The organism is Sphingomonas panni (assembly GCF_022664435.1).
Taxonomy (GTDB): Bacteria; Pseudomonadota; Alphaproteobacteria; order Sphingomonadales; family Sphingomonadaceae; genus Sphingomonas; species Sphingomonas panni.
The window spans coordinates 1-57671 of sequence record NZ_JAKREU010000007.1; the positions used below are offsets into that span (position 1 = coordinate 1).

A 57671-nucleotide genomic window follows, 5' to 3' on the forward strand; every position below is an offset into this window, starting at 1 on the left:
ATGCTTCGCCCATTCGTTCGCCAGCAGCTTGGTCAGCCCGCCGATCCCCGACTTGGACGCGGTATAGCTCGGCACGCGCACCCCGCCCTGAAAGGTCAGCATCGAGGCGATGTTGATGATCCGGCCCTGCCCTTGCGCGATCATGTGGCGGCCGGCGGCCTGCGACAGGAAGAACACCGATTTGAGGTTGGTGTCGACCACCGCGTCCCAGTCCTCCTCGGTAAAGTCGACCGCATCGGCGCGGCGGATGATGCCGGCATTGTTGACCAGAATGTCGAGCCGGCCGAGCGCCTCCAGCGTCTCGGCCACCACCCGTTCCACCGGCTCGATGGTCGACAGGTCGGCGGACACGATCGCCGCCCGCCGGCCGAGCGCGCGGACCTGCTGCGCCGTGTCGGTCGCCGGCGTCCGCCCGACCAGCGCGACATCCGCCCCGGCCGCCGCCAGCGCGACCGCGATTGCCTGCCCGATGCCGGTATTGGCCCCGGTAACGGCCGCCACCCGGCCGGATAGATCGAAGGGGCTGGCCATCGCGCTTACGCCAGCTGGCAGATGTCGAGGACCTGCATGTCGGTATAGTCCTGGTTCTCGCCCGCCATCGCCCAGATAAAGGCATAGGCGCGCGTGCCCGATCCCATATGCACCGACCAGGGCGGCGAGATCACCGCTTCCTCGTTGCCGATGACGATGTGGCGCATCGCTTCGCCCTCGCCCATGTAGTGGAACACCTTGTCGTTGTCGGTCGGCAGTTCGAAGTAGAAATAGATTTCGCTGCGGCGTTCGTGGATGTGCGGCGGCATGGTGTTCCACACGCTGCCGGGCTTTAGCACCGTCAGCCCCATCACCAGCTGCGCGCTGTCGCACACGCCGGGGATGACCAGCTGGTAGATGGTCCGCTCGTTCGATTCCTCCAGGCTGCCACGCTCCAGCGCGTTGGCGTCGGCGATGCCGAGCTTGCGGGTCTGGAAGCCCTTATGCGCCGGGCAGGACGCGATGTAGAAGCGTGCGCCCTTGCCGGCGAACGCCACGTCCGCCGCACCCATGGTGACGTAGACACAGTCCTTGTTGCCAAGCGTGAACGTCTCGCCATCGACGGTCACCGTGCCCTCGGCCGAGCCGACATTGACCACCGCCATCTCGCGACGTTCGAGGAACGGATGGCCCTCCGCCGACTTCGGTTCGGTCTGCGCGGGCAGCTTCACCGGCGCCTCACCCACCGCCACCCCGCCGATCACGAACCGGTCGGCATGGGTGTAGTTCAGCACGCACTCGCCCTCGCGGAACAGCCCCTCGATCAGATACCGGTCGCGCAGCTCCTCGTTCGACACGCATTCCATCATGTCCGGATGCGTCGCGTAATAGGTCCGGTCGTACATGGTCATGGTTCCTCGATGGACGGCAGGACAAGGCCCAGCCGGTAGATGCGATTGGCGTTGGCGGCGAAGAGCGCCAGGCGATCCTTTTCGCCAAGATCGGCGACGGCGGCGTGACAGGCCGTCATCTGCGCGTCGATATGGCCGAACAGGCGGTCGGTCGGCAGGTCGCTGGCGAACATCGCGCGCCTTGTGCCGAACAGGTCGATGACGGTGCGCACCGTGTCGCGCACGAAATCCGGCGTCCAGTCGCGCCGGGCGAAGCCGAAGCCCGAGAGCTTGACCGACACCTGCGGGAGCGCGGCAAGCGCCGCCAGCCCGCGCCGCCATTCGGCCATGCCGTCGGGATCGCCCGGCACCGCCATGCCGGCATGGTTGATGATCACCGGAATGTCGGGGTGCCGCGCGAACAATTCGGCCAGCGCCGGCATCTGCGCCGGATAGCATTGCAGGTCGAACGACAGGTCGTGCTTGGCCAGCAGGCCGCACCCCCGCCGCCACGCTTCGTCCTGCGTCACGTCGCGCGGGGTATAGCTGCGCTGCGGATCGGGGTGCCAGTTGACGATATGGCGGATGCCCCGGACGCGCGGGTGCCGGGCATGGGCGGCCAGCGTCGTATCAAGATCGGGATCGTCGAGCGCGGCGAAGGCCACGATAGCACTAGGCAGCCCATCCGCCTCGGCCAGCCCCTCCAGCCATTCGGTTTCCGCCAGCGCATCGCCGGGATGGGCACCGGCATCGATATGTACCGCACCGACGACATTCCAGCGCGCCATCTCCGCCCGATAGTCGGCGGGAAGATAGGTGTGCGCAATCGCCTCGACCGAACCGTTCGGTCCGTCATCGGTGTGCGGCGGGGTCAGCCACGGATAGCGCAGCCGCCCCAGGTCCCACAGATGGATATGCGCGTCGACGAACGGAACCATCAGAACGTCGTCCGTCCCCCGGACGTATCGAAGGTGGAGGCGGTGGTGAAGCTGCACTCCTCCGACGCCATGAAGCACACCATCGCCGCCGTCTCATGGACTTCGCCGAGCCGTCCCATCGGAATCTTGCTGCGCATGTAATCGACCTGGCTCTGCGGCAGTTGCGCGAGGATCGGGCTTTCGAAGGTCGCCGGCGTGATCGCATTGGCGATGACGCCCTTGCCCGCCAGTTCCTTGCCGAGGCTTTTGGTGAAGCCGATCACCCCCGCCTTGGTCGCCGAATAGGCCGAGGCGTTGGGATTGCCCTCCTTACCCGCGACCGAGGCGACGTTGACGATCCTGCCATAGCCGTTCGCCAACAAATGCGGGACAACCGAGCGGCAGCAGTAGAAGACGCCGTTCAGGTTGATCTCGACGACCCGCTGCCAGCTGTCGAGCGGATAGTCCTGCACGCTCGCCGTCGCGCCGGTGATGCCCGCCGAACAGATCAGGATATCGACCTTGCCCAGCGCCGCGAGGCTGGCGGCGGTGGCGCGCTCGACCGCCGCCTGATCGGCGATGTCGAACGCTTCCCAATGGCTGGCGCCGACCTGGCTCGCCGTCGTCGCCAGCTTGTCGCCATCGACGTCCCACAGCGCGACGGTGCCGCCTTCGGCCACGATCCGCTGTGCGACTTCGCAGCCCAGCCCCGACGCGCCGCCGGTCACGATCGCGGCGCGCCCGGCAAACCGCCCCGCATAGATGCTCATGCGGGCGCTCCGGTGCGGGGGTGACGCCATGCTACGACCGACTGTTGCTGGGTACCGAGCTTTTCGATCGCCAGCGTCATGGTGTCGCCCGCCTTCAGATAGATCGCGTCGGGCTTCTTGCCCTCCCCGACGCCCGGCGGCGTGCCGGTGATGAGCAGGTCGCCCGGCTCCAGCGTGATATATTCGCTGACATAGGCGATCAGTTCGTCGACCGGGAAGATCATCGTCCGCGTATTGCCGGTCTGCATCCGCTGCCCGTTGACGTCGAGCGACATGGCGAGGTCCTGCGGATCGCCCACTTCGTCGGGTGTCACGAGCCATGGGCCGGTCGGACAGAAGGTGTCGTGCCCCTTGCCCTTCGACCACTGCGTACCGCGCTGCTTCTGGTTGAAGCGTTCGGACACGTCGTTGACCAGCACATAGCCCGCGACATGGTCCAGCGCATCGGCCCGGTCGACATAGCGGCAGGTCTTGCCGATCACCACGCCCAGTTCGACCTCCCAGTCGCCATGCGTCGCCCCCTTGGGCAGCATGACGTCGTCGTTCGGCCCGGACAGGCTCGACAGCGCCTTCATGAACATCATCGGTTCTGTCGGAATGGGCAGGTTCGATTCAATCGCATGATCGCGATAGTTGAGCCCGATGGCGACGATCTTGCCGATCCCGGCGATCGGCACGCCATAGCGCGGCGTGCCTTCGACCAGCGGCAAGGCCGCGGCGTCGACCGCCAGAGCCTGGGGCAGATTGTCGATCGTCAGGTCAGCGACGACGCCGGACAGGTCGCGGATCGCGCCATCGGCATCGATGATACCGGGCTTCTCGGCGCCGCGCGCGCCGTAACGACAGAGCTTCATCGGGAATAATCCTTAGTGCGTATAGGGGCGATGCAGCGGCACGTCGGCGTTCAGCTCGACACCGAAGCCGGGCTTGTCGAGCGCGCTGGCGCGGATGCGGCCGTTCTGCGGCACCGGCTCGCCCAGCAATTGCGGCGCGAACATCGGCACCACCTCGGTCGGTCCGGGGTGCATCATCAGGAATTCGGCGAAGGGCGAATTGTGCCGGGTGATGACGAAGTGATAGCTGTAGACCGACGATCCGTGCGGGATCATCATCACGCCGCGACTGTCGGCGTAATTGGCGATCTTGATGAGTTCGGTCACGCCGCCGCACCAGCCGACATCGGGCTGGATGATGTCGCAGCAGCCCATGTCGATCAGCATCCGGAAGCCCCAGCGGGTCGCCTCATGCTCGCCCGTGGTGACGAGCAGGCCCGGCGGTGCCTTCCTGCGCAGTTCGGCATAGGCCCAATAGTCGTCGGGCGACAGCGCCTCCTCGATCCACTTCAGCCCGCATTCGTCCCATGCGCGATGCGCAAGGCGGGTGGCATAGTCGAGGTCGAGCGACATCCAGCAGTCGTACATCAGCCAGAAATCGTCGCCGCACTTGGACCGCATGTCGGCGAGCAGCGCGATATTCCTCTCCATCCCCTCCAGCCCTTCGGCCGGACCGTGATGGAGCGGCAGCTTGCCGCCGATGAACCCCAGTTCCTTGGCCACATCAGGCCGTGCGCCGGTCGCATAGAATTGCAGTTCGTCGCGAACCGCGCCGCCCAGCATGTGATAGACCGGTTCGCCGCGCAGCTTGCCGAGCAGGTCCCACAGCGCCAGGTCGACGCCGGAAATGGCGTTCACCACCAGCCCCTTGCGGCCATAATATTGGGTCGAGAAATACATCTGGTCCCAGATCTTCTCGACCTCGTGCGGGCTGCGGCCTTCGAGGAAGCGGGCGAGATGCTTCTCGACGATATAGGCGGCGGGTTCGCCTCCGGTCGTCACCGCGAAGCCGATCGTGCCGTCTTCCGCCTCGATCTCGACGACCAATGTGCCCAGCACGTTGATGCCGAAGCTCTGCCGTGACTGGCGATATTCGGGATAGCGCGCCATCGGCGTGGCGATGTGATCGTCGATCCAGTGGCCCGCGCCCTGATCGTGATAATCGGCTCCTGCCCCCCGCGCGACGAAGGCGCGGACATGCTTGATCTTCGACAATGCCACGGCAAGCCCCTCTGCCCGGTTTACTTTCTCACTTTATGGAATAGTATGTTATTTGTTGAGACTCCGAAGGTCAATCGGTTGTTTTGCGAGAACCGATGACCGAAGGAGCGGACACGGACAGGATGAGGAGCAAGGCCGTGAAGCTGCTGGAAGGAAAAACCGTCGTCGTCACCGGCGCTTCGACGGGCATCGGTCGCGCGATCGCCATCGGGGCGGCGGAGCATGGCGCGGATGTCGCGATCAACTATGCCCGCGATTCGGATGGCGCCGCCCAGTGCGTGGCGGGGATCGAGGCGCATGGTCGCCGCGCGGTCGCCATCCAGGGCGATGTCGCCGACCCGGCCACCGCCACCGACTTCATCGCCCGCGCGGTCGAGTCCTTCGGCAAGGTCGATGTGATGGTATCGAATGCGGGCATCTGCCCGTTCCACAGCTTCCTCGACATGCCCGTCGAGACGTTCGAGCGGACGATGCGGGTCAATTTGCATGGCGGCTATTATATGTGCCAGGCGGCGGCACGGCAGATGGTCGAGCAGGGCCATGGCGGGTCGATCATCGCCGTCTCCTCCATCTCCGCGCTGGTCGGCGGCGAGTATCAGACGCATTATACCCCGACTAAGGCGGGGCTGCATTCGCTGATGCAGTCGGCTGCCATCGCGCTGGGGCGTCACAATATACGCTGCAACTCGCTGCTGCCCGGCACCATCCTGACCGAGATCAACAAGGACGACCTCGCCGACGAGGGCAAGCGCAAATATATGGAGGGCCGTGTGCCGCTGGGGCGGCTGGGCGTGCCGGAGGATATGGCGGGGCCCGCCGTGTTCCTCGCCTCCGACATGGCACGCTATGTCACCGGCGCGGCGCTGCTGGTCGATGGCGGCGCGTTCGTGAACCTGCAATGATGTGGCGCGCTGTCCTGCTGCTGGCGCTGGCCGTTCCGTCGCTTGCCAGTGCGGCGGCCCCGGTGCCGCCGCGCGAGTGGATCGATCCGGATACCGGCCACCGCATCGTCCGCCTGTCGGACGAGCCGGGCAGCGCCAGCCTCTATTTCAACTATAACGGCTATACGCCGCAGGGCGACAAGCTGCTCATCTCCACGCCGAAGGGCATCGCCACGGTCGACCTCAAGACCCGTGCGCTGAAGACAATCGTGCCGATCGCGGGGCCGTTCCGCCTGCTCTTCGCCGGCCACAAGACGCGGACCGCCTATTACCAGACGCAAGCCGCCGACGGTCAGGGAGCGAAGACCATCTGGGCGGCCGATATCGACAGCGGCAAGGTCCGCAAGGTCGCCGCCATCGACCATGGCGACATCCAGACGATCAATGCCGACGAGACGCTCTTGGGCGGTGTCGAAACCGACCCGAACGCTTCGTCCGAAACCCTCGCGCTCTTCGCCAAGAAGGACGCCCGCTACGACCAAGCCGATTACCGGGCGACCGGGCCGGACGGCAAGCCGCTAAGCTATGCCGAGGCGAAGGAAGTGCGGATGAACGAGCGGCTGGAGGCACGGGTGCCGATGGCGATGTTCGTCATCGATACGCGCACCGGGCAGAAGCGCATCGTCCACCGCGCGACCGACTGGCTGAACCATCTGCAATTTTCGCCGACCGATCCGGGCCTGTTGATGTTCTGTCACGAGGGGCCATGGCACAAGGTCGACCGGCTCTGGCTGATGCGGGTCGACCGGCCGAACGATACCCCGCGCAAGATCCACACCCGCACCATGAACATGGAGATTGCCGGGCATGAATGGTTTTCCCATGACGGGCGGACCATCTGGTACGATCTGCAGACCCCGCGCGGCGAGGATTTCTGGGTCGCGGGCTATGACGTCGCGACCGGCAAGCGCACGCAATACCACCTCAACCGCAATGAATGGTCGGTGCATTTCCACAGCTCGCCCGACGGCAAGCTGTTCTCGGGCGATGGCGGCGACCGCGAGATGGTCGCCCATGCGCCCGACGGCAAATGGCTCTATCTGTTCCGCCCGCGCGCCATTCCCGATGTCGCGGGCATTCGTGCGCCCGATGCCGATACGCTCATCCAGCCCGGTGTGTTCGAGGCGGAAAAGCTCGTCAATATGCAGCGCCAGGATTACCGGCTGGAACCCAACGCGAACTTCACGCCGGACGGCAAATGGCTGGTCTTTCGTGCCAACATGCAGGGCGGGCAACAGGTCTATGCCGTCGAGATCGCGAAGGCCCGGCCCTGACCATGCGTTTTGCCGCGCCGGTCCATGCCCGGCAATCGGTGGACGTGGTGCAAGCCGGGGCGCGCGGCGACGGACAAACGCTCGACCACCATGCGATCAACCGCGCCATTGCCCATGTTGCGAGCACCGGCGGCGGGACGGTGGCGCTGCCCGCCGGGCGTTATCTCTGCTTCTCGATCCGACTAGCGAGTGGCGTGGCGTTGTGGTTGGCCGAGGGTGCGGTGATCGAGGCCGCCGATCCGGCCCGCCATGGCGGTCGCTATGACGACCCCGAACCGCGCGGGGAGCAGCTCTATCAGGATTTCGGGCACAGCCATTGGCATAACAGCCTGATCTGGGGTGACGGCCTTCGCGACATCGCCATCGGCGGCCCCGGCCGGATCGAGGGAACAGGGCTGACCCGCAACGGCCCCGGATCGCGCTGGCGAGCCCAGCTCGGCGAACGGCCGTTGTCGATGCAGGGCATGAGCGCCGCCGCGATCGCCGCGCTGGAACCCGAATTCGAGGCGATGCGCGGCCACGGCAACAAGGCGGTCGGCCTGCGCGACTGCCACGGCGTCACGATTGAGGGGCTGACGATTGATCGCGGCGGCCATATCGCGATGCTGCTAACCGGCTGTACCCGCGTCGCGCTGGACCGGCTGACCATCGACAGCGAACGCGATGGCATCGACCTGGACGGCGTGCGTCATGCGACCGTGACGCGCTGCCGGGTCAACACGCCCAATGATGACGCCATCGTCATCAAGAGCAGCCTGGCCATGGGCCATCCGATCGATGTCGAGGATATCGTCATCCGCGACTGCACCGTGTCGGGCTATGACTTGGGCACGATGCTGGACGGTAGCTTCGGCACGACCCAGCGCCTTGCCCCCGACCGGGACGGCCCGACCGGCCGGATCAAGATCGGCACGGAGAGCAATGGCGGCTTTCGCGATATCCTGATCGAGGATTGCCGGTTCGAACGCAGCCGAGGGCTGGCGCTGGAGACGGTCGATGGTGGCAGGGTGGAGAATGTGACGGCGCGACGGCTGACGATGCAGGACGTGACGAGCGCCCCGATCTTTCTGCGGCTGGGCCAACGTGGGCGGGGACCGGCTGGCACCGTGGCCGGGACGATGCGCGGCATTACCCTTGCCGATATCACCGCCACCGGCATCGACCATCGCTATCCGATGATCCTCGCGGGACTGGCCGACCGACCGATCGAAGACGTGGCGGTTACGCGGATCGCCCTCCATTATCGTGGCGGCGGCACGGCGCAGGACGCCGCGCGCGTTCCGCCCGAACTGCCGCAGGCCTATCCCGAACCCAGCATGTTCGGCACCCTGCCCGCATGGGGCCTGTCGGCACGGCACGTCCGGGGCCTGCAGGTCGATGGGCTGACGCTGTCGCATGACGGCGCGGACGCGCGGGTGCCTGTGCACATGGACCGGGTAACCGACGTCACCGTCCGCCGCGCACCGTCATGGTTGCCATCACGTTAGGACCCGGCGCTTTCCACTCGACAGCAGGCCGGCGCGCGGGCAGATACTTCCACAATATGGTACGTACCGGCAGAGGCTGCGGTGCGACAGGAGAGACATTGCGATGCCCGCACCCGCCAAAACCGACAAAGCCGATTCCAGCGAGACCAAGGGCCCGACCGGCAGCCAGACGCTGCTGCGCGGGCTGGACCTGATCGACGAGGTTGCCGACCGCCCGATCGCACTGGCCGAACTGGCCGAGCGGCTCGGCCTGACGCGCAGCACGACGCACCGGCTGGCGAGCGCGTTGATCGACCGGCGCTTCCTGATCTTCACGCCGCGCCAGGGCTATCGCCTGGGGCCGAAGCTGCTGGAACTGGGGTTCCTCGCGCAGCAGCAGGCGGACGTGGTCCAGATCGGCCGCGACCATATCGAGGCGCTGGCCGCCGCGTCGGAGGATACCGTCCATCTGGGCGTGCGCGACGGCGACAAGGCGCTGTACCTCGACAAGATTCCCGGTCGCCGCCGGGTCGACATCTCCAGCCGGGTCGGCGACCGCCAGCCGATGACCTCGACCGGCCTCGGCAAGGCGCTGATGCTCGACGACACGGCCAAGACGTGGAGCCAGCGGTTCGAGGAGGAACGCGGCGGCGATCCGAAGGCGCCCGATTACGGCGTCTGGCTGGAGCGGATGCAAAGCTATGTCGGCCTCGGCTGTGCCTATGACCTTGAAGAGAACGAGGACCAGATCCGCTGCGTCGCCGCGCCGATCCGCGATGCCAGCGGCCGGATCGTTGCCGCGATCAGCGTGTCGAGCGCAGCGCAATATATGTCGGACGACCGGATGACGTCGCTGACCGACGATGTGCTGGGCACCGCCCACGCCATCAGCCGCGACCTTGGCTGGCGCGAGAAGGAACGCCGCTGATCTTTTCCCAGATGCCAAACTTACCTTGCACTATGTGGGATTCACGCGCATAGTCCGGGAAAGCGGGCCGGCAATAGGTCCGCAAGGCATGGTTTGGGAGCGGGTGCATGGCGAAGCGTCAACGGGCGGCGGTCGGATGGTTGGTCGCCTGCCTGCCGCTGCTGCTGGCGGGCGCGCCCCGCCCCCTGCCGCCGGCGCGCATCTTCATCGCCAGCGATTCGACTGCGCAGGATTACAAGGCGGACCGATATCCGCTGTCGGGCTGGGGTTCGATGCTGCGCTGCGCCGTCGGGCCGGAAGTGACGGTCGTCAACCGCGCGATCGGCGGGCGCAGTACCAAGAGCTTCATGGCGGAGGGGCGGCTGGACGCGATCGCCAGGGATTTGCGGCCGGGCGATACGCTGCTGATTCAGTTCGGCCATAACGACGCCAATCAGGCCAAGCCCGAACGCTACACCCCCGTCCCCGATTACGAAACGAACCTGTCGCGCTATATCGCCGTCGCCCGCGCGGCGAAGGCGAAGCCGGTATTGCTGACCCCGGTGACGCGTCGTGCGTTCAAGGACGGGCATGTCGAGCCGAGCTTCCCGACCTATTCGGATGCCGCGCGGCGGGTGGCGAAGCGCGAGCATGTGCCGCTGATCGACCTAGCCAAGCTGTCGGAACGCTGGATCGATGGCGTCGGCGCGGACGCGTCGCGTGTCTACTATCTCCACTATGCGAAGGGCGAAGGGCTGCCCGGCTATACCGAGGCGGTCGATGACGACACGCATTTCAGCGAACTGGGCGCGCGGCGCATCGCCGATCTGGTCGCCGGCGGCCTCGCAAAGACGCGGCTGCCGATCGCGCGCCATGTGCTGAAGGACCGTCCCGCCCTGCGTCGTGCGACGCCGGCGGGTGGGCCGTCATGCGTCGCCTGATCACGCTGGCGGCGTTGACCGTGGCAAGCGTCACATCGGCCCAGTCCCCTGCGCGCGATTTCGACCTGATCGCGCAAGCCGGTCACCGCTTCGACGGAGATCATGGGTTCGAGGGTGATCCGCAGCTGTTCTCGGTTGCGGTGCCGCCGGGCAATTATGCGGTCACGGTGACGCTGGGCGACGCTAGGCGTGCGACCGAGACGACGATCAAGGCGGAGAGCCGCCGCCTGATGCTGGATGCGGTACGGACCCGGCCGGGCGAAATCGTGACGCGCCGTTTCGTCGTGAACGTACGCGATGCGACCCTAGCCACGCCGCCGGCCAATGCGCCGGGCGGCACGGCGGTTCGATTGAAGCCGCGCGAAATCGGTTCGTTCACGTGGGACGACCGGCTGACGCTGGAGATATTGGGAGCCGCGCCGGGGATGCGTACCGTGTCGATCGTCCCGGTCGAGGTGCCGACACTCTTCCTGCTGGGCGATTCCACCGTAACGGACCAGCCCGCCGAACCGGCGGCCAGCTGGGGTCAGATGCTGCCGGCCTTCCTGTCCCCGACTGTCGCGGTCGCCAACCATGCGGAGTCGGGCGAGACGCTGAAATCCTTCTTGACCGAGCTGCGGCTGGACAAGGTGCTGGCGAGCGCGAAGCCCGGCGATCTCGCGATGATCCAGTTCGGCCATAACGACCAGAAGGCACAGTGGCCGCAGACCTATGCCGAGGCGGCAACGACCTATCGTAGCTATCTGCACACCTATATCGCCGAACTGCGCCGACGCGGCGTGACGCCGATCCTGGTGACCTCGCCCGAGCGACGGCAATGGACCGAAGCCGGGCATATCCGGCCCACGCTGGGCGACTATGCCGCCGCCGTCCGTGCGGTCGGGGCCGAAGAGAAGGTGCCGGTGATAGATCTGAACTCGGATTCCATCCGCTTCTACGAATCCCTCGGAAAGGATCGAGCGCCGCTCGCCTTCAACGATGGCGGGCGCGACGCGACGCATCACGATAATTACGGCGCATGGGTACTGGCCCGCGACGTTGCCGAACGGATGCGGGCGGTGGTGCCGCTCACCCGCTTCGTGCGGAGCGACCTGCCCCCCTTCGACCCGGGCCAGCCGCCTGCGCCGGAAAGCTTCCGACTGGCGGCCAGCGCCTTCCACAGCAACGAACGACCGGCGGGGAACTGACCATGACGCTCGACAGACGCACCTTGATCGCCGCCGGATTGTCGCTCGCCGCGGCTCCGCGCGTAGCGATCGCGGCGCCCACGGCGAACCGCTTTCCGATCTGGCCCGCGACCCCGCCGGGGAAGCCGACCACGCCGGTCGCCGACCAGTTCGTCCTGCGCGCGCCCGAAGGTCCCGCCGACAATATCGCATGGCCGCATGTCGCGACGCCGATGCTGACCGTCTGCCCGGCGGCGAAACCGACCGGCGCGGCGGTGCTGTTGATCCCCGGCGGCGGCTATGCACGGGTCGCGGTCGGTCGCGAGCCTTCCGCCGTGGCACGCTGGCTCGCCGGCCTGGGCGTGACCGCGTTCGACCTGCTCTATCGCCTGCCGCATGACGGCTGGGCGGCGGGGCCGGACGCGCCGTTGCAGGATGCGCAGCGGGCGCTGCGCGTGATCCGGGCGCGAGCCGGTGAATGGGGCATCGATCCGACCAACATAGCGGCGATGGGCTTTTCGGCGGGGGGGCATCTGGCCGCGCGCCTTGCTGCGAATGGCAACCGCGCAACCTATGCCCCGATCGACGCCGCCGATCGCCAGCCGACCTCGATCAGGGCGGTCGGCCTGTTCTTCCCGGTCATCACCCTGACGCAGGACTTCGGCCATGCCCAGTCTAAACGGGAGCTGCTCGGCGGCAAGGGCGATCCGGCGCTGGCAAGCCGCTATTCGGCGGAACTGAACCTGCCCGCCGACATGCCGCCGACCTTCCTCGGCCATGCCGCCGACGACAAGGTCGTACCGGTCGCCAACAGCATCGCCATGTTCCAGGCGGTCCACGCCCTGCCCCGCCCGGCCGAACTGCATATCGTCGAGGAGGGCGGCCATGGCGCGCGGCTGATCGGTGCGGACGGCAAGCCCCATTCGTGGCTCTCCCGCTTCGCGACCTTCGCGCACCGCCACGGCCTGAACATCCCCGGAGACGAAGCATGAGCCAGCCGATCGCATTCCGTATGATGCTGAAGCCCGGCATGGCGGAGGAATATCGTCGTCGCCACGACGCGATCTGGCCGGACCTGGCCGAGGCCCTACGGGCGGCGGGCATCCACGATTATTCGATCTTCCTCGACGAGGAAACCAACGCACTGTTCGCCGTCCTCCGGCTCCATCCCGACGACACGCGCGACACGCTGCCCGGCGAGCCGGTCATGCAACGCTGGTGGGATTACATGGCCGACCTGATGGAGGTCCGCGCGGACAATCGCCCGGTCGAGGCACCACTGACCCCGATGTTCTACCTGCCATGAGCGTTCTCGCCGCCCTGTTGCTCGCGGGCACGGCGCAGGTTGCGCCGCCTCCTCAGCGTGTCACGTTCGATCGCCAGTCGTTGCTGATCGACGGCAAGCCGACGCTGATCTGGTCGAGCGAATTCCACCCGTTCCGCCTGCCCTCGCCCGACCTGTGGCGCGACATATTGCAGAAGATGAAGGCGAGCGGGTTCAACACCGTCGCCATCTATATCGACTGGGGCTTCCACAGCCCGAAACAGGGCGTGTACGATTTCAGCGGCATCCGCGACATCGACCGGCTGCTGACCATGGCGCAGGAGGAGGGGCTCTATGTCATCACCCGCGCCGGCCCCTATGTGAATGCCGAGCTGTCGCGCGGCGGCTTTCCGGGCTGGCTGGTCAACCAGCCGGGCAAGGCGCGGACCGACGATCCCGAATATCTGGCGGCGGCCGACGAGTGGCTGGACCGGATCAACCCGATCATCGCCAAGCACCAGTTGGGACGCGGCGGCAGCGTCATCCTGCACCAGATCGAGAACGAACTGGCGCTGACCACGCCCGCGCAGGGCCGCTACATGCAGCATCTGTACGACAAGGCGCGCGCCGACGGCATCACCGTGCCCATCTTCCACAACGATCAGGGCCGCAACGGCTATTGGGTGCCCAAGGGTTCGGGCGTGCCGCTGACGGTCGAGGGACCGCAGGAGCTGTACGCGTTCGACGGCTATCCCGGCGGCGTGTGCGGCGTCGACAACAAGCCGACCAAAGGGTCCGCCGCCCCCGACTGGGGCCTCTACGGCCCCGGTGGTGCCAAGGGCGGGGCCAGCGCCTCGCCCAAGACGCCTGGCTTCATCGCGGAATTCGGCGGCGGCTGGTTCGATTATTGGGGGTCGAACGGCATGTATCCGTGCAACGCCATCCAGCGCGGCAGCGGATATCAGCGTGTGTTCTACGGCACGAACATCGCCAACGGCATCGCGATCCAGAGCATCTATATGGGCTATGGCGGCACCAGCTGGGGCTGGCTGCCCGCGCCGGTGGTATACACCTCCTACGATTACGGGTCGGCGATCGATGAGGCGCGCAATCTTCGGCCCAAGGCGTTGGAACTGAAGCAGATCGGCCAGTTCTTACAGGCAGTGCCCGATCTCGCCCGACTGGAAAAGGCGCCACCGGTCGCGATCACCGGCAGCGATGCGGTGCAGGTCTATCATGACCGCAATCCCGATACCGACGCGCGCCTGCTGTTCGTCGCGCCCAAGCCGTCCAACGCGACCGGCGACGCGCGCTTCACGATCACTGCGGAGCTGCCCGACGGGCGCTACAGCTTTGCCAGCGAACTGCACGGGCGTGACGCCAAGCTGCTGGTTGCGGGGGTAAACCTCGAACGCCAGCGACTGGTCTATTCGACGTCCGAACTCCAGACAACGATCCGCCATGGTGCAGAGGATGTCGCGCTCTTCTACGGCCGGGCGGGCGAACCGGGCGAGACGGTGCTGCGCTATACCTCCGCGCCCAAGGTCACGGTGGTTGAAGGCGAGGTCGCAAGCGCCTTCGACGCCGCGAAGGGCGACCTGCGCCTGACCTACACGCACAACGGCCTGGCCCGCGTGCGGATCGAGGGCGGCGGTCGCGCGCCCTTGCTGCTGCTGATCGGCGACGTGGCGGCGGGGCAGAGCTTCTTCCGGCAAGACGGCCTGCTGGAGCGTGGCCCCGCGCTGGTACGTCACGCGACGGTGCGCGGCGGCACGCTCGACCTGACCGGCGATACCGAGACGGCAGCACCGCTGGAGGTCTGGGGGCCGGTTCGCTCGGTTCGCTGGAACGGACAGTCGATACCCGTCGCCCGCACGGCGAGCGGGAGCCTGATCGCCCGACGCCCCCTGCCCGCGCCGCAGACGCTGGCCTTGCCCGACCTGATGGCGGCGACCTGGCGCTATGCCGAGGGTTCCCCCGAAGCCCGGCCAGACTTCGACGATGCCGGCTGGACCATGGCGGGAGCGGCGCGCAACGTCGCGACCATCCGTCCGCCGACCGGCCAGCCCAATCTCGGCGCGGAGTCCTACGGCTTCCACGACGGCGACGTCTGGTATCGCGGGCGCTTCACCGGCTCGACGCAGGCAAAGACCGCGACCATCCATTACGGCGCGGGCGGTGCGGGGATGCTTCAGCTGTTCCTAGACGGGAAGCTGGTCGGCCAGCACGAACTGGCGGGCGGCCTGCCACGGCCGATCACCACCGGCGTCGCGGAGTTCGCCCTGCCGCCCGAGGCGCAGGCCCCCGGCGAGCATGTGCTGGCGGCGATGGTGCGGGTGAACGGCCACAACTGGGACCTCGACGTCGACGACGCGCACAAGGAACCGCGCGGGCTGATCTCCGTCTCGCTGGCGCAGGCTGGCGGCGAGAGCTTCGCCGTGCCGATCCGCTGGAAGATTCAGGGTCGCGCGGGTGGCGAGGATCTGAAGGATGTTGCGCGCGGCCCGAGCAACAATGGCGGCCTGTATGGCGAACGCATGGGCTGGACCTTGCCGGGCTTTGCCGACGGCGCATGGCCGTCGCTAAAACTGGCGGATGCAAAGGCCTACACCGGCACCAGCTGGTATCGCACCGCCTTCGACCTGTCCGTGCCCAAGGGAGAGGACGCGACCATCGGCGTCCAGATCGGCGATGCGACGACGCCGCGCTCGCCCGGCCGTTACCGCGTGCTGATCTTCGTCAACGGCTGGAACATGGGCCAGTTCGTCGCGAATGTCGGGCCGCAGCGCGTGTTTCCAATCCCGGAAGGAATATTGCGCCATCGCGGCCGCAACACGCTGGCGCTGGCGGTGACCAGCGACGGCGCGCCCGGCAACGCCATCGATCCGGTCCGGCTCGTCACCCTGCATCACGCGCGCGGCGGCGTGGGCGTCACCGACGTGGCCGCACCCGCCTATCGCGACCTCTATCCAACCCATTGATCCTTCGGAGAGACTTTCCCGTGGCAGCCCTCAATCACGATATCCCCCGCGCCGAGGTGACGGCGCAGATCGCCAAGCTGATCGACAATCTCGTCAACATCAAGGACGAGACCGGCGAGTTCCTGCTGCGCCTGGAGGACGGCCGCGTCATCGACACCAAGGGGTGGAACGACTGGGAATGGACCCACGGCATCGGCCTGTTCGGCCTGTACCGCTATTGGGAGCAGACCGGCGACGAGGCCGCGTGGGACGTGATGCTGCAATGGTTCGAGGACCGCTTCGCCGCGGGCACGCCGACCAAGAACATCAACACCATGTCGCCCTTCCTGACGCTCGCCAACCTGTACGAGCAGACCGGTGACCAGACCTACCTGCCCTATCTCGACATCTGGGCCGAATGGCTGATGGCCGATGACGGCCTGCCGAAGACCGAGGAAGGCGGGTTCCAGCATATCGTCTTCAACGACGAGAACCCGCAGGAGATGTGGGACGACACGCTGATGATGAGCGTGCTGCCCCTCGCGCGCATCGGCCAGATTCTCGACCGCCCGCATTATATCGAAGAGGCCAAGCGCCAGTTCCTGATCCACATCAAATATCTGTTCGATCGTCAGACCGGCCTTTGGTATCACGGCTGGACCTTCGACGGGCGGCACAATTTCGCAAGCGCCTTGTGGGCGCGCGGTAATTGCTGGGTCACGATCGCGATCCCCGAGATCATCGAGATGCTCGACTTGCCGCCGGGCGATGCGTTCCGCACCTTCCTGATCGACACGCTGGCGGCGCAGGTGAAGACGCTGGCCGAGCATCAGGACGAAAGTGGGTTGTGGCATACGCTGATCGTCGATCCGACCAGCTACCTCGAAGCGTCGGCCACCGCAGGCTTCGCCTATGGCATCCTGAAGGCGGTGCGGAAGGGATACCTGCCGCGCCAGTATGAGGCGGTCGGCATCAAGGCGATCCGCGCCGTCCTCGCCAATATCGACGAGCATGGCGAGCTGAAGCAGGTCAGCTTCGGCACCGCGATGGGCGACACGATGCAGTTCTACAAGGACATCGCCCTCACCTCGATGCCCTATGGCCAGAGCCTGGCGATCTGCGCGCTCGGCGAATTCCTGCGGACCTACATCTGATGTCCACCGCCGCCATCGCCCCCGCCCGGCCGGTCCGCTGGTATAATTTCGCCGCCTATGGATCGAACGACATCCTCGGCGCCGGGTCGATGGCGGTCATCAGCACCTGGGTGCTGTTCTTCTACACCACCTTTTGCGGCCTGTCGGCGGCGCAGGCGACTCTGATCTTCGGCATCGCCCGTGTGCTCGACGCAGTGGCCAGCCCGACCATCGGCTATATCTCCGACCGGTTCGGCAACACCTGGGCGGGGCGCAAGTTCGGGCGGCGGCGGGCGTTCATTCTCGCCGCGATCCCGCTGCTGCCGTCCTTCGCGATCATGTGGGTGTCGGGGCAGAGCTTCTGGTTCTACCTCGTCACCTATGTCCTGTTCGAGCTGGTCTATGCGCTGGAGATCATCCCCTACGAAACGCTCGCCGCCGAAATGGCGAGCGACTATCGCAGCAAGGCCAAGTTCGCGGGCTGGCGGATCATGTGTGGCCAGATTTCCGCAATCCTCGCCGCGATCCTGCCCGGACGCCTGATCGAGCATCTGGGGAAGGATTCGCCCGACACCTATCTCTACATGGGCATCCTGTTCTCGATCCTGTTCATGGCGTCGGCGACGATGCTGTACCTGTTCAGTTGGGAACGCCCGCGGTCTGCCGAGACGGTGGCGCTGGCGAAGGAGCGCATGACGCCGCTGGCCGCGATCCGCGACCTGTATCGCAACCTGTTCTCGACGCTGCGCATCCGCGCGTTCCGCCTGCATCTGGGCATGTATCTGGGCGGTTATATCAGCCAGGACATCTTCAATGCGGCCTTTGCCTATTTCGTCGTCTTCGCGCTGGGCGGCACGACGCTGGCCGTGTCGAACCTCGCCGGGCTGACCTATGCGGTGCAGACGGTCGCGGTGCTGCTGGCGATCAACTTCGCACTGCGCGCCTCTCCCGCACGAGCCTATCGCATCGCGGTCGGCAGCTTCGCGCTGGGCGTGCTGCTGTTCCTGGGGCTGTGGTGGACCGGACAGGGGGCGAGCGGCTGGATCTTCGTGCTGCCGGTGGCGTTCGCCGGGCTAGGGCGCGGGGCGCTCAACTATATTCCTTGGGCGACCTACAACTATATGGCGGACGTCGACGAGATCGTCACCGGCCGCCGCCGCGAAGGGGCCTTTGCCGGGGTCATGACCTTCGTGCGGAAAATGTCGCAGGCCGCCGCGTTGATCGCGGTGGGGCAGATATTGCAGGCATCGGGCTTCGTCACCGGTGCCGCCAGCCAATCGCCGGGGACGATCCACGCCATCGTCGCGGTGATGATCGGCGGCACGCTGCTGCTGCTCGCCTTCGGCTTCTGGGTGTCGCTGCGCTTCCGGCTCGATCCCGCCAACCATGCGGTGCTGATGGACGAGATCGAACGGCTGCGCGCGGGTGAACGCGAACCTGCCAACCCGCAGGCGAAGAAGGTGGTCGAGGACCTGTCCGGCTGGCGCTACGACCAGCTTTGGGGACGCAACCCGGTCCTGTGACCGGGCTGCGCCTTCGCCGTTACTCTGCCTTGTCGGACGCCTTGGTCATGCCGAGGTAGAAGCCGGTATGCGGCGGCTGGTTATAGGCCGTGTTCTGCCACGCGATCCCCGCGCGATAGACCGGGTCCTGCAACAGCGTGGTGATCCGGTGCGTAGTCGGCCATGGCGTGGTATAGATACGCAACTCGCGATTGTCGGCGCTCCGCCACACCACCTCCTCGCGCCAGTCGCCGATCAGGTCGGCCTGAAGCGCCGGATTGGCCTTGGTGCCGTTGTTCGACGCGGTCTCTTCCGCCACCAGCAGCGGCTCGGTCTTGCCGGTCTTCCAGTTCCATTTGGAGATGGTCGTGCCGTCGAGCAGTTCGCGAAGCAGATCGCCGTCCCACCAGATGGCGAAGTTGGTCTGGCGGGGATGCGGTCCGATCGCTTGGCCGTGGACGTCGTAAAGATCGGGCTGGTTCGCCCCCCACATTTCCTCGCCGACATGGCGCGGGTCGATGTCGGCGGACAAACCCCGCCCGGTGTCCGTCGTCGCGGGCTTGGTCCACAGGACTTCGCCGGTGCGCGCATCCAGCAGCGCGGACCCGATGCCGCCGTTGCGGCGGACCTCCTCGAATACCCCGAACTTCTCCAGCCCCGGCCGGGTCGGGTCGAGGTCGCCGACATGCATCGTGTCGCCATGATAGAGCGGTTGTGTCCACAGCCCCCTGCCATCGGCGTCGACCGCCATCGAGCCGTAGATAACCTCGTCCCGCCCATCGCCGTTGACGTCGGCGATACTGAGCTGGTGGTTGCCGCGCCCGGCATAGTCCGCGTTGCCCGGTTGATCGGTGTCGAACAGCCAGCGCTTGGTGAGCTTCCCGTTCCGATAATCCCAGGCGGCGATCGCGGTGCGGCCGTAATAGCCGCGCCCGAAGATCATGCTGGGACGCCTCCCGTCGAGAAAGGCGACGCCGGCGAGGAACCGGTCGACGCGGTTGCCATAGCCGTCGCCCCAATGCTGCGCCATCCACGCAAAGCCCGGATCGTCACGAGGACCGCGCGGCGGATCATAGGGCGCGGTCGCCAGCGCGCGGCCGGTGGTCCCTTCGAACACCGTCAGATATTCCGGCCCGGTCAGGATGCGTCCGGCAAGCTTCGCAACCATCCGCCCGTCCGGCGTGACGTGCGCGCCGGTCCTGTCGGCCTGCGGCACTTCGCCGTCATGCGCGCGCCAGTCGGCCCTTGCGTCGCCAATCACCCGGCCGGTGCCATCGACCGTGCCGTCGGCGGTCTTCATCGCGACCTCCGCGCGGTCGTCACCGTCGAAATCCTGCACGAGGAACTGGGTATAATGCGCCCCGGCGCGGATGTTGCGGCCGAGGTCGATCCGCCACAGCCTTTTGCCCGCCAGCGTATAGCCGTCGAGATAGACCGGCCCGGTATAGCCGCCCTGGCTGTTGTCATGGGCGTTGGTCGGGTCCCATTTCAGCACCAGGTCGGGCCGCCCGTCCCCGTCGAGATCGCCCAGCCCCACGTCGTTGGCGGTATAGGTGTACCGCTCCCCCGCCGGCGTGACGCCGCCCGGCGGCGGATCGAGCGGTATCGACAGATAGCCCTTGGTCCAGACCGGCACCGCAGCGGTCCGTGCGCCGGCCGTGCCGGACGCGATCATGCGCACGGCATAGCGGCTGGCCGGCGTGCCGGCGGCGTCGCGGAAATTGGTGGAGTCGGTCACCGGACGCGGCGTGATCCGATGGCCGTCGCGATAGACCTCGAACGCCGCATCGCTTGCGTCGCTGGCCAGCGAGCGCCAGCTGACCAGCACCCCGCCGCCCTTTGCCGGCACCGCGACCACGCCGCGATCCAGCCGTTCGACCTGCCGAATCGGCAGCGGCGCGGCCGCCGCTGCACCGATCGCGGCAGCCATGACCCAGGTTGCGAGGCCTGCCTTCAGCCCCTGGAATTCCGCCATTCGTCCGTTCCTCCCGTCTTCGTCCGTTCGGCCGGACGCTATCGTTGTGCGATCCAAACCGCTTCGGCCAAGCATAAACCCATCGTACTAAATTCCAATCTATATGATTGCATTCCACATTGTGGTCAGTTACACCCATATTCGAGTGGAGGATCCCCGCAGTCGGCCGACAAGCATCGGTCACGCGGGGCGAGAGGGAGGATGTCATGACGGGTTTCGTCGCAATCACCGGGTCACGTCTACCGGAAGACCGGGGGGTCCTGCGCCGCATGTTGCGCACGTCGGCATGGGGCGTGCTGGCCGCCGGCCTGAGCGTCGGCACGCCGGCACTGGCGCAGAGCGCGAACGCCCCGGCACAGGGCGATCCCGCCACCTCCTCGACCGCACAGGGCGATGAAGCCGGCGTCGGCGAAATCCTGGTCGTCGGTACCCGTGCCTCGCTGCAATCGGCGATCGCCCGCAAGCGCAAGGCGGAGACGGTGGTCGATTCGATCGTCGCCGACGACATTGCCAGCTTCCCCGACAAGAATGTCGGCGACAGCCTGGCGCGCATCACCGGCGTCCAGCTGAGCCGTGATTTCGGCGAGGGCGTGAAGGTGTCGATCCGCGGCGTCGAACCCGACCTCAACCGCGTCGAGATCAACGGCGTCAGCCAGATGTCGGCCACCGGCGAACGCTCCGGCGACTTTCGCGAACTAGCGACCGAACTGGTCAAGTCGATCGACGTGTATAAGGGCTATTCGGCGAACCTGACCGAAGGCGGCCTAGGCGGTACGGTGTCGATTGAGACCCGCCGTCCGCTCGACCTGGCGAAGCCGCTGGCGACACTGGTCGCTTCCGCACAGCACCTCGACACGACGGAGGACTGGCGTCCGCGCGCGACCCTGGTGCTAGGCACGCCGCATTTCCTGCTCGACGGCCTCGGCGTGCTGGCGAACGTCACCTATGACGACAAGACGACGCGTCAGGACTATATCAGCAACACCAACTGGCAGCGTATCGCCGATTTCGACCGGTCGGACCAGAAGACGGTCGCAGACCCGAATTATGCGAACTTCAACACCTATGCCAGCTGCGCCGGTGTCGGCGGCGCGACGACGGCGGCAGCGACCGCGCGTCGCTTGGCGTGCGAAACGCAGTTCTTCGACTGGGTGCCGACCGTTCCGCGCTATCGCAACTGGGTCCGCCGCGACAAGCGAATCTCGGCCGATTTCCAGCTACAATATGAGTTCGCGCGTAACTTCCGCGCCTTTGCCAGCGCACAGATTAACAATCGCGACCAGAATCTGCAGGATGCGAACTACTCGCTCGACACCAGCCGGTTCGAACGGTTCAACTATGACGCGCCGCTGGCTGCCGGCCTGAATGGTGCCACCTCGCGTCCGCAGATCACGGCGGGGACCGCTACGGTAGGTGCCGACCATGTCGTCACCAGCTTCCGCACCGCCGACAATTCGGTCAACATCGGGACCGCCGCCAATCCGGTGTACAACGGTGCGAGCAATATCCTGAGCGTGCAACGGCGTAATTTCAGCTACGATCAGAAGTCGAAATATTATACGACCGGTTTCAACTGGGACATCGACCGGCTGAACCTGAAGTTCCTTGCGTCGCGCGCCACCGGCAAGACGATCCAAGAAACCAACCTGCTTGCCTATGCCACCGGTGTTTCGGGGGTCACCGTCGACCGTCGCAACGACCAGGGCATTCCGGTCTTCAATTTCCCGACCTCGGTCAATCCCGCTGACCCCAGCATCTATACAGACTTCACCCGTCGTGGGGCCAATGGTCAGTTGCTGATCCCATCCGGTCCAACCCTGCAATATCGCCCGGGTCAGCTTGAAAACAGCGAGAACCAGTTGAAGCTGGACGCGGACTGGGACACCGGGCTGTCGTTCCTGAAGACGCTTCAATATGGCGCGCAACTGCGCTGGCTGGAATTCCTGAACTACATGGGCGGTGGTTCGCGGCTGATCACCCCGGCCGTCGGATCGACACCGGCAAAATACCAGTCGAGTGCAAACGTGTCATTCACGACCAACATCGTGAACAACGTGACCACGCGCCGCAACGGCAACACCTTCTTCCTGACGCCAGCCGAATATGTCGCTCTGGTCAACGGCAACTCCACCCAGACCGGCGGTGCACCGCTGTTCAGCGGGTTGCAGGGTGCGCCGTCCAGCATACCGTCGCGCCTCGCCATTCCCGAATTTAATTCGCAGGCGCTGTCGCAATATTACGACTTGTCCGGCTTCGATCAGGATTTGGTCCTGTCCGCCGATGGCCTGCCCCAAATTCCGAACGCGCGGATCAAGGAAACCGTCGCCGCTGGCTACCTGCAGGCGGATATGGAAACGCAGGTTCTGGGAATGCGGTTGAGCGGCAATGCCGGCGTCCGTTACGTCTATACCCGCGATACCGGCACCGGCACCAATATCAGTCGGGTCACCCGTCGCACCGCCACGGGCGGCACGGAAACGGTAGTGCTGGCGGCACAGGAACTGTCGCTCAGCACCAACTATGTCGACATTCTGCCGACCTTCAACGCGCTATTGGAGATTACCCCCGACCTGGTCCTGCGCGGCAACTGGGCCAAAAACGTCGCCCGCCCCCGGCCACTCAGCCTGGTGCCCAACATCAACTGCCTCGACGACCAGACGGTCTCTTCGGCCGACGACGTGTGCAGCGCGGGCAACCCGGACCTAAAGCCCTATCGCGTGTCCCAATGGGAAGCGAACCTGGCCTGGTATCCCAACAAGGACACGATGGTCAGCCTGGGCTATTACAAGAAGGACATCAGCAGCTTCGTCATCGAGAATATCACACGCAGCGGCGTCGACCTGTTCCGGGACGGCATCACCTACACCGTGCGTCAGCCGGTCAATGGGCAGGGCGCGCTGCTGGACGGCATCGAGGCTACGGCGCAGACCGCCTTCACCTTCCTGCCGCAGCCGTTCGACGGCTTCGGTGCCAGCGGCAACGTGACCTTCGCCCGGGCGATCCGCACCAACCTGATCAACAACGCGACCAACGCCGCGCTGACCGAATATCCCGGCCTGTCGAAATGGACGTGGAACGCCAGCATGTTCTACGACAAGGGCTGGTTGAACGCGCGCCTGAGCTACAATTACCGCTCCGACTGGTTGGACACGGTTGCCAGCGCCACCAACGGCAACAACCCGCTCTATCGCAAGGGCGAGGGCTATCTCGACGCGAAGGTCGTGTTCCGCTTCCCACAGTGGCATTACCAGCTGTTCATGGAGATGCAGAATATCGGCAAGGAATATTCCGAACTCTACATCAACAAGTCGATGCCGGTCGATCTCTACTACCCCGGCCAGCGTTTCTTCGCTGGTTTCCAGCTGAAGTTCTGACGGTGCAGGCGTCCGGGTTTCCCCCGGACGCCGGCCACTCCCCAAACTGAACGGGGCCGGATCATCGCGATCCGGCCCCCTTTTTCTATGCGGTCAACGGGCGAGCGGCGTGATCCGCACGTTGCGGACCCGCAAATGGCTGCGCGTCGTGCGCAGGCCGAACCAGCCGCGGCGATAGGGCGCGGCGTCGTGCAACGTGAACAGCCGACGCCCGTCGCGCTCCACCGCCACCTCGGTCCCGTTCGCGATCAGGCGGATATGCATCCAGCGATTGGGCACCAGCATCGCCGCCCTGTCGCTACGATCATGCTGCGGCAGCAGCGGTCGGTCCCCGTCGCGGCCGACATAGCGCCGCATCCGCGTGGTCGTGTTCCGGTTGCCGCCGATCCCGACATAATAGGTCTGCAGCCGGTCATAGCCGGCGAAGCGCCCGTCGCGCGGCCGGGCGAGGACCGACCCGCCGGGAGCTTCCGGGTCGCGCGCCATCCAGAAGGCGTTGACGTCGCTCACAGCATCGTGCGGCCCGCCGGCCTGCACCGCCATCACGTCATAGTCGATGGCGACCGGCCCAGTCAGTTCGCGCGCATACCACAGGGTCACACCGTCGGCGGCATCGATGTCGAGGATGCCATGCCGCGCGGTGACGCGCGCGCCCGGCTCCGCCTCGACCCGCCAGCGCGACAGGTCGTCGCCCCGGAACGCATCGGCTACCCATGATGCCGGGACGACCGCCACCGCCAGCGCGATCAGTGGACGGATCATGCGCCACCGTCCAGCAGGGGCGCGAGCAGCACCAGATTGGCGGTCGCCGCCAGCCCCCATTGCGCGGCGTCGTTGGTCGACACTTCCGCCAGCTCATCGACCGGCTTCAGCACGGCGGGCGGCAGGACCTTCGTCACGCCGCGCCGCTGGTCGCGGGTCGCACGGTCGCCTGCACCGGTGAACTCGGCCCAGGCCCGCTTTGCCAGCGCCGGGTCTTGCCGTTGGACGGCGGCATAGGCGGTGTAGCGTGAATGCGCCTGGGTCAACCCGCGCCCCTTGCCCGCTTCGCCCGTCTTCGCACGGAACGCCGCTTCGGGCGCATTATAGTAGGCGCAATAATCGAGCCACGCCTCACGGTACGCGGGCACATCGACCAGTTCGAGCAGCTCGGCCATCGTCTCGAATACGCCGAAGACGCCGTTCAGATGGCTCATGCTGACATGCTCGCCGCCACCGACGAACCGGCCGGAGGCGAGGTCGAACGGCGCGCCACCCGCGAACCATTGCTTCGGCAGCGCAGCGAGCGACTCCATCCCCGCCACGATCCGGTCGCGCCAGCGGGTATCGCGCGTCCGTTCCCATTCGGTCATCCATGCCGCGACCAGCGTTCCCCAGACCGTACCGAACTGCATGAAGACCTGTCCCGGCGGCAACGGCGCGTCGGCGACGACCGCGCCGGTGCCCCCGGGCGGAGCGTTGCCGCCGACGCGCGCCTCGACCTTGCGGCCGATCTCGACGTGGCGCAGCGTCTGGTCGCTGTCGACCAGCGCGCGCATCAGGTCGCCGCAGCGCTCGTCGGCGGTCAGGTAATAGAAGACGCGGCGATAGGCGGCGTTGGAAATACGCGGCTGTTTCGAACTGTCGCCCCAATGCTGCACGCCGTGGCGGGTGCCGAACCCCTTGAACCGGCCGAGATGATAGACATCGACCTCGCCGGTATGGCGCGTCATCGCCTCTGCCATGCGAAACACGTCGGCGCGGCCAGTGCGCAGATAGGCGTACCAGAGCCACAGGTCGGTCGACAGCTCGCTATTATCCCATGCGAAGCCGCCGATATCGTAGCGCCACACATGCCGGTCACCGTCATAGCTGTGCATGACGTCGCCATAGTTCCAGAAGCCGTACCAGCGCCGCTGCTCGACCTGCCCGATATAGAAGTCCAGCTCGCGCGACGCCCGCGCCTCGACCATGCCGCGCAGCCCCGGACCGGCGGGACCGGCCCGGTCCCAGATGCCGAAGACCCCGGCGGCGTGGATCGCGGCATTGTCGGGTACCACGCGTGGGGGTGCGGCAAGCTGCGCCGCCATCTCCGCCAGCCGTTCGCGCGGCGGCGTGGCGGGTAGCGCCCACAGGCGAAACTCGGTCGTCCGCGCGATACCCGTCGCATCGCCCCAACCCGGCTCGAAATCCTCATAGGTGATGTCGAGGCCGAGATTCTGGTGGGCGTAATCCGCCATGCCCATGGTGTCGTGATAGAAGCGCAGGTCCATCGCCGGGGCGTCGGGCGCGTGATACCACAAGCTGAAGCGCGCGGTGTCGCCGGTCGCGCGGGTCACGTCCATCCCGACCGGACAGCGCTGCCAGAAATCATGCATCGCAAAGGCCACGCCACCGCCCGCCCCGCCGACATAGCCAAGCCCCGCCGCCCGCGTGCCGCCGTCGACATCGATCCAGCCATGACCCGGCCCGGGCCGCTTGGTGATCGTAAAGCCATCGGCATTGGGCTGGCGCAGGCGGAAATCGCCCCAGGCCGGGATATAATCCAGCTTGTCGCGCACGGTCGCCGCCATGGTCGCCAGCGGCGGGACGGCGCGGCCGGCGACCTGCGCCGCCCGAAACGCCGCGCCCGGATCGCGACGCAGCCCGGTCAGCGGGCGGACCGCTTCCGCCCACAGCCCCCCGTCCTGCCCGGCGAAGCGGACATGGCGATCGACCAGCGCATCGTGCATCGGCACGTCGCCGTGTAGCCCCAATCCCCGGATGAAGCGATGCGCCGGATCGCCGTCGAAGATCAGGCTATGGACGATCCGCACCGAAGCCGATCCGGCATGGAAATAAAGCCGCAGCGAAAAGGGCAGCCATTGCTCGCCCTCCCCCTCATGCCGGCCCTCGACCCGGATGACGGCGCGGATCGGGCCGTCCTGTTCGACCACCGCCCGCTCGATCCGTCCGGCGTAGCGCAGCAGCCGCGCCGGGTCCCCGCCGTCATCCTCCGACCGGTCGAGCGCGGTGGCGGTCAACGCGACATTGCCCATCACGGTCGTACCGCCGGTCATCGCCTGCCGGATGATGGCCGTCCCCTGCCGCCCGACGATCCAGACGGTTTCGCCGACGATGACGGTCAGCGCGTCCGCTGCTTCCCGGACCTGTACCGTGGCGGCAGACGCGCGGCCCCGTCCGGCCTCGACGCGCAGCGCGGCGGCGCGGGCCGCATCGGCGGGGGCGGCGTGGCCGGTCCATTTGATCGACCCGTCCGGCCACCATGCGAGCGGCCAGCTCTGCAGCGCCCCGCCCCCGGCCAGCCGATAGTCGCGCGCCAGCCGCGTCCCGCGTGGCCAAGGCTGGCCCCAGGTCACACCGTCATGGCGTTCGGGTGGCGCGCCGTCGAGCCAGTTCGCACAGCCGACCGCGCCCGTCGCGTTGCGGAACGCCGCTGTGGACGGTGCGGTGGTCGCTGCATCGGCCGGCACGACGACCGCCGCCGAACTTGCCATCAGGAAGGTTCTGCGATCCAAACCGATCATAGGGCACGCTCCGAAATATGGAATTATTTGCCATATTATGGAAAACGTGACACAGCGTCAAAGCCTTCATGCCCGTGCCGAACGGGCGTAAGGCGTCGGCGACCAACCGCATTCCGGCAGGACCATGGACGGCGAAGTTTGACAGATGCGCCTGCGCTCCGCGACATGTTCCGCAGGACATGCCCGGCCGCACGATGCACTCTTCGCTTTCCTGACCCTCCGCAGCTAGGACCCTTGCCATGATCGTGTCCGCGCCCACCGATTTCCGCGCCGTCGCGCGCCGCCGCCTGCCGCCGTTCCTGTTCCACTATATCGACGGAGGAGCCTATGCCGAACATACGCTGCGGCGGAACGTCGACGACCTGTCCGACGTGGCGTTGCGCCAGCGGGTGCTGCGCGACGTCGGCGATCTCAGCCTCGAAACCGAGCTGTTCGGTCAGCGCATGGCGATGCCGGTGGTGCTGGCGCCGGTCGGGCTGACCGGCATGTATGCGCGGCGGGGGGAGGCGCAGGCAGCGCGCGCCGCCGCCGCGAAGGGCGTGCCCTTCACCCTGTCGACCGTTTCCGTCTGCGCGATCCGCGAGGTGCAGGACGCCTCGCCCGCGCCGATCTGGTTCCAGCTTTATGTGCTGAAGGACCGGGGGTTCATGCGCGACGCACTGGAACGCGCACGGGCGGCGGGGGTGACGACCCTGGTCTTCACCGTCGACATGCCGGTGCCCGGCGCACGCTACCGCGATGCGCATTCGGGCATGTCCGGCCGCGGCGCACCGCTGCGCCGGATGATACAGGCCGCGACCCATCCGCGCTGGGCATGGGATGTCGGGCTGCACGGGCGGCCGCACGATCTGGGTAACATCTCTACCTATCGCGGCATGCCGACGGCGCTGGCCGATTATATCGGCTGGCTGGGCGCGAATTTCGATCCGTCGATTTCGTGGCGCGACCTCGAATGGATTCGCGATTTCTGGATGGGGCCGATGATCATCAAGGGCATTCTGGACGCCGACGATGCGCGCGACGCGGTCCGTTTCGGAGCGGACGGGATCGTGGTGTCCAACCATGGCGGGCGACAGCTCGACGGCGTGCTGTCCACCGCGCGCGCTTTGCCCGCCATCGCCGATGCGGTGAAGGGCGAGATCAAGATCCTTGCGGATTCGGGCATCCGGTCCGGGCTGGACGTGGTGCGGATGCTGGCGCTGGGGGCCGATGCGACGATGATCGGCCGTGCCTTTATCTATGCGCTGGCCGCCGCGGGCGAGGCCGGCGTCACCCGGTTGCTCAACCTGTTCGACAGCGAGATGCGGGTCGCCATGGCGCTGACCGGGGCGCGGTCGATCGCGGAGATCGACCGGTCGAGCCTGGTCGACGCGCCCCGGTAACCGTCGTCAGAATGCGCGCCGCAGCGTCACCGTCACCTCGCGCGGGGCGACGGGGTAACCGATCGCGGCCACGCTGCCGGTGTTGAAGCGGCGGTCGGTCAGGTTGGTCGCCGCCAGTATCACCGTCCACGGGCCATCGGCATAGCTCAACTGCGCATTCGCCTGCTGCGCATCGGTCACCCGGTGCTGCGGTTCGTTGCACAGCGCGATATTATAGGGCGAGGCGCCGCTATAATCCCCGCCCAGCCGCCAGCCGCCGCGCACCACCGCCCCGCGCAGTTGATAACGGACCGCCGGGGTAAAGCGCAGGTCGAGGTCGCGTTCGTTCGCGACGAATGCGGTGCAGCCGGGACTGCTCTTCAACCGGGTGAACCGATCCGCCAGCGTCGCGACCCAGCCGCCGACCTCCAGCCACGGCAGCGGCCGCGCACTCGCTTCGACCTCCAGCCCCTGGATACGCGCATCGCCGACATTCTGGCGAAAGATTTCGGGCGGCGCTCCGGCACGCGCGGCTGAAAAGGCGATATCGCTGTAATCGCTGATGAAATAATCGACGTCCCAGCGCAGCCGCCCATCGGCGGCGCTACCCTTCGCGCCGACTTCGTAGGTCCATACCCGCTCAGGCGCGATGGCAGCCTGCCGGTTCAGCACGAAGTCGATATTGCGGGCGCGCCCGTCGAAGCTGCCGCTGCGAAACCCCTTTGCGGCGGACGCATAGGCCAGCACGCCGCCCTCTTCCGGCCCCATCCGGTAGTCGACCGCCACACGCGGCGACAGGTCGCGCCACGACTGCGCGATACGGCGTTCCGCCCGGCGACCATCGGGGAGGATCAGCACCGTGTCGGGCGCGGTCAGGAACTGTACGTCATAGCGCTTGCGCTCATCGGTCCAGCGCGCGCCGAGCGTCAGGCGCGCCCGCGCGCCGACATGGCCGGTGGCGGAGGTAAAGGCCGACCAGCTATCGGTGTCGAGCGCCGGGCGATAGGGCGACCAGGTGCCGCTGGTCCCCGACCCGCGCGATGGCGCGGCGAAGAAATCATCGGTGCGGTAGCGCGCGGCGGTGCCCGCCGGCGTCGCGAAGCTGATCGCGGTCAGCTGGTCGTTATGTTCGTGGAAATAATAGCCGCCGGCCAGCCAGTCGATCCGCCCGCCAAGGGCGTGGCCAGCCAGAGTGAACTCCTGGCTGACGCTGTGCTGGCGCTGGTCCTGCAACAGGATGACCGCCGTTCCGCCGCCCGGCGGGTTCGCCGTCTGGTCGAACCCGATCCGCGACCGCAGGCTGCGCCAGCCGGTGATCGACGTCAGCCTCGTGTCCCCGCCCAGCGCATAATCCGCGCGCAACGATGCGCCGCCGCTATCGGTCTTGTTCAGCGGCATCGTGTCCGCCGACCGGAACCGGTCGATATCGCCGTCGCGCTCGCGAAACACGTTGGTGAAGCGTCCCGGCCGATCGGGATCGGGCAGGAACTGCTGCGGGAAGCGCGGCGTCGAGCGTTCGCGGGTGATATCGGCGGTCGCGAACAATGTCAGCCGGTCGGTGGGCGTCCACGACAGGCTCGCCCGGCCGCCCTGCACATCCTGTCCGTTGACGACGGCGCCGTCGGTCAGGTTCCGGCCCCAGCCGCGCTGGTTGCGCGAAAGGCCCGACAGGCGCAGCGCGGCGTTGCTCGACAGCGGCAGGTTGATCGTCCCGCGCGCATCGACCCGGCGATAGCTGCCGATGGTCAGGTCGGCGATGCCGTTCACGCCGTCGGTGGTCGGTCGCTTCGTCGCGACCTTGATCGCGCCGCCCGACGTGTTGCGGCCATAAAGGGTACCCTGCGGCCCGCGCAGCACCTCCACCCGTTCGACATCGATCAGGTCGAGCAGCGATCCGGTGGCGCGCGGCAACAGCACGTCGTCGACATAGATGCCGACCGGCGGGTCGTTGGTGAAGATCGAATCCCCCTCCCCCACCCCGCGCAGGAACACCAACGCGCCCGAGGTCGTGCCGAAATTGCGCGCGAGATACAGGTTGGGCACATTGGCCCCCAGCCGGTCGAGGCTGCGGATATCCTGATCGTCCAGCCGCGCGGCATCCAGCACCGTCGCCGCGATCGGCACGTCGCTCGCCGGTTCCTCGCGGCGCTGCGCGGTCACGACGATATCGCTGTCGGCGGCGGTGCGATCCTGCGCCCCGGCCGGTACGGAGACGAGGAGCAGGGCGGACCCGAAGGCCCATCGGGAAACAAGACTGTCGGTCATTCGTGAATTCAACCCTGGGCCATCGCTGCAAGGGGGCGGATCACCGTCCAGCGCCCCCCTTCCGCCCGCCCTTGATCCAGGAGGATGCATTCTGTCCAGTGGGCGGGCGGTTCGGTGCAGGATGGCAGGGTCGGTAGGTGCTACGCTGGCGAGTAACCCGACTGTCGTGCGATCGGCGCGATAGCGGGCCTTGGCATCCGAAATGACTGCCGCCGGACAACCGTTTGTCGCCGCCGGGGCGGCGGTATCGTCGCATGTGCGAGACGCACCGCCACGTCGCCCCGGCAGTTCCTTACGCGCGATAGCCGCTTTGCCGTTCGAGCATCCAGCCGGGATATTCCGCCGGCAGCTTGGTCACCGCATCGAGCGCGGCGAGATCGTCCGCGTCGAGCGACACCTGTGTCGCGGCGATATTATCGGCGAGCTGTTCGACCCGCTTGGCCCCGACGATGACGCTCGTCACCACCGGCTGATGGAGCAGCCAGGCGAGCGCGACCTGTGCGACGGTGCAGCCCTTCGCCTCGGCGATGCGCCGCATCTCCACGAGTGCCGCCGAACCGCGGGTGCGGTCGACCGGCGGGAAGTCGAAGGTGGCGCGCCGGCCGTCCGAGCCCAAGCCCTCGCCGTCATATTTGCCCGACAGATAGCCGCCGGCGAGCGGGCTCCACACCATCAGCCCGATCTTCTCGGACCGAAGCATCGGCACGATCTCGCGCTCCAGATCGCGACCGACCAGGGTGTAATAGGCCTGCAGCGACAGGATCGGTGCCAGCCGCCGCGCCTCGGCGATGCCGACCGCCTTGACCACCTGCCACGCCGCCCAGTTGGACAAGCCGAGATAGCGGACATGGCCGTGGCGGACGAGCGTGTCGAGCGCCTCCAGCGTCTCCTCGATCGGCGTCGCCGGGTCGAAGCCATGGATCTGATAGAGGTCGATATGGTCCAGCCCGAGCCGCCGGAGGCTCTGCTTGCACTGGCTGACGATGTGGCCGCGCGAAGCGCCGCGTGCGTTGGGACCGTCGCCCATCGGCCCCAGCACCTTGGTCGCGACCACGACATCGTCGCGCGCGACGCCGAGGTTCCTGAGCGACTGGCCTAGGATGCGCTCGCTCTCGCCGTCGGCATAGACGTTGGCGGTGTCGATGAAGTTGATGCCGGCGTCGAGCGCGGTCTTCACCAGCGTGTCGGCCTCCTCCTGCCGGAGCTGGCCGATCTGCCCCCACATGCCTTCGCTGCCGCCGAAGGTCATGGTGCCAAGGCAGAGTTCGGACACGAACAGGCCGCTATGGCCAATTTGACGCATACGCATGGGGTCGTTCTCCTGATGGGATCGGATGCATGGGAGATAGTCGCCGAGCGCGCGGCGTCGCGACGCCGATCCGATCAATATTCTGCCCGATCCTATCAAGGTGTCGCGCTGGCCCGTGCATCGACGCGGATCACGCACTAACTTGCGGCCGATGACGACGCTGACCGACCTTGCCCCGCTGATCGAGCGCCACTGGTTCGCACATGGCCGCGAGACGCCGATCGACGGGCTGCTGCTCACCCGCGCGGAGACGCCGAGCGGCATCATCCGCTCGGTCTACCGCCCGTCTTTCTGCCTCGTGGTGCAGGGTGCGAAGACGACGATGCTGGGCGAGACACCCTATCGCTACGCCGCCGGCCAATGCCTGCTCGCCTCGGTCGACCTGCCGGTGACGGCGCGGATCACGCAGGCGTCCCACGAGGCGCCCTATCTCGCGCTCTCGTTGGCGATCGATCCGGCGACGGTCACCGAACTGCTCGCCGAACAGGCCGGGGCGCTGGCCGATGCACCCGCCTTCGCCGCCCTCTCCACTGCCGATCACGATCCCACGCTGTGCGATCCTCTCAGGCGGCTGCTCGACCTGCTCGATGCCCCACGCGATGCGCAGGTGCTCGCGCCGTTGGTCCGGCGCGAGATCGTCTGGCGGCTGCTTGGTGGCGCCCTGGGACCGGCGCTGCGCCAGATCGGGCTCGCCGACACCCACGCCGCCCGCATCGGTCGCGCCACCGCCCACATCCGCGACCATTATACCGAGACGCTGCGCGTCGCCGATCTGGCGGCGCTAGCCGGCATGAGTGTCCCCGGCTTCCACCGCCACTTCAAGGCGGTGACGACCATGACGCCGGTGCAGTTCCAGAAGCAGGTGCGATTGCAGGAGGCCCGCCGCCGGCTGATCGCCGCCGAGGAGGTCACGCGCGTCGGCTTCGCCATCGGCTATGAAAGCCTGTCGCAGTTCAGCCGCGACTATCGCCGGCTGTTCGGCGCGCCCCCGGGCCGGGATGCCGCCGCGGTCCGGGCGCAACTCGTGCCGGAACCGGCGCTGCCCTAATACTTGACTCCGTCAAGTATTAGGGTCCAGCATGTCGGCCATGGAAGACGCAGACGTCACGGCAGTCCGCCGGTTCAACCGCTTCTACACGCAGACGATCGGCGCACTCGATGCGCGCTTCCTCGGCACCGATGCGAGCCTGCCAGAAGCGCGACTGCTGTTCGAGATCGCCACGCGCGAGCCCGTTACTGCCAGTGTGTTGCAGGACGTGCTGGGCATGGACGCGGGGTATCTCAGCCGCATGATCGCGCGGTTCCAGACACGGGGCTGGGTCGTTCGTGTCGTGCGTGAGGATGATGCACGCGCCCGCGACCTGCGACTGACCGAGGCGGGACGCGGCGCCTTCGCAATCATCGACGCACGCCAGCGCGATGCCGTCAGCGATCTTCTGGACGAAGTGCCGGGCACGAGCCGACGCGATCTCGTCGAGGCGCTCACCCGCGCCCGTCTGCTGCTCGATCCAGGATCAGGCGGACCGTTCCACATCCGGCCGTTCCGCACGGGAGAGCCGGCGCTGATCGCCGCCCGGCAATCGATCCTCTATGCCGAAAGCCATGGCTGGGGCCGCGAGCTTGAGGTGATCGAGGGCGAAGTGATCGCAGCCTTTTTGCGCGACTTCGATCCCGCCCGCGAGCAATGCTGGGTCGCGGAGATCGACGGCGTGCTGGCCGGCGCGGTGTTCGTGACCGATGAGGGTGACGGCCTCGCTCGCCTGCGCCTGCTCCACGTCGAACCGTTCGCACGGCGGCGCGGGATCGGCGAGGCGCTGGTCGCGCGATGCGTCGGCTTCGCGCGCGAGGCCGGCTATTCGGCGCTGACGTTGTGGACGCATACCGTACTGGAAGCCGCCCGCCGCATCTATGCCGCGCAGGGTTTCCGATGTGTCGAGACGGCGATGCACGACCGGTTCGGCGTGCCCCTTCAGGGAGAGACGTGGCGGCTGGAGCTGGCAGCATGAGCGATGCCTTGACGATCCGGCCGGCGGTGGAGGACGATCTGGACGTGCTGCGCGACCTGATGACGTTGGCGATCGATCAGGGGCAGGCGGCGGTGCTGACTCCGGCCCAGATCGTCGCGAGTCGGTCCGTGATGGGGCTGGATACGCAATTGGTGCGCGACGGGACCTATTTCATCGTCGAGGAAGACGGCGCGGCGGTCGGCTGCGGCGGATGGAGCCGCCGCGCGACGCTCTATGGCGGCGATCACAGCGCCGGGCTGCGCGATCCCGCGCTGCTCGACCCGGCCCGCGACGCCGCCCGTATCCGCGCGATGTACACCCATCCCGATCATGTCCGGCGCGGGATCGGCCGCATGGTGCTGGACCGGTGCGAGCGGGCCGCCGCGGAGGCGGGTTTCACAGCCGGGGAACTGATGAGCACGGCCAGCGGCGAGCGGCTCTACACCGCGTGCGGCTATCGCCCGCTCGAACGCGCCGATGCGGATGTGGGTGGCGTGGTCGTGCCGCTGGTCCGGATGCGCAAGGTCCTTCATCGGTTCGGAACCGGCGGGTGACCCGCGTCACCGTCGCTGTTCAGACCGGGCAGGTCGCGATGCGGGGGTGACGCCGGAATGCCAGCAGCATCGCCAGCGCGACCACCGCCATCGCGGCCCCTGCCAGCGATACGACGGGCAGGCCCAATCCCGCGCCGATCACTCCGCCACCCAATGCCGCGCCGATCGCGTTGCCGAGGTTGAGCGCGCCGATATTCATCGCGGAGGCGAGGTTCGGCGCATCGGCCGCGGCATCCATCACCCGCATCTGCAAGGGCGGCACGATAGCGAAGCTGGCGATGCCCCAGATCAGGATCGCGGCGGCAGCGGTGAACTGACGATAGGCCATGCGCAAACCCTCGACTGCGACGCTCAGTCGGTCGGATATAATGCGGGCGCGGTAAAAATTTCCGGTGCGTAACGAAATGGAGAGGGGCAGCGGCTGGCCGGACACCATGATTTCCGCCGCCAATGATAGCTGTCGCCGCGCAGTTTCAGGTTCGGCAATCCCACGCCTTGGCCCCCAATGGGTACAGCGAGGGGTACAACCGTTCCCGATCGCCGGGCTGGCGGCGTGTAATCAGTAACTTGGCGTGAGTTGGTCGGGGAGACAGGATTCGAACCTGCGACATCCTGCTCCCAAAGCAGGCGCGCTACCAGACTGCGCCACTCCCCGACGCGAAGCGCGGCCCTAGTCGCAAATGCCGCGCGGTACAAGCGTTGGTGGGCCCGGCAGGACTCGAACCCGCAACCTAGCCGTTATGAGCGGCCAGCTCTAACCATTGAGCTACAGGCCCCACGCTTGTGCAAGGCTGCGATAGCGTCGGGTGCGGGCGGTGCGCAAGGGCGTTGATGCCCCCTGCCCCGCCGCGATCACGCGGAGTCGCGTTCGACCAGGATCGGCGACATTACGACCGACGGCGCATCCTCACCGGCGATGCGGCGGAACAGGGCGGACACCATCTCGGTCGCGCCGCGCGCGATGTCCTGGCGGACGGTGGTGATGCGCGGCACGGCGCTGACCGCGAGCGGCAGGTCGTCATAGCCGACGACCGGCATGTCGGCCGGGACGCGGATGCCTCGGTCGGCCAGTACGCGCAGCGCCGTCAGCGCGATGACGTCGGACGCGGCGGCAATACCGTCGATCTCCCCGCCCACCCGGTCGAGATGGGCGGCGATCTCCTGTTCCATAATGTCGGAGGCGAGATGGGTGTCGAGTTGGACCGGGGGCTGAGAAATGCCGGCCATCGCCATCGCTTGCGCGACACCTTCGCAACGCTGACGGATTTCGGGGGCGCGCAGTTCGCCGAGAAACGCGATCCGCCGTGCGCCGCGTTCGATCAGCCGTTCGCCCGCCAGCCGGCCGCCGGCGATATTGTCGGTGCCGACCGCGCAATGAACCTGACCGGCCAGGTTGCTGCTGCCCCATGCGACCAGCGGGCGATAACGGCGCGCGACGCGTTCGATGGTGTGGAACTGGTCGGACTGACCGATCAGCAGCACACCGTCGAGCATCCCGGAATCGACGATCCGCTCCAGCCAGTCGGTCGCATCGGGAATGACGCGCGACAGCATCAGGTCATAGCCGTCTTCGGTCAGGCGATCGGCAAGGAAGCCGAGCATCGTCATGAAGAACGGGTCGGACAGGTGCTGACGCCGTTCATGCCCCAATGGCACGACGACGCCGATCACCCCCGTCCGCTGCGTCCGCAGCCGGCTGGCCATCTGGTTCGGCCGGAAGCTGTGTTCGGCGGCCAGCGCCTGAATCCGGTCGCGCGTTTCGGCATTGACCAGCGACTTCCCGGCAAGGGCGCGCGACACGGTGCCCGGCGACACGCCGGCCAGCCGGGCCAGGTCGGCGATGGTCCGCACGCGGGTCGAAGGGGCGCTGTTGTCGTCCATGGTGCGGCTTGTACGAACATATTCCATCGCTCGGCCAGCATTATGTTCGGTCCGGCCTGTCGATTGCAAACGATTGCCAAAGCCGGTAACGGCCGGTCGCAACTGCCCGGCTTGCCGCGACCGTCGTCGTTGCGGCATGACCGGGCATCAGCGGAGAGGGGCGAGCGATGGTTGCGGACAAGATGGTGGCCGGTGTCGAACTGGGCGGGACCAAGTCGATCGCGGTGATCGGTCGCGGCGACACGATCGTCGACCGGTTCCGCGTGCCGACCACCACCCCGGACGAAACGCTCGGCGCACTGGCGCAGAAGCTTGCCGAATGGCGGAACGACCATCGACCGGAGACGATCGGCATCGCCAGCTTCGGCCCGATCTCGGTCGCCGAAGGGCGGATGCTGCCGACGCCAAAGCCGCACTGGGCCGGCGCAGACATCGTCGGCCCGCTGGCCGCTGGGTTCGACCGGGTAGCATTCCATACCGATGTGACCGGCGCGGCGCTCGGCGAGGGTCGGCATGGCGCGGGCGTCGGGCTGTCCGATTTTATCTACGTCACGGTCGGCACCGGCGTCGGCATGGGGATCGTCGTCAACGGGCAGCCGGTGACCGGCATGATGCATCCCGAAGCCGGCCATATTCGCGTCCGACGACGCACCGGGGACGATTTCGCGGGAGCCTGCCCGTTCCATGGCGATTGCCTGGAAGGGCTGGTCAGCGGTCCGGCGATTGCGGCACGAGCCGGCAGGCCGGCACATCTGCTGAGTGCCGACGATCCGGCATGGCGCGACGTTGCCGATGCGCTGGGCGAGGCGTTCGCGATGTTGTTCCTGACCCTGTCCCCTGCCCGCATCATCGTGGGCGGCGGTGTCGGGCTGGGCCAGCCGCAACTGCTGCCGATGGTGCGGGAGCGCGCGGTCACGGCACTGGCGGGCTATCTGGGTTTCGTCGACGAACGCTCGATCGGGGAGCGGATCGTGCCGGCGGGCCTCGGCGACGAAGCCGGCCCGCTCGGCACGCTGGTCATGGCGCAGGGGGTGTTGGGCGACGCCTAGCGCTTAATCCACCTGCCCGGATCGCTGTCAGTTTACCGGCGACAGGCCGCAGACAGCGGCACGCCGCGCCCGCCATCACCTTAACCTGCGTCGGCGCCATCGGTCCCGGTAGCGGCATTGTCCGCGCCGCCCGGGCCGCCATGATAGTCCTTCTCGCTCTGCCCTCCGTCGAAACGACCGGCATCGCCCCCGTCATGCGGGTTCGGATAGGCACCGCCACCCGATTCCCCGCCGCCCTTCGTGCTGTTCACGCCGTCCGGCGTGGCGGCGTCGGTGCCTTGGCCATTGGCCTGGACCGGTTGCTTTTGCTGGTCGGTCGTCATGCGATCCTCCTTCTTTCCGAGGGGGTTAACGCGCGACGACCGACAAGGGGTGCGCGGGAACGTCAGGCCAGCACGAAGCTGCCGTTGACGCCATCCGCCTCGGCCGACGGCGCGACCCAGATACGGAAAGCGCCCGGTTCGACGGTCGGGCGATTCTGTGTGCCGATGAAGCGCAGGTCGTCGGCGCGGAGGGTGAACTCCACGACCTTCGATTCACCCGGTGCCAGCGCCACGCGCTGAAACGCCTTCAGTTCGCGCACCGGCCGGGTGATGCTGGCGGCGACGTCGTGGATGTAGAGCTGCACCACCTCGGTCGCGGCGCGGGTGCCGCTGTTGGTGACCTTCGCGCGAACCTTCAACGCACCGTCGCTGTTCAGCCGCCCGCCGCCCAGATCAAGGTCGCTATAGGCGATGCGGCCATAGGTCAGCCCGTGCCCGAACGGGAAGCGCGCGGCGTTCGCGCCTTCGCGATAGCGCGCCTTATACTCCATGAGCGGCCCCGGTGGATTGGGGCGACCGGTGGTCTTGTGCGCATAATAATAGGGCTGCTGACCGGTCGAATAGGGAAAGCTGACCGGCAGGCGGGCGGAAGGCGACATGTCGCCGAACAGGATGTCGGCGGTCGCCGGGCCGCTCTGCGACCCCAGGAACCAGGTGACGAGGATCGCGCGCGCGGCGAGCACCGGCTTGTCCAGCACCATCGCGCGGCCATTGCGCAGCAGGATGACGGTCGGCTTGCCCGTGGCCAGCACCGCCTCGGCGAGGTCGAGTTGCGCCTGCGGGATGCCGATATCGACACGCGACTGTGCCTCGCCCGACATGCGTTGCGATTCGCCGATCGCCAGCAGCACCACGTCTGCCTGCGACGCGGCGATCACCGCCGCTTCGATCCCGCCGGGGATCGCGTCGGTGATGCCTGAACCATCGACTGCCGTGACGGTCGAGGGATCGGTGACAGCGGCGCGGACGCCGGTCAGCAGGTCGACCGCCTCGGCATCCGACCCATAGACGTTCCATGTCCCGATCAGCTCGCGCTGCCCCTGCACGAACGGCCCGATCAGCGCGATCTTCTTGCCCGACTTGGGCAGCGGCAACAGGTCGCCGTCATTCTTCAGCATCACGATCGACCGCGCACCGGCCTCACGCGACAGCTTCAGATGGGCAGGCGTACGCACCCGCTGCTTTTCACGGCGCGGATCGATGCGGCGGAACGGATCGTCGAACAGGCCCAGTTGCGCCTTCAGCGCCAGCACCCGGCGCACGGCCTGGTCGAGCCGCGCCATCGGCACCTCGCCCTTGGCGACCAGATCGGGCAGATGCTTGATGTAGAAGCCCGACTGCATCGACATATCGACGCCGGCGAGGAAGGCGAGCTTCGTCGCCTCGCGCGCATCCGCCGCAAAGCCGTGCGCGATCAGTTCCTCGTCGCCGGTATAATCGGACACGACCAGCCCGCCGAACCCCCATTCCTTGCGCAGGATCGTGTCGAGCAGCCACGGATTGGCGGTCGCGGGCACGCCCGACAATTCGTTGAACGAGGCCATGGTCGTCGGCGCGCCGGCGGCAAAGGCGGTCTGGAACGGCGGAAAATAGGTTTCGCGCAGCGTGCGTTCGGAAATGTCGACAGTATTGTAGTCCAGCCCGGCCTCCGCCGCGCCATAGGCCGCGAAATGCTTGGCACAGGCGGCGACGGCGTCGTCGGCGGTCAGTCCGCGACGGCCCTGGAATCCGCGCACGCGCGCATCGGCCATGGTCTTGCCGAGCAGCAGGTCCTCGCCCGCCCCTTCGATCCCGCGACCCCAGCGCTGGTCCCGTGCGATGTCGACCATCGGCGCGAAGGTCCAGTCGATTCCGGCCGCCGAAGCCTCGACCGCCGCCGCGCGCGCGGTGCGCTCGGCAAGATCGGCGTCGAAGCTGCCCGCCTCCGCCAGCGGCATCGGGAATACCGTGCGGAAGCCATGGATGATGTCGGCGGCGAACAGCAAAGGCACCTTCAGCCGCTGTTCGCGCATCGCGACCAGCTGCATCCGCCGCGCCATTTCCGCGCCATTGCCGTTGAACACGCCCGTCAGCCGACCGCTACGCACCTGCGCCAGCTGTTCGTCGAACGTCGCGGTCGCGCTGATCGGGTTCAGCGCATTGGCGGCACCCCCGGCCCAGGCGGCGGCCATCAGCGTCAGCTGTCCGCACTTTTCCTCGACCGTCATCTGGCCGATCAGCGCCTCGACCGATGCCGGCAGGCGATCGCCCGCCTGCGCCAGCAATGCCCGTGCCGGTGACGCGCTCCATGCGGCCACCGCGCCCGCGCCCATCAGCCATGCGCGCCGCGAAATCTGGATGTCGTCCATGCGATCCCCTCTGTGTCGTTTGCGCAACGATTCAGTCGCGCCTGTGTTTCAAATCCGGTCATTCGAATCTGTGGTTGAAGCGCGTTGTAGATTCTTGTAACCGGTTACATCAAGAGCGAACGGCAGGCAGCCGTCGGATTCGCTGCGATGGGCGCGGCGATGGCAGGGAGTGGACCGAAAGAGCATGGCGAATGCCACCATCCGCGATGTGGCTCGCGCGGCGGAAGTTTCCGTCGCTTCGGTTTCGCGCGTCCTCAACCGCCACGACAATGTTCGCCCCGCCCTGCGCGAGAAGGTCGAGGCCGCTGCACGGGCGCTCGGCTATGTGCCCCATGCCGGCGCACGTTCGCTCAGCCTCGCCCGGTCGAACGCGATCGGCGTGGTGCTGCCGGACCTGCACGGCGAATTCTTCTCCGAACTGTTGCGCGGCATGGATCGCGAGGCGTCGGAGCGCGGGCTGCAGCTGCTGCTGTCGAACATGCACGCCGATCCGGCGCGTGGCGTTGAGGCACTCCATACCATGCGTGGCCGCGTCGACGGGCTGGTGGTGATGGCACCGCATATCGACCCCGACCTGCTGTTCGATCACCTGCCGCCGGGCGTGCCCGCCGTGCTGGTCAGCTGCGCGCCGCACCGACAGCCGCGCCCCGAACTGCGCATCGACAACGCCGCCGGTGCGCGGACGATGGTCGAGCATCTGGTCGCGAGCGGTCGGCGGCGGATCGTGCATCTGGCGGGTCCTTCGGGAAATATCGATGCCGAAGAACGACTTGCCGGATACCGCAAAGCGATGGCCGCCGCTGGCCTGGAATCTATCGTCGAGCGGGGAACCTTTCTCGAAGAGTCGGGCGTTTCCGTAGCGGAAAAGCTGGTTCGGGAGGGGGCGGACGTCGATGCGGTATTTGCCGCCAACGACATGATGGCGATCGGTGCGCTGATGGCGTTTCGCCGCGCCGGCATCGCCGTGCCCGACCGGATCGCCATTGCCGGGTTCGACGACATTCCGCTCGCCCGTCTCATTTCGCCATCGCTCACCACGCTCCGCATCGACATCGCGGAACTGGGCGAACGCGCGGTCGCCCGCCTGATCGAACAGATCGATGGCGGCGACGACACCCGCGTCGAGCTGCGCGCACCGCTGCTGGTCGTGCGCGATACCACTTCACCAAGGGAAGACCCGGAAAACCGGGAAGCAAGGGGAATATACGCATGAGGAAGACCATGATCCGCGCGGCGCTCGCCGCCGCGACGACGCTGGCGACGGGGGCGGTGCTCGCTCCGGTCGCTGCGCACGCCCAGGTCGGCCAGGCATCGCTGCGCGGCACGATCACGTCGCCGCCGGGAAACGCCGTCGAGTCGGTCACCATCGTCGAAGTGAACACGGGCTTCCGACAGACCGTGCGCGTCGGACCGGACGGTCGCTACAATTTCGCGTCGCTGGGGGCGGGTACCTATCGGCTTGAAATCAAACTGGCGACGAACACTCGAAATTCCGACAATTTCACCCTGAACGTGTCGCAGAATGCCGGGCTCGACATCGATCTGGCGAACACCCCCGCCGCACCGACAGGCGAAACGACCGAGACCGATCCGGGCAGCGTCGCATCGAACGACCAGGAAATCGTCGTCACCGGCAGCCGTATCCGCACCCTGTCGGGGGGACAGGTCGGCGCGATCATCAGCCAGCGTCTGATCGAGCAGCTGCCGCAGAACAGCCGCAACTTCCTGGCGTTCGCCGATCTCGCCCCGGGCGTGCGCTTCGTCGAGGAAGGCTCTGGCGGCCAGGCCCGCCTCCAGGGCGGCGCGCAGCGGTCGAACTCGATCAACGTGTTCATCGATGGCGTCAGCCAGAAGGACTATGTCCTGAAGAACGGCATCACCGGCCAGGATTCGACGCCGGGCAACCCGTTCCCGCAGCTGGCAGTCGGTGAATATCAGGTGCTCTCGTCGAACTACAAGGCGGAGCTGGATCAGGTCAGTTCGGTGGCGATCATCGCCGGCACCAAGTCGGGCACCAACGAATTCCATGGCGAAGGGTTCTTCGACTATACCGATCAGAATCTGCGCGCCAAACGCCCGACCGAAATCTTCCCGACACAGATCGACAAGGTGGAAACGGTCGACAAGCAGTTCGGCGGCGCGCTGGGCGGTCCGATCATCAAGGACGTGATGCACTTCTTCGTCAGCTATGAAGGCAAGCGTCGCGAACTGCCGATCGACATCCTGCCGGGCAACGGCGTGGCGATCGATTCGCTGCCGGCGCAGTATCGCGATATCTTCGGTTCCTACTCGTCGTCGTTCAAGCAGGACCTGTATTTCGGTAAATTGTCGATCCAGCCGACCAGCCGCGACCTGATCGAACTCACCGGGCGCTATCGGGACGAAAGCGGTATCCAGATCGGATCGGGCACCGCTGCCTTCTCGACCGCAACCAACAACAAGGTCGAGGAAACCCGCGCGCTCGGCCGCTGGCAGCATACCGAGGATAATTGGGTCAACGAACTGCGCGTGTCGTATGAGGACGTGACCTGGGGCCCCACCCCGCTGACCTCCGACATCGGCCAGCTATTCCGCCGTACCGACCGGACCGCGACCAGCGTCAACCAATATGACCTGTTCCGCATCGGTGGCGGCACCAACTTCCAGGACAAGGGCCAGAAGGGTTGGACCGTCCAGAACGACTTCACCTACACCGGGTTCGAAGGCCACACGCTGAAGACCGGCGTGAAGGGAAAGTGGGTTACGCTCAATTCGCTGCAGCAGAACCAGTTGAACGGCGTCTATACCTATGACACCAGCCTGAACGGTGCTGGAAGCTTCAACGACCAGGTACCGTACCAGCTGCAGTTCGGCGCACCGAGTGGCTTTGGCAATCCGGTAGTGGAATCGAAGAACTTCCAGTTCGGCATTTATGCGCAGGACGACTGGGACGTGAACGACCGGCTGACGCTGAACATCGGCGTCCGCTGGGATTACGAGCGCACCCCGGCCTTCCTCGATTTCGTCACACCGCAGGCGAACCTGACCGCAGTGTCGGCCGCACAATATCCGAACCTTCAGAACACCGACTACAATATCAACGACTACATCTCGACCGGCAACAACCGGAAGGCGTTTACCGGCGCGATCCAGCCGCGTCTGGGCTTCACCTACCGCATCGACGAGGAAGGCCGCTTCACCCTGTTCGGCGGCTATGGCCGATCCTATGACCGTAACCAGTTCGACTTCCTGCAACAGGAGTTGACGGTCGGGTCGTTCCAGACCCGCACCTTCCAGTTCCTGAATGCGAACACGGTCAACCCCTGCACCGCATCGGCGACCTGTATCCAGTGGAACCCGATCTATTTGACGGCGGAAGGCCGCCAGCAGTTGGCAAACAGCAGCGTGGGCGGCGGGCGCGAGTTGCGGTTCATCCGTAACGACTTGAAGGTACCCTATTCGGACCAGTTCAGCCTAGGCCTGCGTTCGCGCTTCCGCCCGGTCGAATTGGAAGTCGGCTATACCCATGTCAGCAGCCGCGATGGCTTCGTGTACCTTCTGGGCAACCGTCGCCCGGACGGGTCGTTCTTCTTCGACAACCCCGCCAGCACGACCGACACGCCGCAGTCGCCGTTCGGCTTCACGCCGCCTGGCTTCGGGTCGATCCTGATCGGCGACAACGGCCTGGAGACCAACGCCGATACGGTCTACGCCAAGATCACGAAGCCCTACACGGAAACCTCGCCGTGGAGCCTCGACGCCACCTATACCTTCACCGAGGCGGAGGAGAACCGTCAGTTCGGCGAGACGTTCAGCCTCGATTTTGCGAAGATCAGCGATTACCCGACGCTGCGGTCGGTCGGCGTGCCGCGCCACCGCTTCGTCATCGCGGGTAGCACCGATACGCCGATCGGGGTCAGCCTGTCGGGCAAGTTTTCGATCGAATCGCCGATGTACATGATCGCACCGCTGGTTTCGTCGGTGCCGTTCGACCGGACACTTGTCGGTCGGTTCCGCGACTCGTTGGGCGACGAATGGGGTCGGCGTCAGCTCGATTTTGCTGCAACGAAGTACATCAATGTCGGTTTCCCGAACGATCAGGCCCGAATCCGCCTGCGCGTCGACGTCATTAACCTCATGAACGACCGCAACTTCGTCGACTTCAACAACAACCCGACCGACAACACCCGTACGGCAGGTTCGCCGTCGGTGTACGGCGAACGTTCGTCGTTCAGCGTCGGGGGTAACCCGCCGCGGACGATCAAGCTGTCGGCCGGGTTCAGCTTCTAATCCCTTCCCTCCCCTGCCGGGACAGGCTCCCCCGCCTGTCCCGGCTTTTTTTATGTCCAGTAAAGGGGCCTGCAACGTGATCGATCGCCGCTTCTTCCTTGCCGCCAGCACCGCCGCGCTTGTCGGGGCCTGCACGCCACGGACCGGGATCGCCCCTGCCCCCGCCCGCAACCCCGACCTGCTCTCCGATATTCAGGAACGCGCGTTCCGCTTCTTCTGGGACACGACCGATGCCGCGACCGGCCTTGCGCCCGATCGCTGGCCGACGCCCAGTTTCGCCTCGATCGCCGCGATCGGCTTTGCGCTGACCGCTTACGGCGTCGGCGAGAAGCATGGCTGGATCACGCGCCAGCAGCATCGCGACCGCACGCTCGCCAGCCTCGAATTCCTCGCAAAGGCGCCCTCCGGCCCCGCCGCGACCGGCGTGAGCGGCTACAAGGGCTTTTTCTACCATTTCCTCGATGCGAAGACCGGCACGCGCTATGGCCGGACCGAATTGTCGACGATCGACACGTCGTTGCTGCTGGGCGGCGTGCTGTTCGCGCAAAGCTGGTTCGACCGTGCCGACCCGGCCGAAGCGCGCATCCGCGACCTTGCCGAGCAACTCTATCGCGCGGTCGAATGGGACTGGATCGTGCCGCGCCCGCCCTTCGTGTCGATGGGCTGGCATCCCGAGCGCGGCTTCATCCCGCACGACTGGGCGACCTATAATGAAGGCATGATCCTGTACGTGTTGGCGCTGGCCAGCCCGACGCATCCGCTGCCCCCCGCGACCTGGGCCGCGCTGACGCAGAAGTTCGACAAGAGCTGGGGCAATCGCTGGGGCGAGCCGCACCTGCAGTTCGCGCCGATGTTCGGCCACCAGTACAGCCATGTATGGATCGATTTCCGCGGCATCCGCGATCCCTATATCGCGTCGAAGGGCATCGATTATTTCGAGAACAGCCGCCGCGCGACCTATGCACAGCGCGCCTATGCCAATGAAAATCCGGGGCAGAAGATCGGCTATGGCGACGATTGCTGGGGCCTGACCGCGTGCGATGGGCCCGGCGATTTCAAGGTCACGATCGACGGGCGGGAGCGCGAATTCTTCAGCTATTCCGCGCGCGGTCCGGGCGAGCGGGACGACGGGACGCTGGCGCCGACCGCCGCGCTCGGGTCTGTCGCCTTCGCGCCCGAAATCGTCGAGCCGATGATCGGGAAGATGCACGCCCGCTATGGTGCCGGCATCTATGACAAATATGGCTTCCTCGACAGTTTCAACCCGACGCTGACCCGCACCGAACGGCCGTTGCAGCATGGCAAGCTGGTGCCCGACGTGGGCTGGGTCGATGGCGATTATCTGGGCATCGATCAGGGGCCGATCGTGCTGATGATCGAGAATCTGCGCACGGGACTGATCTGGGACGTGATGCGGCGCAATCCGCATATCCGCCGCGGGCTGGAACGCGCCGGGTTCACCGGGGGCTGGCTGGCGTGATCCCATTCGTCCTGATCGCGGCGGCGGCGCAGGCCCAGCCGCTCGATACATTCGACGATGTGGCGGCATGGCGCGCCGCCTCGTCGGACGGCGTCAGCGCGACGGCCACCGCCGTGCCGGGCGCGACGGACAAGGCACTGCAACTACGCTACGATTTCGCGAAGGTGTCGGGCTATGCCTTCGTGCGCCGGGCGCTGCCGATCACCTTCCCGGCCAATTGGGAAATGCGGCTGAAGGTGCGTGGCACCGGCGGGGTCAACGACCTGCAGATCAAGTTCACCGATGCCGACGGCACCAATGTGTGGTGGGTGACCAAGCCCAATTTCCGTCCCTCCGCCGATTGGCAGGAACTGCGCATCCGTCCGCGCGACGTGCAGTTCGCCTGGGGACCGACGACCGACAAGAGGCTGAAATCCACGCAGGCGGTCGAGATCGTCGTCGTGCGCGGTCGCGACGGTGGCGCGGGCACGATCGAGGTCGATGACTGGACCTTCGAAGCCCTCCCCCCGCCCCGTCCGCTGCCCGCACCGGTGGCAAGCGATGCACGCGCGACCGATGGCGACCGGACAACGGTCGCCAAGGGCCCGGTGACGATCGATTTCGGCGGGCCACGTGAACTGGGCGGGCTGGTGCTGCACTGGGCCGGCGCCGCGCCGACCTACGCCATCGAAGCGAGCGACGACCGTCGCCGCTGGCGCAACCTGCGCAATGTTCGCCAAGGCGATGGCGGCACCGATCCGATCGCCCTGCCCGATACCGAAACCCGCTATCTGCGGATCAGCGGGGCGAAGGGGCTGGCCGAGGTCGAGGTCAAGGATCGCGCCTGGGCGGAGACGCCCAACGCCTTCATCGCCGATCTCGCCCGCAACGCTCCGCGCGGCCGCTTCCCGCGCGGCTTCACCGAGCAAAGCTACTGGACCCTCGTCGCCAGCGATGGCGGCGCGGTCAGCGGGTTGATCGGCGAGGATGGCGCGATCGAGATCGCCAAGGGCGGCTTCTCGGTCGAACCGTTCGTGGTCGACGACGGTCGGACCATTGCGTGGAGCGATGTCGCGACCGGACACACCCTTGAGGACGGCTATCTGCCGATCCCCCACGCGCTGTGGACCGCGACCGGGTGGACGCTCGACACCAGCCTGTTCGCCGATGCGGACGGTAGAAGGCTGATGGCCCGTTGGACGCTGAAGAACACCGGTAACGCGCCGCGCACCCTGCGACTGGTGCTGGCGGTGCGGCCGTTCCAGGTGAACCCGCCCGCACAGTTCCTCAGCCAGCGTGGCGGCGTCAGCCCGATCTCGACGCTGGCTTGGGATGGCAGCGCGATGGCGGTGACCACGCCCGGTGCGATCGCGGGCGATGCGGCGGTCACGCGGCGGCTGTTCCCGCTCGCCGCCCCGGCACAGGCATGGGCCACGCCGTTCGATCAGGGCGCGCTCGCCGGTCCGGCCAAACCGGGTGAGGCAGTGCGGGTCGACGATCCGACGCAACTCGCATCGGGTGGCCTTGCCTATGATGTCACACTGGCGCCGGGCGAAAGCTGGACCACGGCAATGGCGCTGGGCGGCGATGGCCCGATCACGCAAGCGGCACTCGATGCCGCCCATGCTGCGACCCGCGCCAGCTGGCAGCGGACGCTGGGTGCCGTGACGATGCGCGTGCCCGCGATGAAGCAGCCGCTCGCCGATACGGTCAAGTCGGCGCTGGCGCAGGTGTTGATGAGTCGCGACGGCCCGGCCCTCAAACCCGGCACCCGCTCCTACGACCGCAGCTGGATTCGCGACGGCGCGATGATGACCGAGACGATGTTGCGCATGGGGCTAGTCGCGCCCGGCCGCGCCTTTGCCGATTGGTACGGGCCGAACCTGTTCGCCAATGGCAAGGTGCCGTGCTGCGTCGACGCGCGCGGGCCGGACCCGGTGCCGGAGAATGACAGCCACGGGCAATATATCCACCTAGTCACCGACCTGTACCGCTACACGGGTGACAAGGCGGCACTGGCGCGCGACTGGCCGAAGCTGGACGCCGCGCGGAAATATATGGAAAGTCTGGCCCAGTCCGAACGGACCGCGACCAACCAGACGCCCGAGCGGCGGATGCTGTACGGGCTGATGCCGCCATCGATCAGCCATGAAGGCTATTCGGCCAAGGCGCAGTACAGCCTGTGGGACGATTTCTGGGCGCTGACCGGCTACAAGGACGCCGCCTTCGCCGCGCGCGTGCTGGGCAAGCCGGAGGCGGCGGAGATCGAGGCGCAGCGCGACCGGTTCCAGCGCGACCTGCACGCCGCCATTGATGCCGCCGTGAAATTCTGGAAGATCGACTATATTCCCGGTGCGACCAGCATGGGCGATTTCGACGCGACCTCGACCACCATGGGGCTCGACCCGGCCGGGGAACAGGCGCGGCTCGATCCGACACTGCTCGCCAACACCTTCGACAGGCAATGGCGGCGCGTGATGGCGCGGCCGGTCAGCGGCGACTGGGCGGACTATACGCCGTATGAGCTGCGCAACGTGTCGGCGATGGTCCGGCTGGGCTGGCGCGAGCGGGCGAACCGGATGCTCGATTTCTACATGGGCGACCGGCGGCCCGGCGGATGGAATGGCTGGGCCGAAGTGGTCGGTCGCGACCCGCGCGAAATCCGCTTTCTTGGCGACGTGCCGCACGCCTGGGTCGCGTCGGATTATATCCGCGCCGCGCTCGACCTGTTCGCCTATGTCGAACCGGAGCGACAGGCGATCGTGCTGGCCGGTGGGCTGGACGGCGACTGGCTGGCGGGCACCGGATCGGACGTTCGCGGGCTGCGCACCCCCTTTGGCACGGTCGACCTCGCCATCCGGGCCGAGGGGGACGCGGTCGTCGCGACCATCGGCGGCGGGGCGACGCCGCCGGGCGGCTTCGTACTGCCCTGGCCGCTAGACGGGGAAGCCGGGCGCGCAACGATAGATGGAAGGCCCGCGAAGATTGCCGGTGACGGCCTACACATCCCGGCGCGAAACGGACCAATTTCGGTGCGGATGGAACGCAGGCGCTGAAATCTCGTTTCGTTAGCGTGCCGTATAATCCGGCGCGGGGCGAAAGGGGAATATGCGCGGCGTCAAAGCCAGTGTGGGTGCAGCCGCGTTGCTGCTGCTGGGGGCGTGCAACCGTCACCAGTCGGCGCTCGACGTGTTCGGTGACGAAGCCGCCACCGTCCGCCATCTGACCGTTGTCATGCTGATCGGCGCGATCGTGATCGCCGCCGGCGTCGCCGCGCTGATGATCGCCGCCGTGCGCGCGCCGGAGGGAAAACTGACGCTGAAGGGCGGGATGCGCCTGGTCGGCTGGCTGGGCGGCGCGCTGCCCGTCGTCGTGCTGCTGGGACTGCTGCTCTACAGCCTGCCCGCGATGCGGCCGCTGCCGGTGGCACGGAACGACCTGCGCATCGCGGTGGAGGGTGAGCAATTCTGGTGGCGGGTCCGCTATCAACCGCCGGGTGCCGCGCCGGTCGTCACCGCCAACGAAATCCGCATTCCCGTCGGCCGCGTCGTACAGTTCGACCTGACCGCAGGCGACGTGATCCACAGCTTCTGGATCCCCGGCCTTGCCGGCAAGATGGACATGATTCCGGGCCGGACCAACACGCTGGTCGTGCGGGCGACCAAGGCCGGCCGGTTCCGTGGCGTCTGCACCGAATTCTGCGGTCTCAGCCATGCCTTGATGGCGTTCGACGTGGTGGCGATGGAGCCGGCCGCGTTCGACGCCTGGCTCGCCAACGAACGCCGCCCTGCCGCGCCAGCCGCCGATACCGCCGCCGGGGCGCGTGCCTTTGCCGCCAATGGCTGTACCGGTTGCCACGCTATCGCCGGCACGCCGGCCGCCGGGCAGATCGGCCCCGACCTGACTTATATCGGCAGCCGCACGTCGCTGGGCGCGGGCACCACGCCGATGACCCGCGACGCCCTGGTCCGCTTCATCGTTGATGCGCCCGCGGTCAAACCGGGCGCGCGAATGCCCGCCTACCCACAATTGTCGCGCCAAGACGCACAGGCGATCGCCGCCTATCTGGAAAGCCTGAAATGAGCCTGCACGCGCAAGACGATCCCGCGCTCCGCGCCGCGCAGGAGGAACGGCTGCGTGCCGTGTGGAAGGCGCCGCAGGGCATTTTCCTGCGCTGGACCGACTGCAACAACAACCGGGTCGGCGCGTGGTACACGCTGACCGCGTTCGGCTTCATGCTGTTCGCGGGCGTGCTGGCGCTCATCATGCGCACCCAGCTGGCGGTGCCGGAAAACGATCTCGTCTCGGCGAACAGCTTCAACCAGCTGTTCACGCTGCACGGCTCGATGATGATGTTCCTCTTCGCCGTCCCGATGTTCGAGGCGGTGTCGATCATCCTGCTGCCCCAGCTGCTGGGTGCGCGCGACCTGCCCTTCCCGCGCCTGTCCGCCTTCGGCTACTGGTCGTTCCTGCTGGGCGGGGTGTTCGTCGGCGGGTCGATCTTCTTCAACGCCGCGCCCGATGGCGGGTGGTTCATGTACCCGCCGCTCACCACCCGCACCGACCTGTCCGGGCTGGGTGCCGATATCTGGATGCTGGGGCTGAGCTTCATCGAGGTGTCGTCGGTCGCCGCAGCGGTCGAACTGATCGTCGGCGTGCTCAAGTGCCGCCCGCCGGGGATGCGGCTCAACCTGATGCCGCTCTACGCCTGGTACATCCTGGTCGTCGCCGTGATGATCCTGTTCGCCTTCCCGCCGCTGATCGCGGGCGACGTGCTGTTCGAAATGGAGCGGTTGCTGAACTGGCCGTTCTTCGATGCGGCGCGTGGCGGCGATCCGCTGCTGTGGCAGCACCTGTTCTGGATTTTCGGCCACCCGGAAGTCTATATCGTCTTCCTGCCGTCGATCGCGCTGTTCGCGATGATGATCCCGACCTTTGCCCAGCGGCATCTGCTCGGTTATCCGTGGATCGTGCTGGCAGCAGTCGGCACCGCCTTCCTGTCGTTCGGCCTGTGGGTCCACCACATGTTCGCGACCGGCCTGCCGAAGATCAGTCTCGCCTTTTTCTCCGCCGCGTCCGAAGCGGTGGCGATCCCGACCGGCATCCAGATTTTCGCCTTCATCGCGACCTTGTGGGCCGGGAAGGTGAAGTGGTCGACGCCGCTGCTCTATGCCAGCGGATCGCTCGCCATCTTCGTCATCGGTGGCCTGACCGGCGTGATGGTCGCGATCGCGCCGTTCGACTGGCAGGCGCACGATACCTATTTCGTCGTGGCGCATCTGCATTACGTGCTGATCGGCGGCACGCTGCTGCCGCTGTTCGGCGGCCTCTATTATTACTGGCCGCTGATTACCGGCAAGAAATTGTCCGACCGCATGGGTCGCACCGCCTTCTGGATGCTGTTCGTCGGCGCGAACCTGACCTTCTTCCCAATGCATTTCAGTGGCTTGTACGGGATGCCGCGCCGGGTATTCACCTACCCCAGCGAACTCGGCATCGATTATCTGAACCTCGCCTCGACGATGGGTGCCTATCTTTTCGCGCTCGGCACGCTGGTCGTCTGCATCGACCTCGCCCGCTCGCCGTGGCGGGCCAAGGCGGTGCGCAATCCGTGGAACGCCGGCACGCTCGAATGGCTGGCGCATCCCGATGACGAGGATTGGGGCATCCGTTCGGTGCCGTTGATCGAGAGCCGCTATCCGATCTGGGACCAGAAGGATTTCGTGGCGAAGGTCGACGAGGGTCGCTTCTTCCTGCCCGATGCGGAAGAAGGCCGGCGTGAGACGATCGTGACCACCGTCCTCGACGCACGTCCGCTCTATGTCGTGCGACTGGGTACTCCCAGCTGGGTACCGATGCTGACCGCGATTGCGCTCGGCAGCGTATTCATCCTCACCACCTATCACCTGTATTGGTGGTCGCTGGCGGGTGCGATCGTGACGCTCGGCTTCGTCCTCTACTGGCTGTGGACCGGCACCGCCGAAATCCCCGAAAAGCCCTGCAAGCCGATCGGCCACGGCATCGAATTGCCGCTTTATGTCTCCGGCTCGGCAGCGCCCGGATGGTGGGCGATGTTCATCACGATGATGGCCGATGCCACCGCCTTTTCGGGCCTCGTCTTCGGCTATTATTTCTTCTGGACGGTGCATCCCGAATTCCCGCCGTCCGGCCCCGGGATGGACGGGCCGGGTACCTTCTGGCCGATGGTGGCGCTGGGCGTCGCGGCGGTCAGCTGGATCGCCACCGTGGCGGCGCGGGAGAGCAACAAGCGTGGCGGCGTCGGGGCGGCACGCGGGCTGCTGGCGCTCGGCATTCTCGCCAGCCTGGGCGGCATCTGGGCCGGGTTGCAGGGACCGATGACCACCGGGCTAGACCCGGAACTGCACAGCTATCCCGCGATCGTGTGGGTGCTGGTGATCTGGACCACCGCCCATGCCGGCGTCGGTGCGATCATGCAGAGCTATACGCTGGCGCGCAGCATCGCGGGCCGGATGACGCCGACGCATGATGCCGACCTGCGCAATATCACCGTCTATCAGCACTTCATGGCACTCACCGCCATCGTCACCTATGCGACGATCGGCCTGTTCCCGGGGGTCGCATGAAGCGCGGGCTGCACGGCATGGTGGCCAAGCTGAAGGTCACGCTCTGGTCGCTGATCGTCCCGCCGACGGTGTGGGCGGTGCATTTCCTGTTTTCCTACCTGTGGGCGGCGATCCACTGTGCGAAGGTCGGCGGGTTTCCGCGCTTTCCCATCCTCTACCTGGTCGGCACCCTAGTGGCGCTGGCGCTGATCCTCGCGGCGGGGATCGTCGCGCATCTCCAGTCGCGCGTACCGGGCGACACGCCGCCGCATGAGGAAGGCACCGACAGCGACCGCATCCGCTTTCTCGCCTTTTCGACGGTGTTGCTGGCGGCATTGAGCTTCGTGGGCGTGATCTTCACCGCCGCGCCGGTCCTGTTCCTGACGGATTGCCGGTGAGACGCGCGAGCCTGATCGTCGGCCTCGTGCTGCTCCCCGCCGGATGGCTGGCGGCGGCGCAGGCGGGAATGGTCGGGCATATGGCCGGCCATATGATCGCCGTCGCCATCGCCGCGCCGCTGCTCGCCTTCGGCCTTGCCGACAGCCGGTTCGATCCGGCCCGCCGCTGGCCGCAGACCGTTACCCCGCTGGCGATGTCGCTGGTCGAGCTGGCGACGGTGTGGGGCTGGCACCTGCCCGCGCTTCGGATGCTGGCCGACACCCATCTGGCGGCGATGATCGTCGAACAGGCGATGTTCCTGCTGGCCGGATGGCTGCTCTGGGCCGCCGTGCTGGGAACGGGGCCGGACCGGCGGGCGGCAGGGGTCGGTGCGCTGCTGCTCACCTCGATGCACATGACCCTGCTCGGCGCGCTGATCGGCCTCGCGCGGCGCCCGCTCTATCCGGCGATGGCGCATGGGATGCACGATGCGCTTGCCGACCAGCAACTGGGCGGAGTGGTCATGCTGATGATCGGCGCGGCCAGCTATTTCCTCGGCGGCCTTGCCCTGCTCGCCACCCTGTTACGCCACCCGGAGCCGACGCCATGACCATCCGCCTCACCTGGAAGCGCGTGATCGTGACGCTGCTCGGCATCTTCGCGCTCGGCATGGCCTATGCATGGTCGGGGCTGTTCAACGTCGCGGCATCGTCGGGGCATTGGGCGATCACCGACTGGTTCCTGCACTGGGTGATGCGCAATTCGGTGCAGACCCGTGCCGCATTCTCGACGCCGAAGGACGCCAAGGACGATAGCGGCCTAGTCAGCGCGGCAGGCTATTATGCGTCGTCCTGCGCCTCGTGCCACGGTGCGCCGGGCGTCCGCCCACTGCCGCTGATGCAGGCCGCGACGCCCCCCGCCCCCGATCTGTCGAAGAATGCGAAGGAGTGGACCGATCGCCAGCTGTTCTGGATCCTCGAACATGGCGTGAAGTTCAGCGGAATGCCCGCCTGGGCGACGAAGGACCGCCCGGATGAGGTCAAGCGCATGGTCGCCTTCGTCCGGCGACTGCCGACGATGACTCCGGCCGAATATCGCGTGCTGGCGGGCAGCAATGCGCAGGGCTTCGGCGCGGCGAATGGCCGGTTCGACAGCTGCGCCGGATGCCATGGCGAGGACGGCCTGGGCCGGGGCCAGCGTGACATACCGATCCTGGCCGGACAGAACCCGGCCTATCTTGCCGCCGCACTGGAAGCTTATGCTACCGGCCGTCGCCAGAGCGCGGTCATGGGCAATGCCGCCGCGCAGCTGACGCCGGAAGAGCGCGTGGCGTTGGCGCAGCGCTTCGCCGCCATGCCCGGCATCGCGCCGGGGCGCGGTGGCAACAACGATATGGCGGCGCGCCAGATCGTCGAGCGCGGCCTGCCGGACAAGCAACTGCCCGCCTGCCGCAGCTGCCACGACGCCGCCGGGGCCAAGCGCTTCCCGGTGATCGACGGCCAGCGATCGGTCTATATCGCCGAACGGTTGCGCCATTGGCGCGGGGAAAAGGAAGTGGTCGACGCGCGCAAGGACCAGGCGACGATGCCGGTCATCGCCCGCCGCATCCCCGAGAACATGATCGAGCCGGTCGCGCGCTATTTGGCCGGCGAATGACCGGTTGCCAGCGGGTGACGGCACGATAGGGTGCGCCCGATGGCACCCGATTACGATCTGGACCCGCAGACGGTCCTGCGCGCCTATGCCAGCGGCATCTTTCCAATGGCCGACGACCGCGATGCGCCCGGCATCTACTGGGTGGAACCGAAATTGCGCGGAATACTACCGCTCGACGGGTTCCATCTGTCGCGGTCGCTGCGGAAGCTGGTCGCCTCCGATCGCTACCGCGTCACCGCCGATGTGGCGTTCGAGGAAATCATCGAACTGTGCGCCGAAAGCGCGTCGGATCGCCCCGAGACCTGGATCAACGGCACGATCGAGCGGGCCTTCCTGCGGCTGCACGAAATGGGATTCGCCCACTCGGTCGAGGTGTGGGACGGCGACCGGCTCGCCGGCGGCCTGTACGGCCTCGCGCTCGGACAGGCATTTTTCGGCGAATCGATGGTCAGCCGGGCGCCGAGCGCATTGAAGGTCGCGCTGGCATGGCTGGTCGCGCGGCTGAAGGTCGGCGGATTTCGATTGCTCGACTGTCAGTTCCAGACCGACCATCTGGCGACGATGGGCGCGGTCGAAATTCCGCGCGATGTCTATTCGGCGCTGTTGTCCGACGCGCTGGGGATCGATTCGGCGGGCACCGGGCTGGTTTCCGCGGCGTTCGATGCGCTCGACCGGCGTGGGGCATTTCCCGCCGGAGCAGCCGCCCCTGCCCCGGCCGACACGGTGTCCGGGCCGGTTTCCGGGAAGGACATCGTGCAGCTCTTGGGCCACACGTCGTAGATCGGGTGCAGCACGACGTTCAGTGCCGGGCGTTCCTTGTACAGCCAGCCCGAAAAGGCCCGCCGCCACTTCGTATCGGTCCCGCGTACGTCCATCTGCACGAATGCGCCGGTATATTGCTCCTGCTCCCACGGCGCGGTGCGTTCGCAGGCGCGCAGGCGCACGATCACGTCGCCGACGCGCACCGCCTGTCCGGGCTTCAGCGTCAGGTCGCGGGTTTCGCCGTTACGCTTGTTCAGCAGCCCGACGACCGCGACGCGCTGCGCCATCGGCGTGGCCCCGGCCAGCAGGCTGCTGTCGAGACCGGCATCGACGCTGACGACTTCGGGCGCATTGGCCCGCGGACGGACCGATTCGGGTACGGCGACTTCCGCGCGCGAACCCTCGGTCGTTGCCTGTCGCGATTGCCAGCGTTGCCAGCCGAACCAGCCGCCGACCGCCAGCAGGGCCGCAATCGCCAGCCCGGCCAGCCAGCGGCGCGAATTCACGCGTCGGGGCTCCACGCCTCATAATCGCCGGTGGCGCGCACGCGGGCGCCGCCCTTGTCCAGCACGCCCGGCGGACGATAGGCGAGCGCGGTGCCGGTCTGGTTCGGGACCGCCGGCTTCTGCCACTGGCGCACCGGCGGCAGCGACTGGTCGGGCGTCCCTTCGATCTGATGGTGCAGCCAGCTGAACCATTCGGGGGGCACGCGGCTCGAATCATTCGATCCCGAATAGATCACCCAGCGGCGCGGGTTGCCCGCCGTGTCGCGACCGCCCTCATAATAGGCATTGCCGAGGTCGTCGGTGCCGACCTGCGTCTTGCCGCGCAGACCGAGCCAGGTGCCGAAGGTGGCACCGTTCCACCAGGTGAAGACGTTCGCGAGGATTCCCATGCGCGACCGCTTAGCGTAGGCCCAGGCGCACGACAATGGGGTGGATCATTTCCACGCCACCTTGTCGCCCGCCGCGATGCCCAGTTCCGCCGCACGCCCGCCGCCCAGTTCCAGCACGGCGGCGATCGGTTCGCCCGACGGCACCGGCGCTTCGGAAAAGGGCACGGTGTTTTCGGCGACGGTCGCGATCGTCCGGTCGGCGCGGATGAACAGGATGTCGAGCGGGCTTGGCGTGTTCTTCATCCAGAAATTCGCGACCTTGGGTGGCCCGCCGTCGGGGGGATAGGGTGCGAACAACATACCGGCATCGGGCGCGAGCGGCGGGCGATACATCAGCCCCTGCTGCTGCTGCGATTCGGTGGCGGCAACCTCCACGGTGAAGCGGTGTGCCGTGCCGTCGGCGGTGGTGACGGTCAGGTCGGTCTTCGCCAGTGCCGCAGGCGCGTCACCCGTCTGATCCTTGCCGTTGCACGCACCGAGCGATGCCAGCAGCGCGACCGCCGCAAACCCCGAAATTCCCACTATCCGCACGCTTTTACTCGCCCGTTTCGACCATCACGGCCAACGGCCCCTTCTGCCCCTCGAAGATGCGGGCGACAAGTCGCTGGTCAGGCTCGACCTCCTCGATCCCACCGCGACGCAGCGTCTCCATATGGACGAACACGTCGCCCGGCTGGCCGTCGCGGACCAGGAAACCATAGCCTTTCAGACGGTTGAACCATTTGACCGTCACCGGTTCGAACGGCCCCGCCTGATCCGCCAGCGCGATGCGGTCGGGCCGGTCGGCGGCGCGACGAACCGGTTCGATCGCGCTCGTCAGGTCGATGTCGAGGATCTCGACCGCCTGTACGCCACGCGAACGGCGTACCGCGTTGCAGGTGATGACTGCCCCTTCGGGCAGGGTCCGGCGACCATGCGTCTCCAGCACCGAAAAATGGACGAGGACGTCACCCACCGCCGGATCGTCGGCGACCGCGAAACCGAAACCGCGCGTGACGTCGAACCATTTGATCGCGCCACGTACCGCCGGGATCACTTCCTCATGCGCAGCCGCCATCAGC

Annotated in this window: 44 protein-coding genes, 2 tRNA genes and 2 pseudogenes (1 of these 48 running past the window's edge); 27 read left to right on the forward strand and 21 right to left on the reverse strand. The window is 66.8% G+C overall.

Annotated elements, in window-relative coordinates; all coding sequences use genetic code 11:
• From MF609_RS13700 to rhmD, 6 genes are all read right to left on the reverse strand, one after another.
• The coding region (locus MF609_RS13700) for an SDR family NAD(P)-dependent oxidoreductase (RefSeq protein ID WP_242416860.1) at positions 1–531 on the reverse strand (531 nt) is incomplete at its 3' end.
• A 5-nt stretch (positions 532–536) separates the two neighbouring features.
• Entirely contained in the window at positions 537–1376 is an 840-nt protein-coding gene (gene kduI / locus MF609_RS13705; RefSeq protein WP_242416861.1) for a 5-dehydro-4-deoxy-D-glucuronate isomerase, read from the reverse strand.
• 2 nt (positions 1377–1378) lie between these two features.
• Positions 1379–2299 carry an amidohydrolase family protein gene (locus MF609_RS13710; protein ID WP_242416862.1) on the reverse strand — a complete coding sequence of 307 codons (921 nt, stop codon included), beginning with the start codon at positions 2297–2299 and terminating at the stop codon, positions 1379–1381.
• The gene (locus MF609_RS13715) at positions 2299–3048 is read right to left on the reverse strand and encodes an SDR family NAD(P)-dependent oxidoreductase (RefSeq protein ID WP_242416863.1); all 750 of its coding nucleotides are present in this window, start codon (positions 3046–3048) and stop codon (positions 2299–2301) included. Before MF609_RS13715 ends, MF609_RS13710 begins: the two co-directional genes overlap by 1 nt.
• Entirely contained in the window at positions 3045–3902 is an 858-nt protein-coding gene (locus MF609_RS13720) for a 2,4-didehydro-3-deoxy-L-rhamnonate hydrolase (RefSeq protein WP_242416864.1), read from the reverse strand. Before MF609_RS13720 ends, MF609_RS13715 begins: the two co-directional genes overlap by 4 nt.
• Before the next feature lie 12 nt (positions 3903–3914).
• Positions 3915–5102 (reverse strand): L-rhamnonate dehydratase, encoded by a 1188-nt coding sequence (rhmD, locus tag MF609_RS13725; protein WP_242416865.1) that lies wholly within the window; start codon positions 5100–5102, stop codon positions 3915–3917.
• A gap of 137 nt (positions 5103–5239) precedes the next feature.
• On the opposite strand from rhmD, the gene MF609_RS13730 reads away from it, so the two are divergent.
• The 11 genes from MF609_RS13730 to MF609_RS13780 all read left to right on the forward strand — a co-directional run bounded on the left by MF609_RS13730 (position 5240) and on the right by MF609_RS13780 (position 18677).
• Positions 5240–6004, forward strand: coding sequence for an L-rhamnose 1-dehydrogenase Lra1 (locus MF609_RS13730; protein WP_336944754.1), 765 nt, complete (start codon positions 5240–5242; stop codon positions 6002–6004).
• Positions 6001–7317, forward strand: coding sequence for an oligogalacturonate lyase family protein (locus MF609_RS13735; protein WP_419723107.1), 1317 nt, complete (start codon positions 6001–6003; stop codon positions 7315–7317). Before MF609_RS13730 ends, MF609_RS13735 begins: the two co-directional genes overlap by 4 nt.
• 2 nt (positions 7318–7319) lie before the next feature.
• Positions 7320–8804: a rhamnogalacturonidase gene (locus MF609_RS13740; RefSeq protein ID WP_242416867.1), complete on the forward strand. Its 1485-nt coding sequence runs from the start codon at positions 7320–7322 to the stop codon at positions 8802–8804.
• Between the two features lie 103 nt (positions 8805–8907).
• Positions 8908–9711: an IclR family transcriptional regulator gene (locus MF609_RS13745; protein WP_242416868.1), complete on the forward strand. Its 804-nt coding sequence runs from the start codon at positions 8908–8910 to the stop codon at positions 9709–9711.
• Positions 9712–9818: 107 nt separating this feature from the next.
• Entirely contained in the window at positions 9819–10631 is an 813-nt protein-coding gene (locus tag MF609_RS13750; protein WP_242416869.1) for a rhamnogalacturonan acetylesterase, read from the forward strand.
• Positions 10619–11818 (forward strand): rhamnogalacturonan acetylesterase, encoded by a 1200-nt coding sequence (locus tag MF609_RS13755; RefSeq protein ID WP_242416870.1) that lies wholly within the window; start codon positions 10619–10621, stop codon positions 11816–11818. Before MF609_RS13750 ends, MF609_RS13755 begins: the two co-directional genes overlap by 13 nt.
• Positions 11819–11820: 2 nt before the next feature.
• Positions 11821–12789, forward strand: coding sequence for an alpha/beta hydrolase (locus MF609_RS13760; protein ID WP_242416871.1), 969 nt, complete (start codon positions 11821–11823; stop codon positions 12787–12789).
• Positions 12786–13103 carry an L-rhamnose mutarotase gene (gene rhaM, locus MF609_RS13765; RefSeq protein ID WP_242416872.1) on the forward strand — a complete coding sequence of 106 codons (318 nt, stop codon included), beginning with the start codon at positions 12786–12788 and terminating at the stop codon, positions 13101–13103. Before MF609_RS13760 ends, rhaM begins: the two co-directional genes overlap by 4 nt.
• A complete protein-coding gene (locus MF609_RS13770) occupies positions 13100–16042 on the forward strand; it encodes a beta-galactosidase (RefSeq protein ID WP_242416873.1) in 2943 nt (980 codons plus the stop codon). Before rhaM ends, MF609_RS13770 begins: the two co-directional genes overlap by 4 nt.
• Positions 16043–16062: 20 nt before the next feature.
• Complete coding sequence (gene bglB / locus MF609_RS13775) at positions 16063–17175, forward strand: beta-galactosidase BglB (protein WP_242416874.1); 1113 nt, start codon at positions 16063–16065, stop codon at positions 17173–17175.
• Positions 17175–18677 (forward strand): MFS transporter, encoded by a 1503-nt coding sequence (locus MF609_RS13780; RefSeq protein ID WP_242416875.1) that lies wholly within the window; start codon positions 17175–17177, stop codon positions 18675–18677. The genes bglB and MF609_RS13780 overlap by 1 nt, the downstream gene beginning before the upstream one ends.
• Before the next feature lie 19 nt (positions 18678–18696).
• Here the strand turns inward: MF609_RS13780 and MF609_RS13785 are convergent, their stop codons facing one another.
• On the reverse strand, positions 18697–20631 hold the full coding sequence (locus tag MF609_RS13785; RefSeq protein WP_277991248.1) for a rhamnogalacturonan lyase: 1935 nt from the start codon (positions 20629–20631) through the stop codon (positions 18697–18699).
• 206 nt (positions 20632–20837) lie between these two features.
• On the opposite strand from MF609_RS13785, the gene MF609_RS13790 reads away from it, so the two are divergent.
• Positions 20838–24005 carry a TonB-dependent receptor gene (locus tag MF609_RS13790; protein WP_242416876.1) on the forward strand — a complete coding sequence of 1056 codons (3168 nt, stop codon included), beginning with the start codon at positions 20838–20840 and terminating at the stop codon, positions 24003–24005.
• Positions 24006–24098: 93 nt separating this feature from the next.
• Here the strand turns inward: MF609_RS13790 and MF609_RS13795 are convergent, their stop codons facing one another.
• Positions 24099–24767 (reverse strand): DUF6250 domain-containing protein, encoded by a 669-nt coding sequence (locus MF609_RS13795; protein ID WP_242416877.1) that lies wholly within the window; start codon positions 24765–24767, stop codon positions 24099–24101.
• Positions 24764–27511 (reverse strand): exo-rhamnogalacturonan lyase family protein, encoded by a 2748-nt coding sequence (locus MF609_RS13800; RefSeq protein WP_242416878.1) that lies wholly within the window; start codon positions 27509–27511, stop codon positions 24764–24766. Before MF609_RS13800 ends, MF609_RS13795 begins: the two co-directional genes overlap by 4 nt.
• Positions 27512–27750: 239 nt before the next feature.
• Here MF609_RS13800 and lldD point away from each other — a divergent pair, with 239 nt between their 5' ends.
• On the forward strand, positions 27751–28893 hold the full coding sequence (gene lldD, locus MF609_RS13805) for an FMN-dependent L-lactate dehydrogenase LldD (protein ID WP_242416879.1): 1143 nt from the start codon (positions 27751–27753) through the stop codon (positions 28891–28893).
• 6 nt (positions 28894–28899) lie between these two features.
• On the opposite strand, the gene MF609_RS13810 is transcribed toward lldD, so the two are convergent.
• Both MF609_RS13810 and MF609_RS13815 read right to left on the reverse strand, forming a co-directional pair.
• Complete coding sequence (locus tag MF609_RS13810; RefSeq protein ID WP_242416880.1) at positions 28900–31137, reverse strand: TonB-dependent receptor; 2238 nt, start codon at positions 31135–31137, stop codon at positions 28900–28902.
• Positions 31138–31429: 292 nt separating this feature from the next.
• Complete coding sequence (locus MF609_RS13815) at positions 31430–32446, reverse strand: aldo/keto reductase (RefSeq protein ID WP_242416881.1); 1017 nt, start codon at positions 32444–32446, stop codon at positions 31430–31432.
• A 151-nt stretch (positions 32447–32597) separates the two neighbouring features.
• Here MF609_RS13815 and MF609_RS13820 point away from each other — a divergent pair, with 151 nt between their 5' ends.
• Genes MF609_RS13820 through MF609_RS13830 form a run of 3 tightly spaced genes read left to right on the forward strand, consistent with a single transcriptional unit; the run spans position 32598 to position 35006 of the window.
• Positions 32598–33494, forward strand: a complete 897-nt coding sequence (locus tag MF609_RS13820) for an AraC family transcriptional regulator (RefSeq protein WP_242416882.1) — start codon at positions 32598–32600, stop codon at positions 33492–33494.
• Between the two features lie 40 nt (positions 33495–33534).
• Positions 33535–34452, forward strand: coding sequence for a bifunctional helix-turn-helix transcriptional regulator/GNAT family N-acetyltransferase (locus tag MF609_RS13825; RefSeq protein ID WP_242416883.1), 918 nt, complete (start codon positions 33535–33537; stop codon positions 34450–34452).
• Positions 34449–35006 (forward strand): GNAT family N-acetyltransferase, encoded by a 558-nt coding sequence (locus tag MF609_RS13830; RefSeq protein WP_242416884.1) that lies wholly within the window; start codon positions 34449–34451, stop codon positions 35004–35006. Before MF609_RS13825 ends, MF609_RS13830 begins: the two co-directional genes overlap by 4 nt.
• A gap of 19 nt (positions 35007–35025) precedes the next feature.
• Here the strand turns inward: MF609_RS13830 and MF609_RS13835 are convergent.
• The 4 genes and pseudogenes from MF609_RS13835 to MF609_RS13850 all read right to left on the reverse strand — a co-directional run.
• Positions 35026–35313: pseudogene (locus tag MF609_RS13835) on the reverse strand (MFS transporter); the annotation flags it as partial.
• A gap of 271 nt (positions 35314–35584) precedes the next feature.
• Positions 35585–35661: transfer RNA gene (locus tag MF609_RS13840), tRNA-Pro, on the reverse strand.
• Positions 35662–35706: 45 nt separating this feature from the next.
• Positions 35707–35782 (reverse strand) — tRNA-Ile (locus MF609_RS13845).
• A gap of 76 nt (positions 35783–35858) precedes the next feature.
• The gene (locus MF609_RS13850) at positions 35859–36887 is read right to left on the reverse strand and encodes a LacI family DNA-binding transcriptional regulator (protein ID WP_242416885.1); all 1029 of its coding nucleotides are present in this window, start codon (positions 36885–36887) and stop codon (positions 35859–35861) included.
• A 167-nt stretch (positions 36888–37054) separates the two neighbouring features.
• Between MF609_RS13850 and MF609_RS13855 the strand changes: the two genes are divergently transcribed.
• On the forward strand, positions 37055–37936 hold the full coding sequence (locus tag MF609_RS13855; protein ID WP_242416886.1) for an ROK family protein: 882 nt from the start codon (positions 37055–37057) through the stop codon (positions 37934–37936).
• Between the two features lie 80 nt (positions 37937–38016).
• On the opposite strand, the gene MF609_RS13860 is transcribed toward MF609_RS13855, so the two are convergent.
• Together MF609_RS13860 and MF609_RS13865 are read right to left on the reverse strand one after the other, a co-directional pair.
• Positions 38017–38259 (reverse strand): hypothetical protein, encoded by a 243-nt coding sequence (locus MF609_RS13860; RefSeq protein WP_242416887.1) that lies wholly within the window; start codon positions 38257–38259, stop codon positions 38017–38019.
• Between the two features lie 62 nt (positions 38260–38321).
• Positions 38322–40607 (reverse strand): glycoside hydrolase family 3 N-terminal domain-containing protein, encoded by a 2286-nt coding sequence (locus tag MF609_RS13865; protein ID WP_242416888.1) that lies wholly within the window; start codon positions 40605–40607, stop codon positions 38322–38324.
• Between the two features lie 184 nt (positions 40608–40791).
• Here MF609_RS13865 and MF609_RS13870 point away from each other — a divergent pair, with 184 nt between their 5' ends.
• The 10 genes from MF609_RS13870 (at position 40792) to aat (ending at position 55733) form a co-directional block, all read left to right on the forward strand.
• A complete protein-coding gene (locus MF609_RS13870) occupies positions 40792–41820 on the forward strand; it encodes a LacI family DNA-binding transcriptional regulator (RefSeq protein WP_242416889.1) in 1029 nt (342 codons plus the stop codon).
• Positions 41817–44876 (forward strand): TonB-dependent receptor, encoded by a 3060-nt coding sequence (locus MF609_RS13875; protein ID WP_242416890.1) that lies wholly within the window; start codon positions 41817–41819, stop codon positions 44874–44876. Before MF609_RS13870 ends, MF609_RS13875 begins: the two co-directional genes overlap by 4 nt.
• A 76-nt stretch (positions 44877–44952) precedes the next feature.
• Positions 44953–46356, forward strand: a complete 1404-nt coding sequence (locus MF609_RS13880) for a glucoamylase family protein (protein WP_242416891.1) — start codon at positions 44953–44955, stop codon at positions 46354–46356.
• Complete coding sequence (locus tag MF609_RS13885) at positions 46353–49391, forward strand: discoidin domain-containing protein (RefSeq protein WP_242416892.1); 3039 nt, start codon at positions 46353–46355, stop codon at positions 49389–49391. Before MF609_RS13880 ends, MF609_RS13885 begins: the two co-directional genes overlap by 4 nt.
• A 52-nt stretch (positions 49392–49443) precedes the next feature.
• On the forward strand, positions 49444–50418 hold the full coding sequence (gene coxB, locus MF609_RS13890; protein ID WP_242416893.1) for a cytochrome c oxidase subunit II: 975 nt from the start codon (positions 49444–49446) through the stop codon (positions 50416–50418).
• Entirely contained in the window at positions 50415–52940 is a 2526-nt protein-coding gene (locus MF609_RS13895; protein WP_242416894.1) for a cbb3-type cytochrome c oxidase subunit I, read from the forward strand. Before coxB ends, MF609_RS13895 begins: the two co-directional genes overlap by 4 nt.
• Positions 52937–53317 (forward strand): hypothetical protein, encoded by a 381-nt coding sequence (locus tag MF609_RS13900; protein WP_242416895.1) that lies wholly within the window; start codon positions 52937–52939, stop codon positions 53315–53317. The genes MF609_RS13895 and MF609_RS13900 overlap by 4 nt, the downstream gene beginning before the upstream one ends.
• Positions 53314–53907: a cytochrome c oxidase assembly protein gene (locus tag MF609_RS13905; protein ID WP_242416896.1), complete on the forward strand. Its 594-nt coding sequence runs from the start codon at positions 53314–53316 to the stop codon at positions 53905–53907. Before MF609_RS13900 ends, MF609_RS13905 begins: the two co-directional genes overlap by 4 nt.
• The gene (locus MF609_RS13910; protein WP_242416897.1) at positions 53904–54953 is read left to right on the forward strand and encodes a c-type cytochrome; all 1050 of its coding nucleotides are present in this window, start codon (positions 53904–53906) and stop codon (positions 54951–54953) included. The genes MF609_RS13905 and MF609_RS13910 overlap by 4 nt, the downstream gene beginning before the upstream one ends.
• 39 nt (positions 54954–54992) lie before the next feature.
• A complete protein-coding gene (aat, locus tag MF609_RS13915; protein ID WP_242416898.1) occupies positions 54993–55733 on the forward strand; it encodes a leucyl/phenylalanyl-tRNA--protein transferase in 741 nt (246 codons plus the stop codon).
• A gap of 35 nt (positions 55734–55768) precedes the next feature.
• On the opposite strand, the pseudogene MF609_RS13920 reads toward aat, so the two are convergent.
• The 4 genes and pseudogenes from MF609_RS13920 to MF609_RS13935 all read right to left on the reverse strand — a co-directional run.
• Positions 55769–56002, reverse strand: a pseudogene (locus tag MF609_RS13920) (DUF2155 domain-containing protein); the annotation flags it as partial.
• Between the two features lie 215 nt (positions 56003–56217).
• Positions 56218–56610, reverse strand: coding sequence for an NADH:ubiquinone oxidoreductase subunit NDUFA12 (locus MF609_RS13925; protein WP_242416899.1), 393 nt, complete (start codon positions 56608–56610; stop codon positions 56218–56220).
• 45 nt (positions 56611–56655) lie between these two features.
• Positions 56656–57141, reverse strand: coding sequence for a DUF192 domain-containing protein (locus tag MF609_RS13930; protein WP_242416900.1), 486 nt, complete (start codon positions 57139–57141; stop codon positions 56656–56658).
• A 4-nt stretch (positions 57142–57145) separates the two neighbouring features.
• On the reverse strand, positions 57146–57671 hold the 3' portion of the coding sequence (locus MF609_RS13935) for a cold shock domain-containing protein (protein WP_419723106.1). 59 nt of this gene lie beyond the right edge of the window; the window shows 526 of its 585 coding nt (coding positions 60–585); its start codon lies off the right edge, out of view; its stop codon occupies positions 57146–57148.

What these genes read in the sequence shown, in the direction of transcription:
- kduI (WP_242416861.1), bottom strand. Translation starts at nt 1,376, where the DNA reads ATGTACGACCGGACCTATTACGCGACGCATCCGGACATGATGGAATGC.
- MF609_RS13710 (WP_242416862.1), bottom strand. Translation starts at nt 2,299, where the DNA reads ATGGTTCCGTTCGTCGACGCGCATATCCATCTGTGGGACCTGGGGCGG.
- MF609_RS13715 (WP_242416863.1), bottom strand. Translation starts at nt 3,048, where the DNA reads ATGAGCATCTATGCGGGGCGGTTTGCCGGGCGCGCCGCGATCGTGACC.
- MF609_RS13720 (WP_242416864.1), bottom strand. Translation starts at nt 3,902, where the DNA reads ATGAAGCTCTGTCGTTACGGCGCGCGCGGCGCCGAGAAGCCCGGTATC.
- MF609_RS13735 (WP_419723107.1), top strand. Translation starts at nt 6,001, where the DNA reads ATGATGTGGCGCGCTGTCCTGCTGCTGGCGCTGGCCGTTCCGTCGCTT.
- MF609_RS13740 (WP_242416867.1), top strand. Translation starts at nt 7,320, where the DNA reads ATGCGTTTTGCCGCGCCGGTCCATGCCCGGCAATCGGTGGACGTGGTG.
- MF609_RS13745 (WP_242416868.1), top strand. Translation starts at nt 8,908, where the DNA reads ATGCCCGCACCCGCCAAAACCGACAAAGCCGATTCCAGCGAGACCAAG.
- MF609_RS13750 (WP_242416869.1), top strand. Translation starts at nt 9,819, where the DNA reads ATGGCGAAGCGTCAACGGGCGGCGGTCGGATGGTTGGTCGCCTGCCTG.
- MF609_RS13755 (WP_242416870.1), top strand. Translation starts at nt 10,619, where the DNA reads ATGCGTCGCCTGATCACGCTGGCGGCGTTGACCGTGGCAAGCGTCACA.
- MF609_RS13760 (WP_242416871.1), top strand. Translation starts at nt 11,821, where the DNA reads ATGACGCTCGACAGACGCACCTTGATCGCCGCCGGATTGTCGCTCGCC.
- rhaM (WP_242416872.1), top strand. Translation starts at nt 12,786, where the DNA reads ATGAGCCAGCCGATCGCATTCCGTATGATGCTGAAGCCCGGCATGGCG.
- MF609_RS13770 (WP_242416873.1), top strand. Translation starts at nt 13,100, where the DNA reads ATGAGCGTTCTCGCCGCCCTGTTGCTCGCGGGCACGGCGCAGGTTGCG.
- MF609_RS13780 (WP_242416875.1), top strand. Translation starts at nt 17,175, where the DNA reads ATGTCCACCGCCGCCATCGCCCCCGCCCGGCCGGTCCGCTGGTATAAT.
- MF609_RS13785 (WP_277991248.1), bottom strand. Translation starts at nt 20,631, where the DNA reads ATGGCGGAATTCCAGGGGCTGAAGGCAGGCCTCGCAACCTGGGTCATG.
- MF609_RS13790 (WP_242416876.1), top strand. Translation starts at nt 20,838, where the DNA reads ATGACGGGTTTCGTCGCAATCACCGGGTCACGTCTACCGGAAGACCGG.
- MF609_RS13795 (WP_242416877.1), bottom strand. Translation starts at nt 24,767, where the DNA reads ATGATCCGTCCACTGATCGCGCTGGCGGTGGCGGTCGTCCCGGCATCA.
- MF609_RS13800 (WP_242416878.1), bottom strand. Translation starts at nt 27,511, where the DNA reads ATGATCGGTTTGGATCGCAGAACCTTCCTGATGGCAAGTTCGGCGGCG.
- lldD (WP_242416879.1), top strand. Translation starts at nt 27,751, where the DNA reads ATGATCGTGTCCGCGCCCACCGATTTCCGCGCCGTCGCGCGCCGCCGC.
- MF609_RS13810 (WP_242416880.1), bottom strand. Translation starts at nt 31,137, where the DNA reads ATGACCGACAGTCTTGTTTCCCGATGGGCCTTCGGGTCCGCCCTGCTC.
- MF609_RS13815 (WP_242416881.1), bottom strand. Translation starts at nt 32,446, where the DNA reads ATGCGTATGCGTCAAATTGGCCATAGCGGCCTGTTCGTGTCCGAACTC.
- MF609_RS13820 (WP_242416882.1), top strand. Translation starts at nt 32,598, where the DNA reads ATGACGACGCTGACCGACCTTGCCCCGCTGATCGAGCGCCACTGGTTC.
- MF609_RS13825 (WP_242416883.1), top strand. Translation starts at nt 33,535, where the DNA reads ATGGAAGACGCAGACGTCACGGCAGTCCGCCGGTTCAACCGCTTCTAC.
- MF609_RS13830 (WP_242416884.1), top strand. Translation starts at nt 34,449, where the DNA reads ATGAGCGATGCCTTGACGATCCGGCCGGCGGTGGAGGACGATCTGGAC.
- MF609_RS13850 (WP_242416885.1), bottom strand. Translation starts at nt 36,887, where the DNA reads ATGGACGACAACAGCGCCCCTTCGACCCGCGTGCGGACCATCGCCGAC.
- MF609_RS13855 (WP_242416886.1), top strand. Translation starts at nt 37,055, where the DNA reads ATGGTTGCGGACAAGATGGTGGCCGGTGTCGAACTGGGCGGGACCAAG.
- MF609_RS13860 (WP_242416887.1), bottom strand. Translation starts at nt 38,259, where the DNA reads ATGACGACCGACCAGCAAAAGCAACCGGTCCAGGCCAATGGCCAAGGC.
- MF609_RS13865 (WP_242416888.1), bottom strand. Translation starts at nt 40,607, where the DNA reads ATGGACGACATCCAGATTTCGCGGCGCGCATGGCTGATGGGCGCGGGC.
- MF609_RS13870 (WP_242416889.1), top strand. Translation starts at nt 40,792, where the DNA reads ATGGCGAATGCCACCATCCGCGATGTGGCTCGCGCGGCGGAAGTTTCC.
- MF609_RS13875 (WP_242416890.1), top strand. Translation starts at nt 41,817, where the DNA reads ATGAGGAAGACCATGATCCGCGCGGCGCTCGCCGCCGCGACGACGCTG.
- coxB (WP_242416893.1), top strand. Translation starts at nt 49,444, where the DNA reads ATGCGCGGCGTCAAAGCCAGTGTGGGTGCAGCCGCGTTGCTGCTGCTG.
- MF609_RS13895 (WP_242416894.1), top strand. Translation starts at nt 50,415, where the DNA reads ATGAGCCTGCACGCGCAAGACGATCCCGCGCTCCGCGCCGCGCAGGAG.
- MF609_RS13900 (WP_242416895.1), top strand. Translation starts at nt 52,937, where the DNA reads ATGAAGCGCGGGCTGCACGGCATGGTGGCCAAGCTGAAGGTCACGCTC.
- MF609_RS13910 (WP_242416897.1), top strand. Translation starts at nt 53,904, where the DNA reads ATGACCATCCGCCTCACCTGGAAGCGCGTGATCGTGACGCTGCTCGGC.
- aat (WP_242416898.1), top strand. Translation starts at nt 54,993, where the DNA reads ATGGCACCCGATTACGATCTGGACCCGCAGACGGTCCTGCGCGCCTAT.
- MF609_RS13925 (WP_242416899.1), bottom strand. Translation starts at nt 56,610, where the DNA reads ATGGGAATCCTCGCGAACGTCTTCACCTGGTGGAACGGTGCCACCTTC.